We start from the raw sequence: 57,671 nt of genomic DNA on the forward strand, positions 1-57,671 counted from the left end.
ACTGCGCACCCGCGAGACACAACTCGCCCGCCACCCCCACCGGCACCGGCCGCAACCGCCCGTCGAGCACGAACGCCCCGGTGTTCCACACCGGTGCCCCGATCGGCACCGTCGCCGTGTCCGCGTCGGTGACCTCGTAATAGGTCACGTCCACCGACGCCTCGGTCGGACCGTAAAGGTTGTGCACCTCGACACCAGGCACCAGTGCCCGCATCCTCGACGCCGTCTGCGCCGGCAACGCCTCTCCCGACGCGAACACCCTCCGCAGGCTCGTGCACTGCGCCGCCGCCTGCTCAGCGAGGAAAACCGCCAACATCGACGGCACGAAATGCACGGTAGTGACCGACTGCTCACCGATCACCCGCCCGAGGTAGACCGGATCGCGGTGCCCACTGGGCTCGGCGATCACCAACCTCGCTCCGGTCTGCAACGGCCAGAACAACTCCCACACCGACACGTCGAACGTAACCGGTGTCTTCTGCAGCACCACATCGTCGCACCCGAGCTGGTACTGCCCCTGCATCCACGCCAGACGATTGACGATCGCCGCGTGTGTCACCCCCACGCCTTTCGGTCGACCCGTCGACCCGGACGTGAAAATTACATACGCCGTGTTCTCCGGGCGCAGCGGCGCCAACCGGTCACCATCGCGCACCGGACCGGCCGCAAGCCCGGACACATCCAGGGTGTCCACATCGACGAGCGGAACGCCCGCGGGCATCACCACCCGATCCGTGGTGGTGGTCAACACCAGCACCGGATCAACCGTGCCCACCACGTATCCGATGCGTTCGGCGGGCAGGTCCGGGTCGATCGGCACATACGCCCCGCCCGCCTTGATCACCGCATAAATCCCCACCAGCAGATCCACACTGCGTTGTAACACCACCCCCACCAACGATTCCGGGCCCACACCCGCCGAGATCAAATACCGGGCCAACCGGTTGGCGCGGGCATCGAACTCCGTGTACGACAGTGTCGTCCCGTCGAAGGTGATCGCCGGTGCATCCGGTGTCCGGGCGACCTGCGCGTCGAACAACCCCGCCAACGTCGCCGCCGGCACCTCATGGTCGGTCGCGTTCCACGTGGTAACCACCCATTCTCGCTCCCCCGGCGCGAGAATCTCAACATCACCGACCACAGCCTCGGCGTCCCGGGCCACGGCCTCGAGAATCCGGACGAACCGCCCGGCGAACCGGGTCACCGTCCCACGATCGAACACCCCCGGCTGATATCGCAGACTCAGCCGCAGTCGTGGTTCGAGAATCGACAGCAGCGTGATCGGATAGTGCGTGGCGTCGCGGGCATCGAGTGCGGTCACCCGCATGCCCCCGATGTCGGTGGTCTCGTCCAACCCGGAAGTGTCGATCGGGTACGACTCGAACACCGAGAGGGTGTCGAACAGAGTGCCCAGACCCGCCCGCGACTGGATCTCACCGAGACCGAGGTGGTGATGGTCGAGCAGAGTGGCCTGCTCCTCCTGCAGGCGGGCGAGCAGTCCGGCGAACGTCTCGTCCGAGTCCACCCGCACTCGCACCGGCACGGTGTTGATAAACAGTCCCAGCATGTTCTCCACGCCGGACAGTTGCGGCGGACGACCCGAGACGGTGGCGCCGAAGACCACGTCGTCGCGGGAGAGTAACCGGGACAACAGCACCCCCCACGCCGCCTGCACCACCGTGTTCATCGTGACCCCGACCCGCTCCACTACCGTGGTCATCCCGTCTAGCACCGCGGCAGGCAATTCAACATCGATTTCATGGGGCACACCGTAATGAGCCGTCGACGCCCGCGGTGCCAGCAGCGTCGGCTCCTCGAACCCGTCCAGCGCCAGTTCCCATGCCTGGGCCGACACGTCCGAGTCGCGGTTCGCCACCCAGTCCAGATACGTGCGGTACGAGGATGGCTCCGGCAGACCGGCCGTAGCGCCGTCATCCGCGTAGCGCACCAGCAACTCACGCACCAACAGAGGCATCGACCAGCCGTCGAGGATGATGTGATGATTCGTGATCACGAGCACGTATCGCTCCGGCGCGGTGCAGACCAGCGTCAGTCGCAGCAGCGGCGGGGTGTCGAGGCCGAACCGGGCGCTGCGGTCCTCGTCGAGAAGCCGCGTCAATTCCGCGTCGACGGCCGACCCGTGGCCGGTCAGATCCACCTCCTGGCACGGCACCTCCACTCCATCGACCACCAGCTGCGCCGGCACCCCGTCGTCGTCATAGACGAACGCGGACCGCAGATTCGGATGACCGGCCAGCAGTCCGGCCGCGGCGGAACGCAGACGGCCGGCGTCGACCGCACCCTCGAGGTTTATCCGCAGTTGCGCCGTATACACATCCACCGACGCCGCCAGAGACGCGTGGAACAGCAACCCCGATTGCAACGGCGACAACGACCACACGTCCTGCAGCGCCGGGAACCGCTCCTCCCAGCGCTCGATCTGCCGCTGGCTCGCCGATACCAGCGGAACGTCGGACGGTGTCAGCCCGCCGGTACCCGGCCGTGACGTGTGCGCGGCGAGTCCTTCGAGGGCGCGGCGCCACAGATCCGCCAACGCCGCAACCTGGGCCTCGTCGAGCACCCCAGCCGGAAATGCGAACGTCGCCCTGAGACGCGGTCCTTCGGCGTTGTCGTCGACGACTGCGTTGATATCGATCACGGACGCAACCGGCATGTCGGGGTTCTGGGTTCCACCGAGCTCACCGCTGCCCTCCACCGGCAGCCAGTCCGTCGTTCCTCCCGTGGTGGCCACTCGGCCCAGATAGTTGAAACTCACCTGCGGAGAGGGGAATCGGCGCAGGGCCGCCGATGTGTCCCCGTCCAGGTACCGCAGCATTCCGAACCCGATCCCGTGGTCCGGGATCGCGAGCAACTGCTCTTTGACGGTCTTGATTGCCTCCCCGGCCGCGCGGCCTCCCGCCACGGCGGCGTCGACATCGATTCCGGTGAGATCCAACCGTGTCGGATACAGGGTGGTGAACCAACCGACAGTGCGGGACAGATCCGCTCCGGCGACGACGTGCTCCTCGCGGCCGTGCCCCTCGAGGTTGATCAGCGCGTCCGAAATGTCGGCGCCCTGTTCCCGCCGCCAGGCGATCAGTGCGAGTGTCAGTGCGGTCAGCAACCCGTCTCCGACACTTCCGTGGAAGGCTTTCGGAAGCGTGGTGAGCAGTGCGCCGGTCACGCTCGGCGACACTTCGACGGTGACGGTACCGACGGTCGCGTCGACGTCGGTTGCGGGATCGAGTGGGCGCGAACCGATCAGCGGGTCCGAGCCGTCGAGGGTCTTCTCCCACAGTTCGAGTTCGTGCGTACGGTGCCGCACGACGTCGCACAAGCCGTGCGACCACCGCCGCATCGACGTTCCGACTTCCGGCAGAGCAGGAATCGAACCGGACTGGAGTTGGCTGCACGCCGACGCGAGATCTGAGATGAGAATGCGCCACGAGACAGCATCGACCGCGAGGTGATGCACCACCACGAGCAGCCGCCCGACGTCGTTCGGGACGTCGAACCAGACCATCCGCACCATGTCGGCAGTAGCCGGATCCAGGTGGTCGGCAGCAGCATCGAGTTCTGCGGTCGCCAGCGCGGTGAAGTCGTCTCCGTCCACCGTATCGATCGGCACCCGGCGGACCAGTGCTGGCGCCAGCACCGATCCGGGCGGCAGCACTTCCATGCCCTGCTGCCTGTCGTCTGCAGTGGACAGTCGCGCGCGCAACATGTCGTGCCGGTCGAGTACTGCCTCGACGGCTCGACCGAGGACCTCGTGGGTCAGTCCGGCGGGAGCTACCAGTAACAGCGCCTGGGAAAACCTATCGAGCCGTCCGCCGCTACGCTCGAGCATCCATCGCGTGACGGGCGTCAGCGGTGAGGGGCCGACACCACCGCCCGGCAACTCTTCGAGCGCGACCGCGTCGATATCGTCGAATCGCGCCGACTCGGCGAGACCAGCGACAGTTCTGCATTCGAATACGTTGCGGGGCGACAGGATTACGCCGGCGGCTTTCGCCCGGGCCACCAACTGTATCGACATGATGCTGTCGCCGCCGAGGGCGAAGAACGAGTCGTCCGCGCCCACCGAGTCCAGTCCGAGCACCTCCTCGAACAGTCCGGCGAGAAGCACCTCGGTCTCGGTTCGCGGCGGCCGACTTCCGGGCACTGCAGCCGCGAAGTCGGGCGCTGGAAGCGCCGTGCGGTCGACCTTCCCGTGGACCGTCAGTGGGAGCGCCTCGAGTATCACCAGCGCCGACGGCACCATGTATGACGCCAACCGTCCACCGATGAAGCCGAGGACGGCGCTCGTATCGAGCGTCACACCGGATTCGGGCACCAGGTAACCGATCAGCCGATCGGCGCCGCCGTCCTCGTTCCACACACTCGTCACGGCTTGAGCCACGTTGTCGTGGGCGAGCAGAGCCGACTCGACCTCACCGAGTTCGATACGGAAGCCCCTGATCTTCACCTGGGAATCGGTGCGCCCGAGATATTCCAACTGACCGTCGATTGTCCAGCGCACCCGATCGCCGGTGCGATACATCCGACTTCCCGCCGGGCCGAAGGGATCGGGAACGAAGCGTTCCGCTGTCAGCGGGAAGCGCCGCTGGTAGCCGCGCGCGAGGGCAGGACCTGCGAGATACAACTCCCCTGCAACACCCGCCGGCACCGGCTGCAGTCGCGAGTCCAGCACGACTTCCGCGAAACCGAGAGTGGGCGTGCCGATTGTGACCGGACTCCCCGGCACCAACGAGGCACTGATGCTCGACACGACCGTCACTTCGGTCGGCCCGTATGCGTTGAACATTCGTCGGCCCGGCGCCCACCGTGCGACCAGTTCGGGGGGACACGCCTCCCCTCCAGTCACCACACACTCGAGGCCGGTGAGACCGACAGGATCAATCGACGCGAGCGCTACCGGAGTGGCGAAGCAATGGGTGACCCGTTCGGCTTCCAGTAGCTGCGCCAACTCGACCCCGCCGTACACGGACGGCGGGGCGATCACCATCGTGGCCGACGAGCCGACCGCCAGCAGCAGTTCGAGAATGGAGGCGTCGAAGCTCGGCGACGCGAAGTGCAGTGTTCTGGACTCCGCCGTGGTCGCGAACGTGTCCTTTTCCTGCGCTACGAAGTTCGACAGCCCACGATGGGTGACCGCCACACCCTTGGGCCGGCCCGTCGACCCTGAGGTGTAGATCAGGTAGGCCGGGTTGTCGACGCGCACCATCGATATCCGCTCGTCATCGGTGACCGCCGTCGCCGGGTAGTTCGACAGCCTGTCGTCGAAGTCCGGTTCGTCGAGCACCAGGCACTGTGCCGCGGCGGGGAGTGCGGAACGATGCGCCGAGGTTGTCACACTCCACACGGCACCGGAGTCGGTGAGCATGTATTCGATCCGCGCAGCCGGATGACCCGGATCGACAGGAAGGAAGGCTGCACCCGACTTGGCGACCGCCCAAACGGCCAGAACGGATTCCAAGGATCGCGGCACGCACAGTGCGACGACAGATTCCGGGCCGACACCGTCCGCGATCAACATGCGGGCCAGTTGGTTCGAGCGCCTGTCGAGGTCGCCGTACCGGACCTCACGCCCTTCGAAGACCAACGCGACGGCATCCGGATCGCTCGCGGCCGCCTCCGCCAATAGATCCGGCAGCGTGCGGGTCGCCATTGCGGCACCGCCCGGCACCGGAATCAGTTCGGCACGCTCGCGGGCGTCGAGGATGTCGATGTCTCCCACCCGGGCGCCGGGGTCGGCGGTGACCGCCGCGAGGATGGTTGAGAACCGTTTCGCGAACCCGGTCGCCGTACTCTCGTCGAAGAGATCGGTCGCGTAGCCAAGCCCCGCGGTGATACCTGTCGGGTTGCCTTCGATGTCCACGTTCCTGGCCAAAGAGAACTGCAGGTCGAAGTTGGTGGTGTCGATCGCGAGATCGACACTCCGAATCTGCAGGTCGGGCAGTTCCAGCGTGGGGCGCTCGATGTCCTGGAACTCCAACATCACCTGGAAAAGCGGCGAGTACGCCGTCGACCGGGAAGGACTCAGCACCTCCACCACCCGTTCGAACGGGACTTCCGCATGGGTGAAGGCGCCCAGATCGGCTTCCCGAACGCCGTCCAGCAACTCGGCAAACGTGGCGCCCCCGTCAACGTGGGTGCGCAAGACCAGCGTGTTGACGAACATGCCCACCACGTCGTCGAGTGCGCGCTCACCACGACCGGCGACCGGCGTCCCGATGGGGATATCATCCGAACCGCTCAGTCGTGCCAGCAGGATCGCCAACGCGGCATGCAAAATCATGAACACCGTCGTATTGTGTTGTCGCGCAATGGACAGCACCCCGGCATGAACCTCGGGACCGATCACGAACTCGACGCGACCCCCATGTAGTGAACGGACCGCGGGGCGGGGACGGTCAGCAGGAAACTCCAGCACTTCGGGCAGGTCCGACAGCGTCGCGGTCCAGTAGGCCAGCTGTCGCGAAATCAAGGACGACTCATCGGATTCCGAGCCCAACCACTCACGCTGCCACAGCGTGTAGTCGGCGTACTGCACTTCCAGCGGCGCCCAATCCGGTGCCGAACCGTGCACTCGCGACACGTACGCGTCCATGACGTCGCGGGCCAGAGGCGCCATCGAGAAACCGTCGGCTGCGATATGGTGCACCACCACCGCGAGCACGTGCACGTCCTCGTCGAGGCTGAACAGGTGCGCACGCAAAGGGACCTGCTCCGTCACGTCGAACCCTGCGGACAGTACTCGCAGACATTGTTCGCGGAGTTCGGCATCACCCGACACGCCGATCGGAGCGAGATCAGGCGCTACGCTCGTCGCAGGCAAGATCACCTGGCGCGGTCCGTCGGCGGTAAGTGGAAAGACAGTGCGCACGGCCTCGTGCCGATCGATGACGTCGGCAACTGCCGCACGGAGTGCATTCACGTCGAGTCGGCCCTCGAGCCTCAACGCGAACGCGACGTTGTACGCGCTCGAAGAAGTGTCGAACTGGTTGATGAACCACATGCGCTGCTGAGGCAGCGACACCGGCACTTCCGCAGTACCTTCCCTCGGCTTCAGCGGCGGCCGGGATTCCAACCCTTCCTCCGACTCCGCCAGCGCCGCCAGGCCCGCCACGGTGGGCGCGTCGAACACGCCGCGAAGATCTATCCGGTCTCCGACAGCCGCATTGATCCGCGCCACCAACCGGGTGGCGATCAGCGAGTTGCCACCGAGGGTGAAGAAGTTGTCTTCCACACCCACCCTCGCGATTCCGAGCAGGTCGGCGACAACAGCGGCCACGATCTCTTCGATCGGACTCCGTGGTGCTATGAATCCCACCGCGGCGGACCCGAAATCGGGTGCAGGTAGTGCTTTCCGATCGAGTTTGCCGCTCGCGTTCACCGGGAGTTCGGCGAGCACGACCACCACCGAGGGCACCAAGTACCCGGGCAGCACCGGCGCGGCGTCCCCGAGGACGACCCGCCCGTCCACCACCGCCCCATCGGCCGGCACCACATACGCGGCGATGTAGTCGTCGCCGGTCGGCCCGTCACTGCGGACTACGACCACCGCCTGGGCTATGTTCTCATTCCGCAACAAGGCGGCCTCGATATCCCCCGGCTCGATCCGTTGACCACGCAACTTGACCTGGAAGTCGGTGCGGCCGAGGTACTCGAGCTCGCCGGCGGCATTCCACGACACCAGATCACCGGTTCGATACATTCGGTCACCCGTTGCACCGAACGGATTCGCCACGAAACGTTCGGCCGTCAAATCCGGCCGCGACACGTACTCCCGCGCCAGCTGCACACCCGCGAGGTACAACTCAGCCGCCACACCCACCGGCACAGGCCGCAGCCGTGCGTCGAGCACAAGTAGTCGCGTATTCCACACCGGCGCACCGATCGGCACTCGGACCGTGTCCGCGTCCGTAAACTCATGGAACGTCACGTCCACAGCGGCCTCGGTCGGACCGTAGAGGTTGTGCATCCCGACACCGGGCACCAGCGCCCGCATACTCGACGCCGTCTGCGCGGGCAACACCTCACCGGAGGCGAACACCCATCGCAGGCTCGTGCACCCCGCCGCCGCCCGCTCGGCAGTGAACACCGCCAACATGGACGGCACGAAATGCACTGCCGTCACCGAATGCTCGGTGATCGCTCCCGCCAGATACTGCGGATCACGGTGACCTTCCGGCGGCGCAACCACCACCCGGGCGCCCACCTGCATCGGCCAGAACAATTCCCACACCGACACGTCGAACGTAACCGGTGTCTTCTGCAGCACCACATCGTCGCACCCGAGCTGGTACTGCCCCTGCATCCACGCCAGACGATTGACGATCGCCGCGTGTGTCACCCCCACGCCTTTCGGTCGACCCGTCGACCCGGACGTGAAAATTACATACGCCGTGTTCTCCGGGCGCAGCGGCGCCAACCGGTCACCGTCCCGCACCGGACCAGCGGACAGCGCGGACACATCCAGGGTGTCGAGGTCGAGAACCGGGATCTCGCCCGGCACGTCGAACCCCTGTGGTCCGCCGGTCAGCACACACGCCGGTGAGGACATCTCGAGGACGTGTGCGATGCGCTCGGCGGGCTGGTTCGGGTCGATCGGCACGTACCCGCCCCCCGCCTTGATCACCGCATAGATCGCCACCAGCAGATCCGTGCTACGGCGAATCTGCACCCCCACCAGCGACTCCGGAGCCACGCCCGTCGAGATCAGATATCGGGCCAGCCGATTCGCACGGGCATCGAACTCGGCGTACGTCAGCACCGTCCCGTCGAAGGTGACCGCCGGTGCGTCGGGTGTGCAGGCGACCTGAACGTCGAACAACGCTGCCAGGGTGGTGCTCGGCACCTCGTGCACCGTCGAGTTCCAGGTATCGACCACCAACTCCCGCTCACCCGGCCCGAGAACCGTGACGTCACCGACCGGCACACCCGGCTCGGCGACCACACTCTCCAGGATCCGGACGAACCGCTCCCCGAACCCCACCACCGTCGCCCGGTCGAACACGTCCGACGCAAACGTGAACGATGCCGAGATTCCCGCGGCGGCACCCGCCTCGTCATACCGCTCCGCGAGCGTCAATTGCAGATCGAACTTGGACACAGCGGATTCGACCTCGACGATCTCCACCGACAGTCCTGGAAACTCCACATGGGCGGGCGCCGTGTTCTGGAACTCCAGCAAGACTTGGAACAGCGGTGAATACGCGGTCGAGCGACTCGGCGCGAGTGCATCTACTACGCTCTCGAAGGGCACCTCCGTATGATCGAACGCCGCCAGATCCACCTCGCGGGCGTGGGAAAGCACCTGGGCGAACGTCGCGTCAGGCTCCACCGCCGTCCTCAATACCAGCGTGTTGACGAGCATCCCCACGAGGTCATCGAGTGCTTCCTCACCACGCCCCCCGATCGGCGTCCCGATCGCAATGTCCCCGGACCCGCTCAACCGCGCCGATAACACCGCCAGCGCCGCGTGCATCACCATGAACACCGTGGAATCGTGTTGCCGCGCGAGCAGGAGAAGTTCCCGATGCAATTCCGCAGACACCGAGAACGATGTGGTCCCACCCTGCAACGATCTCTCCGCCGGCCTGGGTCGATCCAGCGGAAGGTCTATCGTATCGGGGAGACCGGACAGCGCCTGCTTCCAGTACTTCAACTGCGCCGACATCAGGCTGTCGGGATCCCGGTCACCGCCGAGGACGGCCCTCTGCCACAGGCTGTAGTCGGCGTACTGCACTGGAAGCGGGAGCCAATCCGGCGCCTGCTGCCGCACCCGCGCCGCATACGCGACCGTCAGATCACGGGCCAGTGGCGCCAGCGACCCCCCGTCCGCTGAAATATGGTGAACCACCAACATCAGAACGTGCTCGCCCCTGCCGGTCCGGAACACCGCACCACGTACGGGCACCCCTACGCTCACATCGAAGCCCTGAGCGCACAGTTCCACGATCCGGTCGCGCAACGCCTCCTCGCCCCCGACGGCCCTCGATGCCAGATCCGGAACCACCTGCGCGGGCGGAACGATCACTTGATACGGTCCGTCCACCGACGCCGGATACACGGTGCGAAGCGATTCGTGTCGTTCGATGACATCCCCCATCGCCGCCCGGAGCGCCTCCACATCGAGACTTCCTGACAAGCGAATCGTCATCGGAATGTTGTATGCCGGCGACGTGGTGTCGAACTGGTTGACGAACCACATACGCTGCTGTGCAAGCGAAAGCGGAATTCGATCCGGACGCATCTGTGCCACCAGGTTCGGGCGGTAGGTGCGATTGGTGTCAGCGCGCTCGATCCGCTCCGCCAACGATTCCACGGTCGGCGCCTCGAACAGGGTCCGCACACCGATATCGACGCCCAGTGCGGCATTGACACGCGAGATCACCCTGGTCGCAACCAGCGAATTTCCTCCGAGATCGAAGAAACTGCTATCGAGACTGATTCGTTCCACACCCAGGACATCCGCAAACACCCGCGCAACTGCCTGCTCCACCGGATTGACGGGAGCACGAAATTCGGTTCCCGTCGAGAGGAACTCTGGTGCCGGCAACGCTTGACGATTGATCTTCCCCGCCGGGGTCATCGGTATCTCGTCCAGTACCACGATCGCAGCCGGCACCATGTACGTCGGCAATCGTTCTCCGGCGTAGTCCTTCAGTTCGGCAGTCGCGAGCCGCTGCCCCGCTGTCGGCAGAACGTACGACACGAGCACCGCATCGCCGGAGGGCGCCGTTCGCGCCACCGTCAATGCAGTCCTCACGCGCGGATGAGCGTGCAGGACCGTGTCGATCTCACCTAGCTCGATGCGGAAGCCGCGTACCTTCACCTGAAAATCGCTGCGGCCCAGGTACTCGAGTGTGCGATCGGTTCGCCACCGCACCACATCACCCGTTCGGTACATCCGATCGCCAGGCGCCCCGAGGGGGTCGGCCACGAACCGTTCCGCAGTCAACGCGGTCTTGCCGTGATACCCCCGCGCCAGGGCGTTGCCCGAGAGATACAGCTCCCCGGCCACGCCCACCGGTACCGGTTTCAATCGCGCATCGAGTACGACCTCGTGGAATCCGCTGAGCGGACCGCCCAATGTGATGGCTCCGGCCGGTGCGATCGGTTCACTGATGTTCGACATGACGGTTGCCTCGGTCGGCCCGTACGCCTGGAAAAGCCTACGGCCGGGCGCCCACCGTTTCACCAGTTCCGGCGGGCACGCCTCGCCGCCGGTCACCACGTCCTGAAAGTCGGAGAGCCCGTCCGGCTCGATCGATCCGAGCGCAGCAGTAGCGATGAATCCGTGGGTGACTCGCTCAGTTTTCAGGAGCCGGGACAACTCGGCGCCGCCGTAGATCGTCGGCGGAACAATCACCATGGTTGCTCCGGCACCGAACGCATGCAGATACTCGGAGACAGAAGCGTCGAAGCTCGGCGTGGAGAAGTGCAGAGTCCGTGATGACTGCGTCGCTCCGAATCGTGAGCGCTGCTCGACCGCCAAGCTGTCCAGACCACTGTGTGTGACCGAAACCCCTTTGGGCCGGCCCGTGGAACCGGACGTATAGATTACGTAGGCCGTATTCCCCAGACGAAGAGGCCGCACCCGCTCGGCGTCGGTGACGACCGACACCGGCTCAGTCGCACAGAGAGCACGGAATCCGTCGTCGTCGAGCACCAGCCACGGAATCGAGTCCGGCAGCCGGGAGCGCTCGGCGGACACGGTCACGCCCACAGCGGCGCCGGAATCATCGAGCATGTGCTCGATGCGCTCGGCCGGATAGTTCGGATCCGCCGGCACGAATGCCGCGCCCGACTTGGCAACCGCCAGCATCGACAGGACCGACTCGATCGACCGCGTCATGCACAGTGCCACGCAGTTCTCCGACCCGATGCCGCGAGCGACCAAGACGCGTGCCAACTGGTTTGAGCGCTCGTCCAGCTCTCGATACGTCACGGCGACACCACGATAAGAAAGCGCGACACCGGCGGGAAATTCTCTTGCTGCCGAATCGAACAATTCAGGGAGTGTGCGTTCCGAACCGCTCGGTACACCATGGACCGGAACGAGGGCGGCTCGTTCGGTATCGGAGAGGATATCGATTTCGCCGACGTCGATCCCCGGGTCCGTGGTGACCGCATCCAGGATTCGGCGGAACCGCTCGCCGAGCCTGAGTACAGTTTCGGGATCGAACAGATCTGTGGCGAACCCGAGGGTCGCCGTGATTCCGGACGGGGTGCCGCCGGCGTCGAAAATCTCCGCCACGGTCACCCGGAGGTCGAATCTGCCGATCCCGGAGTGGGGAGGCACGGCGTCTCCGGAAGACACGGTGTTTCCGGAAGACACGGCGTCTCCGGCGGACACGGCCTTTCCGGAAACAGCTGTCCCGTCGCGGTGCTCGAACAGCACCTGGACGATCGGTGAATACGCGGGGGAATCGCCGACCTCGAGCGTCCGCACCAACCGCTCGAAAGGAACGTCGCGGTGTTCGAACGAATCCTCGTCGACCTCACGAACGTGGCTGAGCAGATTCGTGAAGGACATGTTCGATTGAACACGACTGCGCAGCACCACAATGTTCTGGCCCGCGTCCACCGTGGTCGGCGTTCCGATCGCCACATCAGAGGCGCCGGAAAGCCTGCTCAGCAAAACGGTCATTGCGGCATGTAGAACCGGGAAAAGGGCCATGCCGTTTTCGCGTGCCAGTGCGACCACTCGGCGATGAGTATCTGCACCGATGAGGAGTTCGACACGATCTGTGTTCTGGGACTGTGTGGCAGGTCGTGCCCTGTCGGAAGGCAGGTTGAGCAACTCGGGAAGACCCGCGAGCCGATCTCTCCAGTACTCGAGCTGCCCCGCTTCGGAGCGTAGTCGCTCGCCTTCGCGGGCAGTGGTCGCGTGAATCGTGGCGAGCCGGGCTTGCGGGTCTGCCTCGATGAACTCTTCCAGCAGTTCGACGAAGTGCCGGTGATGCGCCCGTAGCGCCGGATCCTCGTACCGGTTCGGATTCGCCCGGAAATCGACGAAGAGCCCAGCTGGAGTGCCACTTTGATACACGTTGACCAGAAGATCTTCTACCGGACCCGAGGTGATGATATGGAATTCGCCCACCAAGGAGCCCAGCTGAACCTCCTGAAGGAAGAGCATTACGTTGACCATGGGTCCGTACAGCGCGGGGCCACTGCCGGCACTCACATCGCGGCGGATGTCGTCGATACTGCACCGCTGATGCCGCAACGCACCCACCAACTCGCTCTGAACCCGCGACTCGAGTTCGGCGACCGTGTCCCCTTCGTCGACCGAGATCATCAGCGGCGCGACATTGACCATCATGCCGCCGGAATTGCGCAGCAATGACGTTGTCCGGCCGGACAACGGAACATTCACGAGTACGGTGTCCTTCGCCGTAGCGCGCGAAAGGTAGCAGGCAAAGGCGGCGATGATCGAGGCTGCGGCACTCGCGGTCGCCTGCCTGTCGGAACCCTGGAGGCCGGCAAGGGCCACCTCGGACAACGCGGCACTCTCGACTCTGCTCTCGGTGACTGCGGGAGCGGACTCGACGGCCAAGCTCGATCCCTCCACACCCTCGACCCGCCCCGCCCAGTACTCGCGATCCGCCAGGAATCGTTCGGAGGATCGGTTGCGGACGTCGATGTCATGCAGCTCGCGCAGGGGCACAGCTCGACTCGGATCCGGTTCGCGGCCGGCCACCGCGGCCGAGTACCGGTGCGCGATGCGGTTGACCATCGTCATGGCACCGTATCCGTCGAGCGCGACGTGGTGGATGCGGCTGTACCACAGGTAGTGCGACTCGCGCACGCACAGGATCGAGGTCTCGACGAGGCGATCCGAACTGAGGTCGAGTGGGGTCTGGTAGTCCTGGCGCATCCATTGGTGCGCGGCATCGACCGGATGGTCCGCACCACGAAAGTCGATGAAGTTGACCGGAATGTCGGTCGCATCGTCCACATATTGCATCGGCTGGCCGTCGACCTCGACGACCTTGAGGAAGGGCGACTGGAACTCGCGACCGGCCGCGACTGTTTCTCGTCGCAGCAGATCAACGTCGAGGTCGCCGTGTAACTCCACGTATTGCGCTATCGAGATCGGCACCGCGGGGTCGAGTTGCTGTGCAAACCAGGTCGCACGCTGCGCCGCGGACAGCGGGAAATGCAGTGCGCCCGAAATTTGTGTAGCCGGATTTCGCGAATCTTCAGGCGTCACGGTGATACCTCCGCGTAAGGTTTCCCCGACCGGCATATGTGTGGCCGTGTCCGGATCCGGGCTCGCAAATGCGAGAGGCGGAGACTTCTCCTCGCCCCCCGAATCGTTCGTTCCCGATCAACAGGGCACACAAGATCTCATGGTTGCACAGCTTGCGCGGCTCTGGTTGCCCATTCGTTCGTGGCGATACCGAGTCCAGGTCGAATGGGCTGCTTAGAGACCCATTCGAGACGGTCCTGATGCCGCGACCGGCGACGTCGTTCGGTGGGAGCTGAGCGCAAAGGTGACCAGACAAGCCCTGGACGATTTGTCACCGCCGACGATGTCGGCCCAGGTTAATTAGCCACTTTGTTCGACCAGATGGCGGGGTACGCTTGAGCTGGTGACCAACTACACACAACGCGCTCGGGACATAGCAGAGCGGGTGCTGCTACCAGCGGCCAACCCCGTCGACGGAGAGGGGAAGATCCCGCCCAGCCACTTCGAGGCGCTGGCCGCCGCAGGCTTCTACGGCATCAGCGCTCCCCCCGAGCTTGGCGGACCCGACTTGAGCATCGACGACCGGGCAGATCTCTTGGAAACCCTGAACGGAGGCTGCCTGGCCACCGCGTTCACCTGGGCGCAGCATGGCGGCCTCGTCACTCACCTGGCAACGTCGCCGAACACCGCACTGCGCGAGATCTACTGGGACGGCCTCGTGAACGGGTCCATCAAAGGCGGAATCACCGGTGCGGGCGCAGCCCCACAACCACCATTGCTATACGCGCGGCGCACCGACGACGGCTACGTTCTCAACGGTGTGGCGCCGTTCGTCACAGGTTGGGACATCATCGACGTCATCCTGATCTTTGCCCGCGACGAGATCGACGACTCGATCGTGGAGGTGCTCATCGACGCACGCTCAAGTAAAGGGGCATCCGTGCAGGCGCTGCCACTCATCGCTGCACGCGCGAGCAACACAGTCCGGATCCGATTCGACAACTTCCACGTCGCCAACGATCGGGTGTGCAACGTGATCACCCGCGACGAGTTCATGGCGGGAGAGATTATCCTTTCCAGGTTCAACGCATCGATGCCCCTGGGCATCGCTCGTCGGTGCCTGACAGAACTCGAGAAGCGGGAAGTCGACACGACCGAATTCGCGGCGCAGCTGTCGACCGTCCGCGACCATCTCAACGCCACATTATCCGGAGGATTTGACTGCCACCTAGCCCGAGCCGAGGCCATGGCGCTGGCAGTCCGGGCCGCCACAGCCCTCATGGCGGCCACGGGCAGCTCCTCGTCCGTGGAAGGCAACACCGCAGAACGACTCGTCCGTGAGGCGATGTTGGCCATGGTCGTGGGGTCGCGGCCTGAGATTCGCACCGCACTGCTCGGTCAGCTCACGGCGGCATCTTAAGTCAAGTGACAATGTGGCCGAAACTTGCCAACGGCCCCAGCTGCTGATCCCCTTGAACGGCTCACCAGTTCGCCGGCTCCGCTTGCGGCACAACATCACTGACCGTCCCTGACATGAAGGGCGGCCAATCCTACAGCGATGCCTGTGTATTCGATGATGGAACTGTGCACCCGATAGTGAAATTGCACTGAATGGCTACCGGCGCTACATGCAGCGAGATCAGTCGCCCTCGAGTTCACCTTCGGTTTCCAGGTACACCTGCCGCAGGCCGTCGAGCGTCTGCTGCTCGGGATGCTCCCACATGTCCCGCTCTGCGGCCTCGAGGAGGCGTTCGGCGATCCCGTGCAGGGCCCACGGGTTGGACTGTTCCATGAACTTGCGGTTCTGCTCGTCCAGGACGTAGGACTCGGCGAGCTTCTCGTACATCCAGTCGGCGACCACGTTGGTGGTGGCGTCGTACCCGAACAGGTAGTCGACGGTTGCGGCCATTTCGAATGCACCCTTGTAGCCGTGGCGGCGCATCGCGCCGAGCCACCGCGGGTTCACGACGCGGGCACGGAACACCCGGGACGTCTCCTCCGACAGGGTTCGGGTGCGCACCGACTCGGGTCGGGTGCTGTCGCCGATGTATGCCTCTGGCGATTTCCCGGTGAGCGCGCGCACCGTCGCGACCATGCCGCCGTGGTACTGGAAGTAGTCGTCGGCGTCGGCGATGTCGTGTTCACGGGTGTCAGTGTTCTTGGCTGCGACGGTGATCCGGCGGTAGGCAGTGCGCATGTCGTCGGCTGCGGGGGCACCATCGAGTCCACGCCCGTACGCGAAACCGCCCCATGTGGTGTAGACGTCGGCGAGATCCGCGTCCCCGCGCCAACTCTTCGAGTCGATCAACTGCAGCAACCCGGCTCCGTAGGTACCCGGCTTGGAACCGAATATGCGGGTGGTCGCTCGTCGCTCGTCGCCGTGTTCGGCCAGATCGGCCTGCGCATGTGCTCGAACGAAGTTGACCTCCGCCGGTTCTTCCAGTGCCGCCACCAACCGGACGGCGTCGTCGAGCAGGGCTAGCACGTGCGGGAACGCGTCGCGGAAGAAGCCGCTGATCCGGACCGTGACGTCGATGCGCGGGCGGGCCAGTTCGTTGAGGTCGATCACCTCGAGATTCACCACTCGCCGGCTGGCCTCGTCCCATACCGGACGCACGCCGAGGAGCGCGAATATCTCGGCGATGTCGTCACCTGACGTGCGCATCGCCGAGGTGCCCCACACGGACAGGCCGACCGACCGCGGCCACTCACCGTGATCCGACTTGTATCGGTCCAGCAATGATTCAGCCATCGCCTGGCCGGTCTCCCAGGCCAAACGAGACGGCACCGCCTTGGGGTCGACGGAGTAGAAGTTGCGGCCCGTCGGAAGCACGTTGATCAGCCCGCGCAGCGGTGACCCGCTCGGCCCGGCGGCGATGAACCCGCCGTCGAGCGCGTGCAGCACCTGGCCGATCTCGTTGTCGGTTTCCCGAAGCCTCGGTACCACTTCGGTGGCGGCGAAGCGGAGTATCTGCGCGACCGTGGCGTCGTCGGTGAGGGTGTCGACGGCGGCGGGCTCCCAATCCGCGTCGTGCATGCCCTGTACCAGTGCGTGCGCCTGCTCCTCGATATCGTCTACCCGGGTGCGGGATTCGTCACCGTCCTCGCTGAGGCCGAGCGCCTCGCGCAGACCCGGAACGTTCTGTTCGCCGCCCCACATCTGCCGGGCCCGCAGCATGGCGAGAACGAGTTCGACCTCGGCGGCGTCGCGGGGCGCCTCGCCGAGGATGTGTAGTCCGTCGCGGATCTGGACGTCCTTGATCTCGCACAGCCAACCGTCGACATGCAACAGCATGTCGTCGAACACGTCCTCGTCGGGCCGTTCCTCGAGACCGAGGTCGTGATCCATCTTGGCTGCCCGCATCAAAGTCCAGATCTGCTGGCGAATGGCCGGCAACTTCGACGGATCGAGTGCGGAGATGTTCGCGTGCTCATCGAGGAGTTGCTCGAGTCGGGCGATGTCGCCGTAACTCTCGGCTCGGGCCATCGGGGGGATCAGATGATCGACCAGGGTCGCGTGCGCGCGCCGCTTGGCCTGGGTGCCCTCGCCGGGATCGTTGACGAGGAACGGGTAGATGAGCGGCAGGTCACCGAGTGCGGCATCGGTTCCGCACGACGCGGACATGCCGAGCGTCTTGCCGGGCAGCCATTCGAGGTTCCCGTGCTTACCGAGATGGACCACGGCGTCGGCCCCGAAACCACCGACCGCCGTGTTCGCGGCGATCCACCGGTATGCCGCCAGGTAGTGGTGGCTCGGCGGCAGGTCCGGGTCGTGGTAGATCGCGACCGGCTTCTCACCGAACCCGCGGGGCGGCTGCACCATGAGCACCAAGTTGCCGAACTGCAATGCCGCGATGACGATCTCACCGGATGGATCCTGTGTGCGGTCGACATACAGTTCGCCGGGTGCCGGACCCCAGTGCTCCTCGACGCGCTCGCACAGCTCCACCGGCAGCGACGTGAACCACTCGCGGTAGCGGTCGGCGGAGATGCGGATCGGGTTGCCCTCGAGTTGCTCCGCGGTCAACCAGTCCGGGTCCTGACCACCGGCTGCGATCAGGGCGTGGATCAGGGCGTCACCGTCCTGCGCGGCGAGTCCGGGCACGGCGTCAGGCCCGTCTTCGGGCCCCAGGTCGTAGCCGGCCGCACGCATCTCGGTGAGCAACCGAATCGCGCTGGCAGGGGTGTCGAGGCCGACGGCGTTGCCGATGCGGGCGTGCTTGGTGGGGTACGCCGACAGCATCAGCGCAATCCGGCGCTCGGGCGGGGGAATGCGACGGAGGCGGGCATGCCGGACGGCGATGCCCGCCACCCTGGACGCGCGTTCGGCGTCGGGAACGTAGGTGGACAATCCGTCGGCGTCGATCTCCTTGAACGAAAACGGGACCGTGATGAGCCGACCGTCGAATTCGGGCACCGCGACCTGGGTGGCGACGTCGAGGGGAGAGAGTCCATCGTCGTTGGACTCCCACGATTCGCGGCTGCTGGTCAGGCACAATCCCTGCAGGATCGGCACGTCCAATGCGGCGAGGGCGGCTACGTCCCACGCTTCGTCGTCACCACCGGCCGAGACCCCGGCAGGTTTCGTGCCGCCGGCCGCGAGGACGGTGACCACCATGGCGTCAGCGCGGCGCAGGGTTTGCAGCAACTCCGGTTCGGCGGTGCGCAGCGACGCGCAATAGATCGGCAACGGGTTGGCACCGGCGGCGTCGACTGCCTCGCACAGCGCCTCGATGTAGCGAGTGTTCCCGGCCAGGTGCTGGGCGCGGTAGTAGAGCACGGCGATCGTCGGCCGGCCCACAACCGACTCGGGGGTGACCGACTCGGGGGCAAACGATGCGACTCCCCAACTGGGCAGGTGCACCGGGGCCTCGAAGCCGTGACCGGTGAGCAGCACCGTGTCCGACAGGAAGTAATACAACTGCGCGAGGTTGTCGGCACCGCCCTCAGCCAGATAATTGTGGGCCTCGGCGGCAACACCGGCGGTGACCGTCGAGCATTCCATCAGCTCGGCGTCGGGGGCGTGCTCGCCTCCGAGGACGACGACGGGCAACCCGCCAGCCAGGACCGCGGCAAGCCCCTCCTCCCACGCCCGCCGACCGCCGAGGATGCGCACGACGACCAGATCGGCGCCGGCGAGTAGCCCCGGCAAATCCTCCTCGACGAGCAGTCGTGCCGGGTTCGCCCAGCGGTAATCCGCGCCGCTGGCGCGGGCACTGAGCAGATCGGTGTCGGAGGTGGAGAGCAGCAGGATCACAGGTGGAGCCTTCCTGGGGGTGTCGCGCCCCATGGCGGTGGTTCTACGGAACCGTGGGTCCGGTGGTTCTGCGGAACCGTGGGTCCGGAGCGGCAGCAGGCGAGGGTCTGGCTTGCCCACCGAGACGGGTGAGCTCACAGTGGCGCGACCGCACCGGATTTCCGCCGGTTTCCTCTACTGGTGCCGCAAGTGCTGGTGATGCTACCGGGCGCCGCCCGTAGCCTGGGACCATGGTCGACTCCCGTTCCCGCCCCGATTCCTGCCCAGGCGCGGTCGGGGTCCACCAGGCCGCCGACGGCGCGCTCGCCCGCGTGCGGCTTCCCGGCGGAACCTTGACTCCCGCGCAGGTCCGGACCCTCGCGGAATCCGCCCGCGACCTGGGTAGCGGTGAGATCGAACTGACCTCCCGAGGCAACGTGCAACTGCGGGCGATCGACGATCCGCAAGAGTTCGCCCACCGCCTGAGCCGTGCCGGACTGCTGCCGTCGCAAACACACGAACGCGTCCGCAACATCCTCGCCTCACCGCTGACTGGGCGTATCGGGGGTCTCACGGACCTGCGTGGCGTGGTCGACGAACTCGACCGGAGGCTGTGCGCTGACTCCGCGTTGGCCGAATTGCCCGGCCGCACCCTCTTCACCCTCGACGACGGTCGCGGTGACATTTCCCCGCTCGGCGGCGACTACGGCGTCCACGCGGTCAGCGAGACCGAGGTCGCCGTGGTTCTCGCCGGTCGCGACAGCGGCGCCCGAATCGCGGTGACGGATTCGGTGACCGTCCTCCTGGACGCCGCTCGCGTTTTCCTGGAACTTCGCGATGAGCACTGGCGGCTGTCCGAGATCCCCGAGGGGATGGAACGTACCCTCGCGGCGCTCACCCTCGTACCGACCGCCGACCCGGTGACCGCGTTCGCCGAGGCACGTCCCCCGATCGGCTGGCTCGACCAAGCAGACGGCGACGTGACCCTCGGCGGCGGTCTTCCGTTCGGAATCCTCGACGCCCGGATGGCGGAGTTCCTCGCCGCGATCGAAAAGCCCGTGATCGTCACCCCGTGGAAATCCTTGCTGCTGTGCGACCTCGACGAATGGTCCGCCGAGCAGGTTGTGCGTGTCCTCGCCCCGATGGGCCTGATCTTCGACGAGAACTCGCCCTGGTTGAACGTCAGCGCCTGCACCGGGCAACCCGGATGTGAGAAGGCACTCGCCGACGTTCGGGCCGACGCGCGGGAGGCCGTCGAGAGCGGCGAACTCCCAGAGGTGGGCCGCCGGCACTGGTCAGGATGCGAGAGGCGTTGCGGGCGCCCCCGGGGTGGGGTCACCGACTTCGTCGCGACCGCGACCGGGACCGGTTACCGGGTGGAGGGGCCATGAGCACCAAGCCTCTATCGTGAGCGGATGATCGAGTACATCCGAGACGGCGCGGAGATCTACCGCCGGTCCTTCGCCACGATCCGCGCCGAGGCGGATCTGCACGCCTTTCCCGAGGATGTCTCGCAGGCCGTGGTCCGGATGATCCATGCCAGTGGCCAGGTCGATCTGGCGGGCGATGTCGCGTTCACCCCCGGTGTCGTGAAGGCCGCCCGCACGGCACTCGCCGACGGCGCACCTATCCTGTGCGACGCGCAGATGGTGGCCGCCGGGGTGACGCGGACGCGGCTACCGGCGGGCAACGAGGTGTTGTGCACGCTGCGCGACCCCCGGGTTTCCGCGCTGGCCGAGCAGATCGGGAACACCCGATCGGCCGCCGCCCTCGAGTTGTGGGGCAGCAAACTCGAGGGCGCCGTGGTCGCTATCGGCAATGCCCCTACCGCGTTGTTCTATCTGCTGGACATGATCGACTCGGGTGCGCCTCGACCCGCCGCGATCGTGGGCGGGCCGGTCGGTTTCATCGGTGCCGCGGAGTCGAAGGAAGCGTTGATCGGGCATCCTAGCGGACTCGACTACCTGGTGGTTCGCGGTCGGCGCGGTGGCAGCGCCATCACGGCGGCGGCCCTGAATGCGATTGCGAGCGAGGTCGAATGAGCTCCGATGTGCGTGCGGCAGGGAAGCTGTGGGGGGTCGGCATCGGACCAGGCGACCCGGAACTGGTGACGGTCAAGGCCGCACGGATCATCGGCACGGCCGACGTGGTCGCATTCCACAGCGCCCGGCACGGCAAGAGCATCTCGCGGGCCGTCGCCGCGCCCTACATGCGTGAGGGCCAGATCGAGGAGCATCTTGTCTACCCCGTCACCACCGGGACCGTCGACCATCCCGGTGGATATCAGGTGGCCATGGACGAGTTCTACGAGGAGTCCGCGCAGCGACTCGCCGTCCACCTCGACGCCGGACGTACGGTGGCACTCCTCGCCGCCGGAGACCCGCTCTTCTACAGCTCCTACATGCACATGCACAAACGTCTGTCGCAGCGATTCGACATCGAGGTGATTCCTGGTGTCACGTCGATCAGTGCCGCCTCCGCCGCGCTGGCGATGCCGCTCGTCGAGGGCGAGGAGATCCTCACCGTCCTGCCCGGCACACTGCCGCAGGGCGAGCTGACGCGGCGCCTGCGTGAGACGGACGCGGCCGCCATCCTCAAGCTCGGGCGGACGTATCCGGCCGTCCGGCAGGCGTTGAAGGACTCCGGGCGGATAGACGAAACCTGGTACGTCGAACGAGCCAGCACCGCCGGCCAGCGAATCGACCCGGCCGACGACGTCTCGGACAGCGACGTTCCCTATTTCTCGATCGCTCTCGTTCCCAGCCCGTCGAACACCCGCCGCGGCAGCCTGGCATCCGCCGGTGAACTGGTCGTCGTCGGGCTCGGCCCCGGGGATCAGGCGTGGACGACACCCGAGGTGCAGCACGAACTGTCACTGGCCACCGACCTCGTCGGTTATGGCCCCTACATCGACCGGGTGCCGGAACGCCCCGGCCAGCGCCGTCACTGCAGCGACAACAGGGTCGAGGCCGAGCGTGCTGCGATGGCGCTCGACTTGGCGAAGAACGGGGCCCGCGTCGCCGTCGTGTCGTCCGGCGATCCGGGTGTGTTCGCGATGGCAGCCGCGGTCCTCGAAGTTGCGGACGAGGATCAGTGGCGCGACGTTCCGGTGCGCGTCCTGCCCGGGATGACCGCCGCGAACGCGGTAGCGAGCCGGGTGGGCGCCCCCCTCGGACACGACTACGCCGTCCTGTCCTTGTCCGACCGGCTCAAGCCCTGGGACGTCGTGGCTCGGCGCATCTCCGCTATCGCCGGCGCCGACATGGCCTTCGCCGTCTACAACCCCGCATCGAAATCGCGCACCTGGCAGGTCGGCGCGATGCGCGACCTCGTTCTCGAGCACCGCTCCCCCGACACACCCGTGATCATCGGCCGGGACGTGGCCGGCGCACAGGAGTCGGTGCGCGTCGTGCGACTCGCCGACCTCGACCCCGCCGAGATCGACATGCGCTGCTTGCTCATCATCGGCTCGTCCATGACGACCGTCGTCGAGAACCGCCATGGGACCATGGTTTTCACGCCTCGTCGTTACCCGGGCTGAGTACCACCCCGTCCTGCAGTCGCTCAGGGTTCAGCGGTCCTGGAGGCGCGACCGCGGCAGGCCGTTCGAGCACGAACGGCGGGCACGAACCTGAAAGGGCCCTGACCTGGCTTCGGTTGGTGGCGAATTCCACAGCTCGACAGCCATCTGTAGGTCGAAGTTGTTTTGATGAGGCGAGCTCACCACCAGATATGGGACTCTGCGACCTGTCTACCACCCCCACGCGGGCACCTGGCACTCCGGAACGTTTTCTGGGTCGGCAATCACACCGCGGCCGCTTCTGCCGTATTCTGGCCGGCCCCCAGGGACAATCCATCCATGAGCCAGCTCCATTATGTCCTCGAGGACAGGAAACTCGTCTACCTCGATGAACACGCACTGCCGGAGGAGACACGGAACAAACGTTCCCGCATGGCAGCAGCAGGCCGCAGTGTGCCAGAACCCGATCACGGGTATCACCTGCCGAAAGCAAAAACTGCAAAAGAACAGTACGAGCGGATCGGCGGCGCAATCGTGGGGTTGAGCATCTTCGCGGTTTTTCTCGCGTTGATCCCCGGGGTACTCGTCGGTGCGGTCTTCAACTCCACGGCAGGCGCCATGGTGGGAGGGATCGTATCCCCAGTCTTCCTATGGGGGATATACATCCCGGGGGTCCGCCTCGCGCTAAATCACCTCGCATACGATCGAACAGACGCGGCGGCACACCGGAAGGAGTCCGTCGTCGTGGATCTTTCCGATGTAGAGCCGCTGGACCGGATCGCGCGAGAGCCGTTCGGAGAGAAGCGAGTGCGCATGCTTATCGCCGCCATCCTCGATTTGGAAATGGTTATCCCCCAGACCAAGTCATGGAACAGCCGCCACCTCGAGGCGCACCGAGTGCAGCTCGATCCCAGCGAAGAGGCACGCCAGGTGGTGCAGCACGCTCTCGCGTTGATGAGGACCATCGAGAAGCTGGGGGCGCAACCCGCTGGAACGTCGTCTGCGGCGAACGTCGCGATCCGCGCTTTCGATGTCGCCCGCGAACGGTTGGACATCCGTCTGGGATCGGCTGCTCCATCGAGTGCGTGTCCTGGACGACTACTTCAACCACCTGCTGGCGCTCGATATCGAACTCGAACATGCCGAAACAGCGAAACATGCTCTCGCCGTCGACGACGAGAGCGCCGAACTCCTCACCAACGCCGTGGGTGACGAACTCGCCACGGAGCATCTCGCACACCTGTCGGGCGAGGCGCACGCACTCACGGGCGCAATCACTGAGCTGGTCGAGGCACTCAACGGCGACTTGCAGACCCTGATGGCACTGCCCCAGTCCCCACCTGACGTCAGTCGCGGTCGCCCTTCCGGGACTCACGGTCCGGGCTGCACCGACGAGCCGGCAATCAGTGGTCGCCCGGCCACCCTCCTGAACCGGCCCGGCGTGTCCGGCAGACTCGATCCTCCGGGAAGAATGGAGTCATGCCGGGTTCGAAGAAGTACCGGGTCGAGTCGCGTGGGCGGGCTGTTCGGTCAGTCGACGTGGCAGCGGTACCGTTCGACGTTCCGTTCTCTAATGGGAGGTCCTCAGGACCGGCACCACACCAGACCATCATCCCTGGACCGCGATGACCACGCCTGATCTCTCCAGGACCCAACGTCGGACAATTGATGTGCCAATCCTGCCAAAAGAAGGTAGTTCGCGGAGCCGCTGCGCCGTTTCGCTAGGGGTTCCGTCGTTACTGCGGGATGGCTTGGTCCGGCATCACTGTTCGCAACCTCTACCTGGACGTATTTGCGTCCGTGACCGGCCAACTCCACGAAGGGAGCTGGGCGGGCAGCAGTTCACGGTGTATTGAGGTACTCGTCGATCGCCTGCTGCGCGTTGGGGTTACCCTGTCCGATACCGACGACGGCACCGGTGACTGCTCCGAGGGGCGAACCGATGATGCAGCCCGCGAGGCTGCCGGGGAACATCGACACACACCCGACGCCGAGGCCTATGAGCGCGCCGATCGCCGTTCCAGCCGCTCCACCGTTGGCCCAGCCGAATCCGATTTCGTTGAGCATGTTCTCGAGCGCAGCCTGCTTCTCGAGCGATGGAGGAGGACCGAAAATGTCGGGCATGGGCATGCCGGGGGCCGGTGCAACGGGTGCCGGTGCGCCGGGGTCGGGCATCGCAGGTTGGGCGTGAGCAGTCCCCGCTCCGAGAGTCACGGCCACCGCCACGAGGGCTGACGCTGCTGATTTCTTCATCAAATTCATTGCGGTCCACCTTGCTGGCTGAAGTCAAACTCATTTCGACTGTAGCCGAAAGTCGCACGGGCGGTCCCGAACCCGCAGCACGAGCAGGGGTCCGCCAGTGGTCACAGGCCGTTTTCGGACTGCGGCGCGGTGGTACCTGCGTCACGGATCCGGTAGCCGGCAGTTCGGCGCTGCGCGACGCGACCCGTGTCGAAGACCCGCCAGATCAGTCTGCTCCTGCCGAGTGGGTATGTGCTCTGGAAACGGAAAGATTCTTCCTCGGGGCTTCCGCTGGCGCGGAGCCAGCGCACCGGAAGGTCATCCCCTTGATCGTCAAGTCGATGGTGCTCTTGTCTGCCTGTACCTCAATTGGGGTCCTGCTTGCCTCTCCTGCCGCTGCCACACATCAGTCATCGGGCATGAGTGCACAGACGGTTGCTCGAGACCACGGTTCCCGCCGTCGCCGGCACTTCGGGGGACATGGCGCTCACCTTCCGGCGTATCGAGATCGCGCCGGGCGGCACGACGGGATGGCATTACCACGACGGTCCCGTGTACGTATACGTCGAATCCGGGAACTCACCAGGACACTGCACGACTGCACGCATGAGGTGACAACGCAGGGGCAGACCCTCACCGAGGGCCACGGAAATGACCACGTCCATACTGGCGCCAACCTAGGCACGGACCCCCTCGTGCTTCTACACTTACACCCAGCCGGAGGGACGTCCGTTGTCCGAGGACGCCCCCGCAACGGCGTGCTGACGGTCACTTGGTCCGCGAAACGATCCATGCCAGTGCATCTGCGACATCGTCCACTGCCCCGACGCCAGGAGGCAACTGCGGACGGCGAACCATGATTACCGGAATTCCCAGTGCGCGCGCAGCCTCGAGTTTCGCGTAGGTCTGGTCTCCGCCGCTGTTCTTGGTGACCAGAACGTCGATGCGGTGCTCGTGCATCAGCGCCGCTTCCGCCGCCGCCGTAAACGGTCCCCGAGCGAGCAGGAGCGTCGAACGCTGCGGCATCTCGACGTCGGGGGGGTCGATGGCACGGACCAGGAACCACAGAGCGCCCAACCGTGCGAACGAATCGACGCCCTGCCTGCCGACGGTGAGAAACACCCGGGACCCCAGTTCGGGCAACAGTTGCGCCGCCTCGCCGAGATCGGCCACCTCACGCCAGTCGTCGCCGGTCCGACGCACCCATGCCGGTCGGCGCAGGACCAGAATCGGAATGTCACACCGCCCGGCGACCTCGACCGCGTTCGCGGTGATCTGCGCGGCGAACGGATGGGTCGCGTCCACGATCGCGTCGACCGGATGCGTTCGCAGCCAGTCCGCGAGTCCGTCCGCTCCCCCGAATCCGCCGATGCGCACGTCGCCGACCGGCACTCTTGGATCCCGGATCCGGCCAGCCAGCGAGGACACGGCGTCGATGTCGGAATCTTCGTGCAGTGCCGCCGCGAGCGACCGAGCCTCCCCGGTGCCACCGAGGATCAGTATCCGCACCACAATCAGTGGGTAGTGCGGACGCGGACGGAGGAATACAGGTAGCTATCCGGAAACCCCTCGGCAGCAAGCACTTTCCCGACGATCACTACGGCGGTCTTGGTGACGCCGGCGGCCTTCACCTGCTCGGCGATCGTGCCGAGTGTCCCACGCAGCACGATCTCGTCCGGGCGTGAAGCGAACGCGACGACGGCGGCGGGACACGTCGGCCCGTAGTTCTCGGTGAGCTCCTCGACGATCTGGTCGATGCGATGCGCACCCAGGTGCACCACCATGGTGGCACCGCTACGGCCCAACGAGCGTAAGTCCTCACCCTCCGGCATTGCCGTGGACAGGGTCGACACCCTGGTCAGCACGATGGTCTGGGAGACACCGGGAACTGTCAGTTCCCGCCCCAGCGATGCGGCCGCCGCAGCGAAGGCGGCGACCCCGGGAACGATGGTGTACGCGATGTCGACGGCATCGAGTCGCCGGGCTTGTTCGGCGACCGCGCTGAATACCGATGGGTCGCCCGAGTGCAGGCGTGCAACGTCGTGACCGGCCGCGTCGGCCTCGATCAGGTGGGCGACGATCTCGTCGAGGCTCAACCGTGCCGTGTCGATGACCCGTGCGCCTTCCGGGCATTGCGCCAATAGTTCCTCCGGGACGAGGCTTCCCGCGTACAGGCACACCGGGCTCGCCGCGATGATCCGCTGCGCGCGCACCGTGACGAGGTCTGCAGCACCCGGACCAGCCCCGATGAAGTACACCGTCATGCCGAACAACCTTTCGACTGCTTAGTCACCGACCACTGCACCACCGGCAGTTGCGGTCGCCACGCGGTGAACCCACCGAGCGGCGCGCCACGGTACACCTGGAACTTGCGGATCTTCCCGCCGACCTTCGAGAACCACTGCAGCAGAATTCCTTCCGATTCTACGGTCACGGCGTTCGCCACCAGCCGGCCCCCAGGTCCGAGCATGTTCCAGCACGCCTCGAGCAGGCCGTCCTGGGTGAGCCCACCCCCGACGAAGATCGCGTCCGGCAGGGACAGCGCCGGCGAGACATCGTCGAACGCGCAGGGGGCATCACCGAGCACCGTGAGTGACGGCACCCCCAGCGCGGAGCTGTTTGCCTCGATCTGCGTGACCCGGTCGACATCCCGCTCGAAAGCGACTGCCCGGCATTGCGGATGGGTGCGCATCCATTCGATCGCGACGGTGCCCGAACCGCCGCCCACGTCCCACAGCAACTCGCCCGGCGCGGGCGCCAGTGCGCACAGGGTGACCGCGCGGATCTCCTGTTTGGTCATCTGCCCATCGCCGGAGTACACGTAGTCGGGTAGCCCGGGGATCCGGGTGAGCCGCAACTTCCCGGGGTCGGCTCGGCACTCGATCGCGATGACATTGAGTCGCTCACCGGGTTCGAGCGACCACGCCGACGCCGTGCCGTCGATCCGCGACTCGTTCGGCCCACCGAGTTCGCCGAGCACACTGAGGTGCGACTCCCCGAATCCGTGGTGAGCCAGCAGCCCCGCGACAGCTGCGGGTGTGTGCTCGTCGCGGCTGAGCACCAGCAGGCGCGCGCTTTCACCGAGCGCGGGCAGCAGGGTCTCGACGGGACCGTTCACTAGGCTGACCACGGGCGTGGTGTGGGTCGGCCACCCCATCCGGGCGCAGGCGAGAGCCGCCGACGATGGATGCGTGATTACCCGGACTCGGTCTGCGCCCAGCAGATCGACCAGCGTCACGCCGATACCGTGGAACATCGGGTCGCCGCTGGCCAGAACACATATCCGCCGACCGGCGTGCTTCTCGAGCAGTCCAGGCAGCGCAGGTGTCAACGGCGACGGCCAAGACACACGCGGTGTGCGCGATTCGGGGACGAGGTCGAGTTGGCGCCGGGCGCCAATCAGTATCTCGGCGCGTTCGACCTCGCGATGCGCGCGCGGCGACAGACCGTCCCATCCGTCGGCGCCGATGCCGACGATCACCAGGACATCGCTCATCGTGGCATCCGGCGCCAGATCGCCTGCGGCAGCATCCTCATGACGAAGAACACCGGCCGAAGTCGTCCCGGCACCCACACCCGACTCGAACCTCGGCGCAGGCCGCGCACAACCGCCTCGGCGACCTGCGCGGGTGTGCTCGACATGGGCGCAGGCGACATTCCTTCGGTCATCCGCCCGATCACGAAACCGGGCCGGACCAGCATGAGCGACACACCGGTGCCGTGCAGGGCGTCACCGAGGCCGCTGGCGAACCCGTCCAATCCTGCCTTCGCCGAGCCGTAGACATAGTTGGCCTGTCGCACGCGCACACCCGCCACGGACGAGAACACGACTATCCGCCCCGACCCCTGTTCGCGAAGCAGGTTGGCCAGATGGGTCAGCACACTGATCTGCGCGACGTAGTCGGTGTGGACCACGCGGACCGCGTGCCGTGCGTCCTGCTCGGCACGCGCCTGGTCGCCGAGCACGCCGAACGCGAGCACCGCCGCGGACAGCGGGCCGTACTCGGCCACGACGGACCTGAGTAATTGTTCGTGGCTGTCGAGGTCGTCGGCGTCGAACTCCACGCACTTCACCACCGCCGCGCCGGCCTCGAGTAGCGAGTCCCGTTCCGCGTCGAGTTCTGTGCTCCGGCGGGCCGCGAGGACGATCGTGCGTCCGGGCGCGAGGCGGGAGACGATCTCGAGACCGATCTCGCTGCGGCCACCGAGGAGGAGTACGGCCCCGTGATCGTCGATCCGGCTCGAATGCTTCCCGCTGTCGTTCTTCGATCCCAAGCTCACCCCTCCAGTGTCCTGGACTGACTGTCCTGGATTAACGTCGGGGCATGGACCGCACCCCCGCCGCCCCGCTCCACCTGACCGACGAGGCGCTCACCTTCCTCGGTGAACATCACCTGGGCACACTCACGACACTCCGCAAGAACGGCACCCCGCACGTGGTGGCTGTCGGCTTCAGCTGGGATCACGAGCAAGGGGTGGCGCGGGTGATCACCAACGGTTCCTCGCAGAAGGCGCTCAACGCCGACCGCGGGGGGTACGCGGCGGTGACTCAGGTCGACGGGCGCCGCTGGATCACCCTCGAGGGACCGTCCCGCGTCCTGACCGACCCCGGCTTGGTCGCCGACGCGGTGGCCCGTTACGCGGCCCGGTACACCCGGTACAGCACTCCCCGAGAGAATCCGGCACGGGTGGTCGTCGAGATCGCGGTCAGCCGCGTACTCGGCTCGGCCGCGGTGCGGCACCACTGAACCGCAGCTTCCACGGGACCATCGCGGACTCGAGTTGGATGGCGAAACTCATCTTGGACACCCCGTCGGTGCGCTCCTCGAACCGGATCGGGACCTCGGCGATCGTCATGCCACGCTGCACCGTGCGGTAGTTCATCTCCACCTGAAACGCGTACCCGTTGCTCCGCACGCCGTCGACGTCGATCGCGCGCAAGGTGTCGGCGTGCCACGCCTTGAACCCGGCGGTCGCGTCCTTCACCCGCAACCGGAGGATCGCATTGACGTAGAAGTTCGCCCACGCCGACAGCGCCTTGCGATGCCACGGCCAGGCGTCGGCGACCGCGCCGCCGGTCACGTACCGGGATCCGAGCACGACGGCCGCGTCTGTCGTCGCCAGAGTTTCCAGCATCCCCGGGATGGCCTCACAAGGGTGCGACAGGTCGGCGTCCATCTGGATCACGATGTCCGCGCCCTCGGACAGCGCCCGACTCATCCCGGCCACATAGGCGCGCCCCAACCCGTCCTTCACCGTCCGGTGCAGGACACCGACCGGGATCGGACCGTCGACGCCGAGTTTGTCCGCGACCTCACCGGTGCCGTCCGGCGAATCGTCGTCGACAACCAGCACGTGCATATTCGCAATGCCCAGCGCCGCGAGGAATTCGACGATCTTGGGCAGGTTGTCGCGTTCGTTGTAGGTCGGTACAACGACGGTTACCTTCGGGGGAACGCTCTCCATGACACCTTCGCGTGATCTGTGATTCCACACTCGCCGCAACGCACAACGACGGATGTGGGCGTGAACAAATGGCAAATGTTACCCGGGGAGTACCCCCAGCCCGTGCGGGCGGGTATTCACCGGTTCGCATCCGTCGGCAGTCACGATGACGATGTCCTCGATCCTCGCACCCCACTCGCCGCGGAAGTAGATCCCCGGCTCCACGCTGAACGCCATGCCCTCCGCCAATTCCATCGAGTTCCCCGTCACGATGTAGGGCTCTTCGTGTACCGAGAGCCCGATCCCGTGGCCGGTCCGGTGCACGAAGGCGTCCGCCAGCCCCCGGGCCGCGAGCAGATCACGGGCTGCGGCGTCGACTGCTTCCGCCGTCACACCGGGGCGTACCAGATCGACCGCCGCCGCGTGTGCCTGCTCCAGCACAGCGAACCGCTCCGCGACAGCGGGGTCGGGTTCACCCATGCTGTACGTGCGCGTGGAGTCCGAGTTGTAGCCGGGTTCGACGGGACCGCCGATGTCGATGACCACGACATCACCCGACTCGATGCCGCGCTCGGACACCTCGTGGTGCGGATCGGCCCCGTGCGGCCCCGAGCCCACGATGACGAACGCGGCCTCAGTATGCCCCTCCTCGAGGATGGCGGCTGCGATGTCGGCCGCAACCTGAGCTTCGGTGCGACCGACCCGCAGGAACTCGCCCATCCGGGCATGGACCCGATCGATGGCCTGCCCAGCCCGGCGTAGAGCGTCGATCTCCGCCTCGTCCTTGACCATTCGCAGTTCGCGCAGAACCCCGGTCGCAAGGACGGGCAGTTCACCGAGCGTCTCGGACAGCGGGATCAAATGCAGCGCAGGCATCGCATCCGTCACGGCTGTCCGGGCGGGGGCGGGGAGTAGCGCCGCCACCACGCGGTACGGGTCGACGCCGTCGACCCAATCCTGAATCGTCAGACCGAGTTCGTACGCCGCAGATTCGGTGAGAGAGGCCAGTTCGAGCCGCGGTACCACAACGGACGCTGTATCGCCGTTTGCCGGAATCACCAGGCAGGTGAGGCGTTCGAACGACTCCGCCCGTGAACCCAGTAAATATCGAAGGTCGGGGCCGGGTGTGATCAGGAGGCCGTCGAGTCCGGCGGCACGGGCGAGGCCGCCGGCCCGAGCGATTCGGTCGGCATAGACAGCGGTTGGGAAGCGTGAAGGCGATGCGCCGAGGGAACTCATGACTTCAGGCTAAACCGGTTTGGCAAGATGAGGACATGACAGGGCCTCTGCTTCTCCTCGACGGTGCCAGCCTGTGGTTTCGCGCGTACTACGCATTACCGGACTCGATCACATCTCCCGACGGACGATCCGTCAACGCGGTGCGCGGCTTCACCGACATGGTCGCCGCGCTGATCACCAAATTCGAACCCTCACGGGTCGCGGTGTGCCTCGACCTCGATTGGCGGCCGGCGTTCCGGGTGCAGGCGGTGCCCACCTACAAAGCACACCGGGTTGCCGAGGACACCGGCGGGGCCGAGGAGGAGGTGCCGGACACCCTGTCGCCACAGATCCCGATGATCCTGAATGTCCTCGCCGCCACCGGAATAGCCACCGCAGGCGCGGAAGGGCTCGAAGCAGACGATGTTCTCGGCACCCTCGCCGCCACCGAAACCCGCGACACCACCATCGTGGTCACCGGCGATCGCGACCTCCTCCAGGTGGTCACCGACGATCCGGTGCCTGTGCGGGTGCTGTATGTGGTGCGTGGACTCGCGAAGGCCGAACTGCTCGGACCGGAAGAAGTGGCAGCCAAATACGGCGTGCCCGTTGAACGGGCGGGCGAAGCGTACGCGGAACTCGCTCTCCTGCGCGGTGACTCGTCCGATGGCCTGCCCGGAGTGAAAGGGGTCGGCGAGAAGACCGCCTCCAGCATGTTGATGCAGTACGGGTCGTTGGAAAACCTGCGGGCCGCCGCGCTCGATCCCGGCTCCGAAATGGCGAAGGGCGTGCGGGCGAAGTTCGCGGCCGCAGCCGACTACCTGGACGCCGCACTGCCGGTCGTGCAGGTGGTGCGGGACGCCGACGTCTCGTTCTCACGGGGCGACGCGCTGCCCGCCGCGCCGGTCGACCCGTCCCTGCTCGGCGAACTTGCGGAGGAACTGGGAATTGCAAACTCCGTCGGACGCCTCGAGAAGGCGCTGAAGTCGGCGGCCACTGCCCAGGCGTCCTGAGATCGCACCCTAACTCTGTACCGACAGTTTGTGAATGATGACAGGGTTCGGCCGAACCTGCCCACCTCCCGAAAAATCAAGAGATAAGCGCAATAGACTCCGGCGCCCAGTATGGATGGCATCGAGGTTTCGCTGTCATCCCCTCCCAACACACCGTCGGACAAAGAGGTTCACTTGAGCATCGCCAGTAAGATCACCGCTGTTGCCGCCGCCGCTCTCACCGTTGCAAGCATCGGAATCGGGGTGGCATCCGCTGCCCCCACGGAGGAAAGGGCGGCGTCAGGGGCTACTCCCGTTGCGTGATCACTGTTGAGAAACCCGATGGTTCCTGGTCGGGGTGCACCGTCGCGTTCGTCGGGACGACCCCGTCGAACCAGCCGGTGGCGTTGACAGCCGGGCATTGCGCATTTCCCGGAATGCGTGTGTATGCCGGCGGAAAGCTGATCGGCGAGACCGGTAAGTCGTCGTTCGAGGAGAAGTGGGACCCCATCTCATCGGATTGGGCGACTATCGCGCTGAACGGGAACGCTCAGCCGGTTGCAGCTTCGAATAAGGTGTCACCGGAGTCGCTAGGGAAGGCTCGGGTGGGCGATGAGGTGTGTAGCGAGGGGATGACCTCGGGATGGCAGTGCGGCAAGGTCACCGCTACCACTGGTGACTGGATCTGACACAATCTCGTGATGGCGCCCGGCGACAGCGGCGCGCCCTTGATCCGCACCAGCGACAACGCTGCTCTGGGAATTCACTCGGCACGCGGCGACCTGTTCCCCACGGACTACGGCAGGTCCTACTCGGTGTCCGCTGCTCTCACGAAGGCCGGAGGATACATGCTGACTACCGTCGACGGGCTCGCCGAACACCGGTCAAACGTCGAGGCATGATCCCTACGTCGTCAACGGCCGATGTGTCGGTATCGCTAACTCGGGCGGCTCACCTCATACGTACCCTTGTCATCGGTGAAGGTGAGAGTGACCTGCTTGTCGTCCCCGTCGACGGTGAGATCGCAGGTGAAGCTATTGCCCGTCTTCACTTCCTGATCCGCCGGGCAAGTGACACCCGAGACGTTAGCCGCGCCGTACGACTCGGTGACGATGCGCTCGACACCCTCCTCGGCCGCCCGCTGATCTAGGGTGTCCGTGCGGAACACGGTAAACGCAAGCGTCAGCACTGCACCCACGACGACGAGCAGAGCTGCGGCACCAGCGATGATCCACGGCTGCTTCGTCTTCCTTGGCGGCGGCGGACCCCACTGCTGCTGACCGGGAGTAGGTCCCCATTGTTGGGGCTGACCCCACTGGGTTGGCGGTCCGGGTTGCTGACCCCATTGGGGTTGCGGCGGACCCCATTGGGGTTGCCCGGGATACGGCGGTTGCCCGGGATACGGCGGCTGACTCGGGGCGGGTTGACCCCACTGCTGAGCGGGCGGCTGCTGACCGTATTGCGGCCCCCAGTACTGACCTCCGGTTTGGTCAGGGTCGCCCCCACCCGACTGTTGTCCCTGAGCCCATTGCCCATTCGGGTCGTTCGGTCCGTAAGGGCCGCTCATCATCGCCTCCCGCTCGCGTGTCCAGTCTCGTATTACCGTAACGCCCAACCACCAGTTTCGGGCCTTCGCGCAGCTTTGTAGATCCAACCAGACCGGTCAGCTCACGCAGCATCCACCGCGACGACACCGCGACGGATGGCCGCCACGGCGCGACCCGCGGCCTTGCCCACCTCCGGGTCCGACGTGGTCGAGCGGACCTGCTCGAGCAGATCGATCACCTGCCGGCACCAGCGGACAAAGTCGCCTGCCGACAGAGCACGTCCCTGATCCCCTGCCGCGATCAATGCTTCGACCAGTGAATTGTCACTCGCCCAATGGAAAACGGCGGAAGCGAAACCGAAGTCCGGTTCCCGCGTCGGCGGCAACTTGTGCCGGATCTCGTCAGCTCGCAACTCCCGCCACACCCGCACGGTCTCGTCCAGTGCATGCCGCAGCAGTCCAGTGCCGCCATGCTCGACGGTCTCCCCTTCACGGCGAGACTCGAAGATCACCGAGGAGACGGCGGCGGCAAGCTCCGCAGGCCCGAGTCCCTTCCACACACCCTGCCGGAGACACTCGGCAACCAAGAGGTCACTCTCGCAATAGATTCGACTCAACCGCGTTCCGTGTTCCGTCGCTTCGGGGTGCCCGCCCGCCGAGATGTAGTCGCGCTCGGCCAGTAGCGACAGGATGCGATCGAAGGTGCGCGCCAACGAGTTCGTGGTGGCGGCCACCTTCTGCCGCATCGTCTCGGTCTCGCGGGCAAGCCTGCTATGGCGCTCACCGATTCGGCTCAACTGCTCGCGGTCGGGCCAACTGTGGCAGGGGTGCTGCCGGATAGCGCGGCGCAACCGAGCGATCTCGGCGTCGTCGCCGACGGCACCCGACTTCTTCCGTTTCCGTCGGCCCGGCGCGACGATTCCGGTGCTGCGCAACGCCGAGGCCAGATCTCGCCGGATCCGCGCGGTGTGGTGGTCGAAGCGCCGAGGCATCTGCATCGACCCCAAAGACCGTGCCGGCTCCGGGAAGTCGCCCGCCGACACCCGGCCCGCCCACTTCGCCTCGGTCAGGATCAGCGGCTTCGGATCCGTCTCATCACGGTCGGGCTCGAGTACCACGGCGAGTCCGGAGTGCCGGCCTACGGGGATCGCGATGACGTCGCCGCGGCGGAGCGCCACGAGCGACGCGATGGCGGTGTCTCGGCGTTCGGTCCGGCCCTGCCGCTCGAGTGACCGTTCCCGGCTGCTCAGTTCCTCCCGCAGCCGCTCGTATTCGAAGTACTCACCGTCCACGCCGCCCAGCCGTTCCCGGAGAGTGACGAGCGCGGCCTCGTTTCGTTCGATACCCCTGGTCAGACCCACCACGGAACGATCAGCCTGGAACTGGGCGAACGACCGCTCGAGCAGCGCACGCGATTCTGTGGCACCCATACGGTCGACGAGATTGATGGTCATGTTGTAGCCGGGACGGAACGAACTGCGCAACGGAAACGTCCGGGTCGAGGCGAGACCGGCCACATCCACCGGTTCCACACCGGGTTGCCAGAGGACCACCGCGTGACCCTCGATGTCGATTCCGCGCCGCCCAGCTCTCCCCGTGAGCTGGGTGTATTCCCCGGGTGTGAGTTCGGCGTGGGCCTCACCGTTGTACTTCACGAGCCGCTCGAGGACGACGGTACGAGCAGGCATGTTGATGCCGAGTGCCAACGTCTCGGTGGCGAACACTGCCCGCACCAGACCCTTGACGAACAATTCCTCGACAGTTTGCCGGAAGGCAGGCAGCATCCCCGCGTGGTGCGCGGCGAGACCCCGTTCGAGGGCCTTGCGCCACTCCCAGTAGCCCAAGACCACAAGATCAGCCTTCGGGAGCTCCGCTGTATGGGCATCGATGATCGTCCGGATCTCTTCAACCTGCTCCGGCGTAATCAGGTGGAGCGATGAACGCAGGCACTGCGCCAGCGCTGCATCACACCCTGCCCGGCTGAAGATGAACGTGATGGCCGGGAGCAGTCCCTCGTCGTCGAGACGGGAGATCACCTCCGGTCGCGGCAGCGGGCGGAAGTCGCTGGAGAACCCGCGGCCCCCGCGGCGTCCTCGACCCCTCGACTCCCAGGAGTCGGCTCGGTCCAGAGCCTGCCGCTGCTTGACGTGACGCACCAGATCCTGGTCCACCACCAGATCCTTGCGCGCGTCCCCACTCCCCGCGCGCACGTCGAAAAGGTCGAACAGCCGACGTCCGACCATGATGTGCTGCCACAGCGGAATCGGACGGTTCTCGTCGACCACAACGCTGGTATCGCCGCGAACGGTTTCCATCCATGCACCGAACTCCTCGGCGTTGCTGACGGTCGCCGACAGACTGACGAGGCGGACGTCGTCGGACAGGTGAAGGATCACCTCTTCCCACACGGCGCCCCGGAATCGGTCCGCCAAGAAGTGCACTTCGTCCATGACGACGTGGGACAACCCGTGTAGCGTCTGCGAATCCGCGTACAGCATGTTCCGCAGCACCTCGGTGGTCATGACGACCACCGGCGCGTCCGAGTTGATGCTCGAGTCGCCGGTCAGCAGACCGACGCTGTCCTTGCCGTAGCGCCGCACCAAGTCGGCATACTTCTGGTTGCTCAGTGCCTTGATGGGTGTCGTGTAGAAGCACTTGCGTCCGGCCGCAAGTGCCAAGTGCACCGCAAATTCGCCGACCACAGTCTTTCCCGCACCGGTCGGGGCGCAAACGAGGACACCGTGCCCACCCTCGAGCGCGCGGCAGGCATTGATCTGGAAGGGGTCGAGCGCGAAGCCAAGCTGAGCCGAGAACACATCGAGTTCGGTGCCGCCGGTCTTCTCACCTGTTGTCACTGCCACCCCGTCAGATTGTCACAGCGTGTCGGAGAAGTCCTGACCCGGTGTGTTGCCGCCGTTCGTGTCCGTGTCAGCACTGTCGGTCGCCGCACCGGACTTCCCGGATCTACGCCAACGCCGAGACCGGCCGGCTGGTTCGGGTACCGGGGCCGCGCTGACATCGAACGCTTCGCTCAAGTCGGACGGTGCGCCGATCGTAGACGATTCGTCGTCGCTGAGGGCGCCCCACTCCTGCTCCGTGCGGCGAGCCTTGCGTCGGTCGTTGAGGCGGGCGACCTGCACGGCGAGCTCGAACAGCAGCGTCAACGCAAGCGCCAGCGCGAGCATCGAGAACGGGTCCTGGCCGGGAGTGGCGATCGCGGCAAACACGAACAGTCCGAAGATCAGGCCCCTACGCCACGCCTTCAGCCTCGCGTAGGGAAGGATGCCGACGACATTCAGGGCGACGATCAACAGTGGAATCTCGAAGCTCACACCGAAGATGATCAGCAGGTTGACGATGAACCCGAAGTATTCCGTACCGCTGAGCGCTGTGATCTGGACATTGTCACCGATCGTCAGCAAAAAGTGCAGGGCCTTCGCAACCACCACGTACGCCAGTACGGAACCGGTGACGAACAGCGCCGCGCCGGAAGCGACGAAACCCACCGCGTAGCGGCGTTCCTTAGCGTGCAGGCCAGGAGTGATGAATGACCACAGCTGATACAGCCAGATGGGACAGGCCAGGACGATGCCAGCCGTCAACGCAACCTTGAATCGGAGCATGAACTGGTCGAACGGTCCCGTCGCGAGCAGTCGGCACGCGCCGTCGCTACTGAGGTCGGCCCGACTCGAATCGGGGAGCGAACAGTACGGCCCACGCAACAACTCACCGAGACTTTCGATCCCCAGAAATTGATGGGAGTACCAGAAGAACCCCACTACGGTGGTGATCAGGACGGCCAGCACCGACAGCAGCAATCGCGTACGCAGTTCGTAGAGGTGATCGACCAACGTCATCGTGCCGTCGGGGTTGGTCCTCCGCTTAGTGTTTCGCGGATCGAAGGGAATTCGCACCACTGTTCGCCCTAGTCTTGGTCAGCATCAAACCGGGGTGAAGATTCACCCCGGTTGTCAGGCGGCTCGGACTAAGCCGACTTGGGTTCGTTGTGCTGCGACTGTACCGGCTCCGGAGGGGTGACCGGTGTCGTCGTGGTGTCCGCGACCGGCAGTTCGGCAGGTGCACTCTGCTGTGGGGCAGACCCACTCGGCGGCGCGGAGGGCGCCGGCGTGCTGTCGTCGTTCTGCATCTCGCGGACCTCACTCTTGAAGATGCGGAGCGAGCGTCCGAGTCCGCGAGCCGCGTCGGGCAGCTTCTTGGATCCGAAGAGGATGACGACGACCAGCGCAACGATGGCCCAGTGCCAGGGACTCAAAGCTCCCATTTGAAACCTCCAAAAAGATCAGGTAACCAGATGGTACCGGACATACCCGGCACCAGTCCCATGGAAGGCTACTCCGGCTGCCGTTTGGCGGACGGTTTGCCCGCCGCCTGCTGTGAGCGGAGATCGGCGACCAGGGCGTTGCCGGTCCACCGTCGTTCGCCGCCGCCGGCCTCAGCCTCACGGATCAGCGTGACAAGTCTCGCGTTCACCGGAGCATCTGTGCCCGCCGCCGCGGCCAGTCGCACGACCTCCCCGCTGATCCAGTCCACCTCGGTGCGCCGGCCCGCTTCGAGGTCGTCCCACATGGACGACCGGGCGTGCGGGTCGATGGCCAGCATTCGACTCCCCGCCCTCCGGAACAACCAGTCCGGGACACTCAGCAACCAGGGAATCCGGTGCGGCGGCACCGGCGTGAGTTTGGCGACTGCGATTCCGCGGGCAGTCAGAAGATCGAGCGCTTCCCGCTGAGCCAGGGCGAGAGCGCGCCGGAACGATCGCTGCGACAACTCCTCACGGAGCGGTAGATCGGACAAGGCATTGACCGCATTGTTCAGATTGAGCAACAGCTTCGCCCACTGCACCGCCCGGAAATCGTCATGCTGGTGCAACGGCAATCCCGCCGCTTCGAACTCCGATGCAAATCCACTCACGGCGCGATGACGTTCGATCTCCAGGCCACCTCCGGACCCTTGATGGAAATGTCCGGGTCCGCGGCGGACCACGTTGAACGGCACCATCGCCGCAAGAACAACATGGCCCGGCAGCGACTCGCGCAGCGCGTCCGCGTTGCCCAGTCCGTTCTGCGCACTCATTACAACGGCACCGGAGTCGAGCGCCCACGCCAGAACGGTGCCGACCCCTGCGGTGTCCGCCGACTTCACGGACACGATGACGAGATCTGTGGTGCCCGCCGCGGCGAAGTCGGTGGCGAAGGTGACCGCGGCGGCATCGACCTGAACATCCGCACCGTGCAGATCCGTCAGCTGCAGCCCGTGTTCACGAATCTCGGCCCCGATCCGCTCGCGGCCGATCAGGGTCACCTCAGCACCCGCCGCGGCGAGTCGACCACCGATGTAACATCCGACACTGCCCGCGCCGAAGACGGTGATCCGCACCGGACGCGTACCCCTGCTCATGCGTCGACGCTGTCGTAGGCCGACAGCGCCTCGACGGCTCGGCGGCGCACCTCGCCGACCAGCTCCGGAGGTTCGTACACTGTGATTCCCGCACCGAAACCCAGCACCAGACGTGCCATCCAGTCGAGCGCCCCGTAACTCATACTCGCCTCCACCGAGCCGTCCGCAGCGACCTCGACGTCATCCATCGGGTAGTAGTCGAGCACCCACACGCAGTCGGCAGCGATACGCAACCGCGCCTGCGGCAGGGAGGCGTCGCCGCTGAACAGTTCGAGGTTGGATTCAGGCACGAGTGCCTGGGCTGGCGGGATAGACGGTTCGTCCAGTCCTGTGGCGGCGTCGATTCGGTCGAGGCGGAACAGCCGCACCCCTTCGGCCTGACGGCACCAGGCCTGCAGATAGCTATGATTGTCGACCAGCACGATCCGTACCGGATCCACGGTACGTTCGGTGACCCGGTCCCGAGATGCCGAGTAGTACGTCAACTGCAGCGCGCGCCGGTGATGCAGCGCGGACCTTACCGCGGCGGCGATCGGATACTCCGCGGCGTCCTCGTCCGAATCCTGCACCGGGGGCCGCACCACCCCCCCGCGCGCCGCGGTGCCGGCGGCGTCCTCGATCTTCGCGATCGCGCTGTACGCCGCAGACGGGTCGACCATGCCCGGCATCTCCACCAGCGAACGCAGGGCAATCAGCAGCACGGTCGCTTCCGTGGACGTCAACCGCAGGGGGCGATCGATGCCCGCCGAGAACGTCACCTCGATGCTCTCTTCGGAAAACGAGAGGTCGATGAGGTCACCGGGACCGTAACCGGGCAAACCGCACACCCACAGCTGATTGAGATCGGACATCAACTGGGTGGTGGTGACTCCCAGTTCCGCGGCGGCCTCAGCCGCGCTCATCCCTGGGTTCGCGATGAAGTACGGCACCAGATTGAGGAGCCTGGACAATATCGACGACAACCTGCTGCTCATGACGTTCCCTCCCCTGCTGCGCCTCGCAGCTTCGTCAACACGTCGTGGCGTAGTTCCGGCGGGGCAAGCACCAGAGCGTCCGCCCCGTGCCCTGCGACGAGTCGCGCGATCCAGTCCCACGAGCGGACAGGAATCTCCAGCACACTGCCGAGCCGCTCGTTCACATCTCTCTCCGCTCTCGTCGAGCCGAGGCGGCGCAGGTCCTGGGCGCGGCCCTCGGCCACCCACACGGTGGCGGTGCCGGTGATATCACCCGAACCGGTGGCTCGATCGACGATCTCACGAAGGTCGACATCTGCGGGTTTGTGGACGACCCCCGACGGACCGAACTCGGTCACCTCCTCGCCGATCCTGGACAACCGGAACGTCCGGACCGCGCCACGGTCGACGTCGTGACCGACGAGATACCAGCGGCCTTGCGCAGTAACGACGCCCCAGGGTTCGACGGTGCGCTCGGTAAACGGCTCGTTGAGGGCGCCGCGATGCGGAAAGTGGACTGCACGACCCGCATCGACCGCCGCCAGGAGCTTGCCCATCGCAGGCTCGGACCCCCGGGTGCGGGCCGGAACGGCCGTGACAGGCGTCGCCTCCGTGTGCGGGTCGACCTGAACACCCGCTGCCCGCAACTTGAGGAGCGCACGTTGAGCCGTCGCCGCCAGCTCCGGCGACTTCCACAACTGGACGGCGACGGCCACCGCAGTGGACTCTTCCCGGCTGAGATCGACGTCGGGGAGCCCATAGGCTTCTGGATTGATCCGATAGCCCTCGACGGTCGAGAACCGTGACGCCTGACCGGTCTCGAGCGGCACGCCGAGATCCCGAAGTTCGTTCTTGTCGCGTTCGAACATGCGACTGAACGCCTCATCGCTGGCGGAGCTGTCATACCCTGCAACGCTTTCGCGAATCTTCTCGGCGGTGAGGAACTGTGTGGTGGACAGCAAACAGATCACCAGGTTCATCAAGCGCTCGATCTTTGATGTCGACACGCCCGGAAGCCTAACGGGTGAGCGTGTTTCTGACTCGGCAAGCGCCGCTACATCGAGGCGATCAGCCGCTCCACCCGCTCGTCAACCGACCGGAACGGATCCTTGCACAGCACCGTCCGCTGGGCCTGGTCGTTGAGTTTGAGGTGCACCCAGTCGACAGTGAAGTCGCGTCCAGTCTCCTGAGCTGCGATGATGAACTCGCCGCGTAGCTTTGCCCTCGTCGTCTGCGGCGGAGTGTCGACCGCCGCCTCGATCGTCTCATCCTCGACGATCCGCTTTACGAGACCCTTGCGTTGCAGGACGTCGAACACGCCTCGGCCCCGTTTGATGTCGTGGTAGGCCAGATCCAGCTGTGCGATCTTCGGGTCGGCAAGCTCGAAGCCGTGGCGGTCTTGGTAACGCTGGAAGAGCTTGCGCTTGATCACCCAGTCGATCTCTGTATCGACCTTCGCGAAGTCCTGTGATTCGACAGCGTCCAGCATCCGGCCCCACAGGTCCACCACCTGCGTCACCTGCGGATCGGGGTCACGGTTCTGCAGATGCTCCACTGCCCGTGCGTAGTACTCACGCTGAATGTCCAGCGCGCTGGCCTGTCGGCCGCCGGCCAGTCGCACCGGCCGGCGACCGGTGACGTCGTGGCTGACCTCACGGATCGCGCGGATCGGATTGTCGAGGGCGAAGTCGCGGAACGACACCCCGGCCTCGATCATCTCGAGCACAAGTGCAGCGGTGCCCACCTTCAGCATGGTGGTGGATTCCGACATGTTCGAATCGCCGACGATCACGTGCAGGCGGCGGTACTTCTCCGCATCGGCATGCGGTTCGTCTCGGGTGTTGATGATGGGCCGCGATCGGGTGGTGGCAGACGAGACACCCTCCCAGATGTGCTCGGCGCGCTGCGACAGGCAAAAGGTGGCCGCCTTCGGTGTCTGCAGGACCTTACCTGCGCCACAGATCAGCTGTCGCGTGACAAGGAACGGCAACAGCACGTCCGAGATCCGGGAGAACTCGCCCGCCCGGGCCACGAGGAAGTTCTCGTGGCAGCCGTAGGAGTTGCCCGCCGAATCGGTGTTGTTCTTGAACAGGTAGATGTCACCGCCGATGCCTTCCTCGGCAAGCCGCTGTTCTGCGTCGATCAGCAACTCCTCCAGCACCCGTTCGCCCGCTCGGTCGTGGTTGACCAGCTGAATGAGGTTGTCGCACTCGGCCGTCGCGTATTCGGGGTGCGATCCCACGTCCAGATACAGGCGGGCACCGTTCCGGAGGAATACGTTGGAACTACGGCCCCACGACACCACCCGACGGAACAAGTAGCGCGCAACCTCGTCCGGGCTCAACCGCCTGTGACCATGGAAGGTGCAGGTCACGCCGAACTCTGTCTCAATTCCCATGATTCGCCGCTGCACACTTCGACAGTACAACGCCGAGCACCAACCGGAGAGGCAAACCCGTTCGGCAACACCACACACATACGCCGAGTTGGTGAACACACAGCTAGGCAGGATCCACCGCGTAGATCAGATAATGTTTGACCGCCGTCGGTGGGCGGTGTTTTCGGACAACTCACCGTCGGGGCATACCCGACCTCAGTCCTGAGTGTCGGTCGGCTTCGCCTCGGTGTCTGGCTTCGATTCCGCAGCAGGCTCCGGAACGTCCTCCGGCGCCTCCGGGAGCAGCTGTTCGAGTGCCGATCCAGCGATCCGGCGGAACGCCCGGCGAGGCCGCGACTGATCGAGCACGGCCACCTCGAGGCTGGTAACGTCGACATCCCGCTTCTCGCCCTCACCCGAACCACCCTGGCGGAGGGCCGTGACCGCGACTCCTACGGCTTCCTCGAGATCCAGGTCGGCCCGATACGACTCACGCATGGCAGTCGCGATCGGCTCGGTCGTGCCACCCATCACCACAAAATGCTGTTCGTCGACGATGGATCCGTCGTACGTGATGCGGTACAGCTGAGGTGGCTTCGGGCTACCCACACGCCCGACCTCCGCGACACAGATCTCCACCTCGTATGGCTTGGGCTGTTCTGTGAAGATCGTGCCAAGTGTCTGTGCGTACGCGTTGGCCAGCGATCGGCCCGTCACGTCACGACGGTCGTAGGAGTAGCCGCGCATGTCGGCGTGCACAATCCCCGCCCGCCGAAGGTTCTCGAACTCGTTGTACTTCCCGACGGCCGCGAAACCGAGACGGTCGTACAGTTCGCTGACCTTGTGCAGGGCGGTGGACGGGTTCTCCGCCACGAACAGCACACCGTCATGGAACGTGAGCACGACGACGCTGCGTCCCCGGGCAATCCCCTTGCGTGCCAACTCCGAGCGGTCCCGCATGATCTGCTCAGCCGAGGCGTAGTACGGCATGGTCATCGCGCAGAACCCCCTTCTTCGCTGCGCTGTGAGACGATTCCCTCGCTACGCTCGCCGACGATGCGGCGAGCCAACTCGGACGTCGTCTCCACTGGCACGTGAACCGCACCGGCCTGCGTGATCGTGACCGCGGTCGGATAGATGCCCCGCGACAGATCGGGGCCACCGGTTGCCGAGTCGTCGTCGGCGGCGTCGTACAACGATTCGACGGCCGCCCGTAGTGCGGTCTCCTCGTCGCTGTCGGGGGCGTAAAGCTTCTTCAGCGCCGACTTCGCAAACAACGATCCCGAACCGACCGCATGGTATCCGGCACGCTCCTCGTACCGCCCACCGACGACGTCGTACGACACGATGCGGCCTGCACGTGCGTCGTCCTCGGCGTCGAGGTCGTATCCGACGAGGAGTGGTACCACCGCAAGACCCTGCATCGCGGCCCCGAGGTTGCCACGGACCATCGACGCCAGGCGATTAGCCTTACCGTCGAAGGTCAGCGGAACACCCTCGATCTTTTCGTAGTGCTCGAGTTCAACGGCGAACAGCTTCACCAATTCGATGGCGATACCCGCGGTACCCGCGATTCCGGATGCGGAGTAATCGTCGGTGACGTAGACCTTTTCCACGTCCCGACTGGCGATCAGGTTGCCCTGCGTCGCACGCCGGTCACCGGCGAGGAGGACGCCGCCCTTGTAAGTCAGCGCCACGATCGTCGTTCCGTGCGGAGCGAGATCACCGCTCCCCATCCCATCACCACCCCGTGTCGTCGTCGAGTGCGAATGATGGCCACACCTATTCTCCGGCAGCATTTCTGGCGCATGACCACGTAGGTATTCGGTGAACGAGGACAGATTCGAACCGAAACTGAGCCTTGTGCCACCGTCGCCGGTCTGTAGTGCCGGCCGATCCGCCGTCACTGGCCGCCCTTCTGGACATAGGCCCGGACGAAGTCCTCGGCATTCTCCTCGAGCACGTCGTCGATCTCATCGAGAAGGTCGTCGGTGTCATCTGCCAGCTTTTCGCGACGTTCCTGACCAGCGGATCCATCACCGCCGGGGGTGTCGTCCTCGTCGCCACCGCCAGTTCGCTTGGTCTGCTCTTGTGCCATAGCCACCGACCTCCTTATCTTGAGGGAGCTCATTCTTCCGAGCGTCCTGTCCTGCCAAGCAGTCTGACTCGCTCATCCGCTCGGACCTTCACCCTACCGAGCGGCGACACCATGCGGGCGGCGATGCGACGGCGAGTTCGGATGCGGATCCGCCGGATCCGGTCGACCGTTCAGTTCGTGAGCTTGTCGACTAGCTCTTTCGCCGTTGCCACAGACTCCAGCAACTCTCCGACGTGCGCCTTACTACCACGCAGCGGTTCGAGGGTGGGGATTCGCACCAGCGAGTCGCCGCCCAGGTCGAAGATCACCGAATCCCAGCTTGCCGCCGCGATGTCGGCGCCGAACTTACGCAGGCACTCTCCGCGGAAGTAGGCCCGCGTGTCGGCCGGTGGCGCGTCTACGGCATCGAGGACCTGTTGTTCCGTGACGAGCCGTTCCATCGAGCCCCGTGATACCAAGAGATTGAACAGGCCTTTGTCGAGACGAACATCGGAGTACTGCAGGTCTATCAGGCCGAGCTTCGGTGCCGCCCAGCCCAGGCCTTCCCGAGTGCGCACGCCCTCCAAGAGGCGAAGCTTTGCCGGCCAGTCCAGGAGATGAGCGCAGTCCATCGGATCCCGCTCCAGGATGTCGAGCACCATCGCCCACTTCTCGAGGAGATCCGCGACCCGGGGGTCGTCGTTACCTTCGGCCGAGGTGAACTTCGCGACACGTTCGTGGTAAATCCTCTGCAGGGCAAGCCCTGTCAACTCGCGACCGTCCATCAGCGCAACCGTTGCGCGGAGCGTGGGATCGTGACTGATGTGATGCACCGCCGTGACCGGACGTGCCAGTTGCAGGTCCGTGAGGTCGACGCCGGCCTCGATGAGATCGAGCACCAGCGCGGTTGTGCCCACTTTGAGGTACGTCGACATCTCGGCGAGGTTCGCGTCGCCGATGATGACGTGAAGCCGCCGGTACTTGTCCGCATCCGCGTGGGGTTCGTCGCGGGTATTGATGATCCCACGCTTGAGCGTCGTCTCGAGTCCGACCTCGACCTCGATGTAGTCCGCGCGCTGGGACAGCTGGAAACCAGCCTCGTCACCGGACTGGCCGATCCCCACCCTGCCCGATCCGCAGATCACCTGGCGGGACGCGAAGAAGGGCGTGAGTCCGTTGATCACCGCAGAAAACGGTGTGGCCCTCGACATCAGGTAGTTCTCGTGAGTGCCGTAGGACGCACCCTTGCCGTCCACGTTGTTCTTGTACAGCTGGAGTCGCGGCGCACCGGGGACGCTCGAGGCGTGCCGTGCCGCCGCCTCCATCACACGCTCACCGGCCTTGTCCCAGATGACGGCATCGAGGGGGTCGGTGACCTCTGGAGCCGAGTACTCGGGGTGTGCGTGATCGACGTACAACCGTGCGCCGTTGGTGAGGATCATGTTGGCCGCGCCGACCTCGTCTGCGTCAATGACCGGCGCTGGGCCGCTCAGCCTACCCAAGTCGAATCCGCGGGCATCGCGCAACGGGGACTCCACCTCGTAGTCCCACCTCGTGCGCTTGGCGCGCGGCACACCGGCCGCCGCCGCATACGCCAACACCGCCTGGGTGGACGTCAAGATCGGATTGGCCGAAGGCTCGCTGGGTGACGAGATTCCATACTCGACCTCGATGCCGATGATCCGCTGCATGCTGCAGAGCCTATGCGATCACCCGCCGCTCCCACGGCACACTCCCGACCCACGCCACGCCCGCCCGCCGACTACACCTGCGCGCAGTCCAGGTATCGGTCCGCGAAAATCGCCCCGAGCACGGTCCGCACACCCGGCGGCGCCCAGTCGTGGGAGCTGTCTTCGACAATCGTCGGGTCTGTCAACGCGACGGTCCGACGGCGCGTCTCGATGGTGCATCCACCAGCCGCCACTACATTTCGCACCCAGTCGCTGTTCGCGCCATACGTCAGCGCAAACCGATAGTGACCCTCGACAACGAACACGTTGACGGGCGTGCGGTAGACGGTGCCCGAACGTCGCCCACGGTGCTCCACTACGGCGAAACCGGGCAAATACTTGGCGGCGCGGCGCGTCACCTGATTGGTCGCCACACGGTTGAATCGGGCCATCGAACGCGGCAACACCATGATCTCTCCCCCTCGGCACCCGAACGGGTCACCTGAACTCAACGATACCGATCCCGGACCCGTGTGCTCACGCCGTGATCACACGCGTTCTCCCTCGATGTCGGACGGTGCTTTCACGAGAAGAGAAGCCACAAGCGCGACGGCGGCGAGCGCAACGGATATCCACAGTGCGGTCTGGTATCCCGAGAGGGTGCCGGCGGCGGCGGTCGGCGCCACCAGGGCGATCCCCAACCGCAGCACCAGTGCTGAAACAGGCGCCGTTGAACGCGGGAAGCGCACCAGGGCTCTCCTTCGGAGAAAGGATGACGCCCAAAGCGTTGACAGTGGTCAAGGTCAAGCCGTTGTAGAACAACCCCAGCAAAGCGAACGCCGCGAACACAACCCACTGCCGGCTCGGAAATATCGCAGCGACTCCCAGCACCGCCATGCTCGCGGCAAGACCTATCCGCAGCACCAAACGCCAGCCCACTCAAGGTGCCCACCACCCGGTGAAAGGTCCGGAGAACAATCCGATCACCGACAGCGGCACGAGGAACAACAAACCGGACATCGTGGCGTTCATGCCGTAACCGTTGAGATCGTCCTGGCTCAGGAGAACCACCGTGATGTTGATCGCCACGAAGAACCCGGAAAGCGTAAATAGCGTCGTCACCATGATCGGCCAGACCTGACGCGAGCGCAGGTGCTTCACGGCGATCAGAGGGTCGCGCCGCAGCTTTTCGACGTGCCAGAACGCCACTGCCAACAGAATCGTTCCGGAAAGGAGAATCATCGCCCAGGTGCTGGTCCAGCCGTTCGCCGAACCCTGCGTGAGTCCGACGCTCAAGCAGGTGAGCGCAGCGGAAAGAACAGTCGCACCCGGCCAATCCATTTTCCCTGTGGAGCGACGCGTAGTCGCGGGCACGTGTCTGATCGCAAGTACGATCGCCATCAGGCTCAACGCCGCGATGACAACGAAGATCGCTCGGAAACCCAGGGTGTCGGAGAGAACCCCACCGACGAGTCCGTCAACGCCGGCGGCACCGCCATTGGCCGCAATGATCGTCCCGAGCGCAATTCCGAACTGGGTGGGTGTCATCGTTTCGCGCAGCACCAGGTAGGCGATCTAAAACGTTGCCCCGGATGCGCCCTGAATCAGACGGCCGACGATCAACACCCAGACGTTGGGGGCGAATACGGCAATCAGGGTGCCGATACACAGGGCAGCAAGCACCCAGATGAGGACGATACGCCGGCCGGCGTAGTCGCTGAGCCGGGACAGCACAACACCGGCGATTCCTCCGACGAGGAAGAACAGAGCCTGGGACAGCGCGACACGGTCCACGGTAGTCCCCAACGACCGGGCCATCTCTGGGACGGCCGGCGAGATCATCGTCGAGTTGAGCTGAAAGGCAAGCACACTGAGCAGGAGGGCCGCGAACATGGGGACACTTCCCACAAGTTCGCGGCGGGGCTCGTATCCCGCCTGACTGCGAATGCTGATGATGAGCAACGCGATTCCTTTCCTGCCCAAACGCCCCGTTAGCTGTGTGGGGCAGGAAGAGGGAGTTTTCGGTTAAGGAGGGCGCGTGTCGACTCCTCGGCGAAAGCTGCCGCCACGCTGGTGCGATCGAGTTCGAGTAGATCGGCGCCGGTGAATCCCAGCTCAGCACTGAGGGCGGTGCGTTCCGCGGACTTTGGTGAAAGGGTTTGGCGCGGATTGTCGTCGCCGAGCACCACGGCCACTCCACTGTCGCGGAAGGTGCGGAACATCAGCTTGCCGAGGCTTGGCGGGCAGTCGAACAGCACTGCGTCGTACATCGACAGATCAACATCCTCGAAGGTCGGGTGCGCGGCTAATCGGGGAATGCCGCCGGTGAACCAATTCGACGTCGGGCAGCATTCGACGTCGGGCAGCATTCGATGACGATTCCCCGGTCACCGAGCCAGCTCATGATTTCGGGGTCTTGCGCAATGTGTACGCCGTGTCCGATGCGGGTGATGCCGAACACCTCGGCCGCCTCGCGAGCGGCGGCAGCGGGGGCGGCTTCGGCCGCATGGCAGGTCAACCCCAGGCCGGCCGCCCTCGCGATCGCGAACGCGTCGCGGTGCGGTGCGGTGCGAGTGCGGGATGGAGCAACTCGTCACCCGCAAGATCGAACCCCACGATCCCCGCTCCGGCGAAACGGGGCCGCCGCGCGCGCAGCCTGGTTGTTGGTTTCAGCGTCGTCGTGGCGAAGGGCACATACCACCGCACCCGCGGGCATGCGGGTGCGGACGGTTCCTTCCGTAATGCCTTCACATACCGCCCCGACGACTCGGTGGAGGGGCATACTTGCGCGCATGTATCGACGGACCGAAACGCAGCTCCAGATAATCGGCACCGTCGGCAGCGGCATCTTCGACCGCCTCGCAGGCGAGACGAGCGATGTGCTCGGGCGTGTCGAAGAACCTGTAGGTAGTTGCCACCTTGCCCAGGTAGGTGGTCAGGTCGGCGGGGCCCGGAAGTTGCAGAGCTCGTGCCCCCCCCCGGCGGGGTCGGGTAAACCCGATTCAGCGCCGAGCTCGCGCGCCGTCGAGGGACGAACTGCGCCCTCGAGATGCGAATGAAGGTTGATGAGCACCACAGATCCACAGTTACCACAAAATCGAGGGCGCCCTGCATGCGGCGAATCCAGCCGTTCCCGAATTCTGCGTTCAAAAGGCCATACAGGACCGCCCTTCACCGGGGCACCCTCGAGTTCCCGCGGTGCGGATGAGACGAGCTACAGGTACTGACCAGTGTTGGACTCGGTGTCGATGGCGCGGCTGGCACTCGCGTTCTTGCCAGTCACCAACGTGCGGATGTAGACGATCCGCTCGCCCTTCTTGCCCGAGATCCGTGCCCAGTCATCGGGGTTGGTGGTGTTCGGCAGGTCTTCGTTCTCCGAGAACTCGTCGCCGATCGAATCGAACAGGTGCTGGACCCGCAGGCCCGGGGCGCCGGTATCGAGTACTGACTTGATCGCGTACTTCTTGGCACGGTCGACGATGTTCTGGATCATCGCGCCCGAATTGAAGTCCTTGAAGTACAAGACCTCCTTGTCGCCGTTGGCGTAGGTGACCTCGAGAAAGCGGTTCTCCTCGCTCTCTGCGTACATGCGGTCGACGACCCGTTCGATCATCACTCGGATGCAGGCGGTGCGGTCGCCACCGAACTCCGCCAAATCGTCGGTATGCACCGGCAGCGTCTCGACCAGGTACTTGGAGAAGATGTCCTGAGCCGATTCCGCGTCGGGGCGTTCGATCTTGATCTTCACGTCGAGACGGCCTGGACGCAGGATCGCCGGGTCGATCATGTCCTCGCGGTTGGAGGCGCCGATCACGATGACGTTCTCGAGTCCCTCGACGCCGTCGATCTCGCTGAGCAACTGCGGCACGACGGTCGTCTCGACGTCGGAGGAGATACCAGATCCGCGGGTGCGGAAGATCGAGTCCATCTCGTCGAAGAATACGATCACGGGCGTGCCCTCGGATGCCTTCTCCCTGGCCCGCTGGAAGATCAGCCGGATGTGCCGCTCGGTCTCACCGACGAACTTGTTCAGCAGTTCGGGGCCCTTGATGTTGAGGAAGTAGGACTTGGCTTCCTTGCTGTTTTGCCCCCTGACTTCCGCGATCTTCTTCGCCAACGAGTTGGCGACAGCCTTGGCGATGAGCGTCTTGCCGCAGCCGGGCGGACCGTACAGCAGCACACCTTTGGGTGGCCGAAGCTCATATTCGTGGAACAGATCTTTGTGTAGGAACGGCAGCTCCACGGCGTCGCGAATCTGTTCGATCTGTCGGCCGAGGCCACCGATGTCGTCGTAGTGCACGTCCGGGACCTCTTCGAGGACCAAATCCTCGACCTCGGCCTTCGGGATTCGCTCGAATGCGTACCCAGCCTTGGAGTCGACCAGGAGGGAGTCGCCCGGACGCAGTTTGCGGGTGGGCGAGTCCGCGTCGTACGCAATGGACTCCTTCTCGCTGTCGGCGAAGACCGTCGCGAGGGGTTCGGCCAGCCAGACGATCCGCTCTTCGTCCGCATGACCGACCACGAGTGCCCGCTGGCCGTCGTCGAGAACCTCGCGCAGCGTGCAAATCTCACCTACGCGTTCGAATCTACCGGCCTCCACGATGGCGAGCGCTTCGTTGAGGCGCACTGTCTGGCCGAGGCTGAGAGTCTCGGCGTCGACGTTCGGCGAGCAGGTCAGGCGCATCTTGCGACCGGATGTGAACACATCCACCGTCTGGTCGTCGTGCACGCCGAGTAGAACGCCGTAGCCGCTCGGCGGCTGACCGAGACGATCGACTTCCTCCCGGAGGGCGATGAGCTGTTGGCGGGCTTCTTTGAGGGTGTCCATCAATTTGGTGTTCCGGATGGACAGCGAGTCCACCCGAGATTCCATCTCACGAAGCTGGTCCGGCGACTCCGCGAGCTGCCTGCGCAGTGCCGACGCCTCCGCGCGTAACGCTTCGAGCTCTCGTGCAGCCGCAACCGGATCTGGGTTCTCTGTCGAGCTCATGTGCGTCTCCTCCCAATGAGATCTATCAACGCTACCGGGGCCGTCCGTGTTCTGCTCCGTGACACGGATTCTGCCGATTGCGAATTGGCATACACGGCGAAAACCAAGCCACCGAATCCAACATGTTTGCCTTAGTACCTATTGCGTGAGTTCCTCTGTTCTGCACAACGAGCGGGTGCGTCGTGATAATCCGCCGCCCGGGCGTTGCTCAGCCCTTACCGGACCGGCGCTGCGGCTTCGGGGTGACGGTTCCCTCGGCCAGGCGCCGCGCACTCACCAGAAAGGCGGTGTGCCCCTGCATCCGGTGTTCCGGACGCACTGCGAGACCCACAACGTGCCATTCGCGGACGATGGACTCCCACGACCGCGGTTCGGTCCAGCACTCCTGTTCACGCATGGTCTCGACGACTTTCGAGAGCTGCGTCACGGTCGCCACGTAGACGACGAGGACGCCGCCGGGAACCAGCGCCTTCGAGACGGCGGGCAGCGCATCCCAGGGGGCCAGCATATCGAGGACGACCCGGTCGACCTGACCACCCGCCGCCTCGGCCTCGAACTCGGCGACGTCGGCGATCGTCAGATCCCAGTTATCCGGTCGTTCCCCGAAAAACGTCTCGACGTTCCGGACCGCATGTTCGGCGTGGTCTTCACGTAACTCGTACGAAATGACCCGACCTTCCGGTCCGACGGCCCGCAGAAGCGAGCAGGTCAGCGCACCCGACCCCGCCCCTGCCTCGAGCACGCGGGCACCCGGGAAGACGTCGCCCTCGTGGACGATCTGGGCGGCGTCCTTGGGGTAGATGACCTGCGCACCTCTAGGCATGGACAGGACGTAGTCGACGAGCAGCGGTCGCAGTGCGAGATACGGGGTGGAGTTGGTCGACTTGACCACGCTGCCCTCGTCGACACCGATCAGGTCGTCGTGCAGGATGCCGCCGCGGTGCGTGTGGAATTCCTTACCCGCCTCCAGATTGACGGTGTAATGCCTGCCTTTGGCATCCGTCAGCTGGACACGGTCGCCCACCCGAAACGGTCCGCTCGGGCGCGTTTCGCGTCCCACCATCGTCACCGACTCCTCAGCCTGTTCGTCCTGGCGCCGCTGCGGCGCCCACACCTGCGCCACGACTTGACTGTCGGACCCGCGGCCTACCCTGCCAGGTGTGAGCATCTCAGAGTCGCCAACCCCTGTCACAGAGGGTTCCCCACCACAGTTCGGCGACATTCCGGCTGCCCGCGGGCGGCCGGCTCTGTCGCCGTCGCGCGCCGGAGACTTCAAGCAGTGCCCGCTCCTCTACCGCTTCCGCGCCGTCGACCGACTCCCCGAGGTGGCGACGAGGGCACAGGCGAAGGGCACTCTCGTCCACGCGGCGCTGGAGACGCTGTTCGGGCTGCCTGCCACCGAGCGGGTACCGCAGATGGCGGTCGGTCTGGTGCGCCCATCGTGGGAGCAGATGCTCGCCGGGTCGCCCGACCTCGCTGATCTGGTACCGGATGACGAGCGCGAAGCGTTCCTCGACGAAGCGTGCTCACTGGTCACCGCCTATTACGGGCTGGAAGACCCCACACGATTCGAGGCGGAATCACGCGAACTCCGTGTCGAGACCGAACTCGAAGACGGGGTGCTGCTCCGCGGATTCGTCGACCGAATCGACGTGGCCCCCACCGGAGAGGTCCGGGTGGTCGACTACAAGACCGGACGCGCCCCGCAGGAAATGTCCGAGTCCAAGGCGCTGTTCCAGATGAAGTTTTACGCGCTGGTCCTACTGCGCACACGAGGCATCGTTCCCGCGCAACTCCGCCTGCTGTATCTCGGGTCCGGCACGGTCCTGACCTACGCACCCGACGAGGACGAGTTGCGCCGGTTCGAACGGACGCTGTCGGCGATCTGGAAGGCAATCCTGACGGCAGGCACAACCGGCGATTTCCGCCCCAAGCCGAGTCGCCTCTGTGACTGGTGTGATCATAAGTCCCGGTGCCCCTCGTTCGGCGGAACGCCGCCTCCCTACCCTGGCTGGCCTGGGGGCCCGCCGCATTCGCAGCCCGGTGTCGAGGAGATTGTCGAGTGAGTTCCGAGTCTTACTACCTACCGCTCTGCTCGAAAGAGCAGAGCGGTTCGAACGAACCGAGCGCACCGCGAATGGACTCGGAGCAGGCGGTGAGTGTCGAGCAATTCAGCAGCACGGATCTGACGATCAGTGTGTGGTCCGACACGATGCAACACGGCGCTCCCCCCTCCGCACTGCTCGTACGGGCGCTCGAGCAGTGCGCGCACCGGGAGGACGTGCGCCTCACGCGGGTCGTGGTGGAGATCCTCGGTCCCATTCCGATCGCCGACCTCGAGGTCCGCTCCTGGGTGCAGAGACCGGGCCGAAAAGTCGAACTGGTCGTCGCCGAACTGTGGACCATCGGCGACCGGTCCCGAGCCGTGGCGCGGGGTACCGCGTGGCGCATGGAGACCGTCGACACCAGCACTGCCGTGCACGTTGTCGAGCCGCCTCTCGAACCGCCGTCTGCCGGCCGGGACGGCCCGTTTGGCGGCATCTGGAACGCCGGCTACCTGAACACCCTCGACTTGCGGTGGCTCGCCGTGCCGATGCGCGACAGCCCAGGCAAACTGTGGGCGAAACCGAAGCCTGCTCTGGTCCTCGGAGAGAGCATGACTCCACTCGAGCGACTGTTCACGGTCGCTGATCTTGCCAACGGCGTGGGAGCCAAACTCGACCCGACACACTGGACCTACCTCAACACCGACCTCACCGTGCACATCCTCCGGGTTCCCGAGAGCCAGTGGGTCGGAATCTGCGCCGAGACCTCCATCGGCCCGGACGGGGTCGGAATGTGCGCGGGAGTGCTGTACGACGAGACCGGCGCAGTCGGCCGCATTACTCAGACACTACAGGTCCGCGCTCGCACCTGAGTGGGACGAGCGCGGATCGGCTTGCAGCAGAACGAGATCAGAGGGCTCGACAGGACCGGATGTTCGAGGCGAGGATGGCCTTGGCACCGAGGTTCGCGAGTTCGTCCATGAGATCGTTGTGGCCCTTGATCGGCACCATCGCCCTGACTGCGACCCAGTTCTCGTCGGCGAGTGGTGACAGTGTCGGCGACTCCAGACCGGGAGTGATCTTCAATGCCGCATCGAGGATCGTCTTGGGGCAGTCGTAGTCGAGCATCAAGTTCTGCTGCGCGAACACGATTCCGCGCACACGCTCGACCAGTCGGTTGCGCGCGGAATCGTCCGTCGCCGCTCCGGCGCGTTCGATGAGTACACCCTCGGAGTCGCACAGGGTGTCTCCGAACGCGACCAGGTCGTGCTGACGGAGCGTACGGCCGGAACCGACGACGTCGGCGATGGCGTCGGCGACACCGAGCTGGATCGAGATCTCCACAGCACCGTCGAGGCGGATGACCGAGGCTTCGATGCCGCGGGCCGAGAGGTCGTCGCGTACCAGGTTGGGGTAGGACGTGGCGATGCGAAGTCCGGCGAGATCCTCGACGATCCAGTCCTTGCCCGCGGGTGCCGCGTACCGGAACAAGGAGTGACCGAAGCCGAGTGACAGGCGTTCTGTGACTGCGGCGCCGGAGTCGCGGGCGAGGTCGCGGCCGGTGATCCCGAGATCGAGTTCTCCGGAACCGACATAGATCGCGATGTCCTTGGGACGCAGGAAGAAGAACTCGACCTCATTGGACCGGTCGAGAACGGTCAGGTCACGCGAATCCGTGCGACGACGGTAGCCGGCCTCGCTCAGAATTTCGGCGGCCGACTCGGATAGCGAGCCCTTGTTCGGAACTGCGACGCGCAGCATGACGGGGGTTCCTTTCGGGAGCGGTTGGGGGTCTCAATCACCGATCACAGATGCCGGTAGACATCGGCGAGCGTCAGTCCCTTGCCCACCATCAGTACCTGCGTCCAGTACAGCAGTTGGGAGATCTCCTCGGCGAGTGCCTCGTCGCTCTCGTGTTCGGCGGCGATCCAGACCTCACCCGCCTCTTCGAGGATCTTCTTTCCCTGCGAATGGACACCGGCGTCCAGTGCGGCAACGGTGCCGGACCCCTCGGGTCGCGTGGCGGCGCGCTCGGTCAGCTCGGTGAACAGGGATTCGAAGGTCTTCACGAGTAGCCATTGTTTCACGCCGCACTAGTCCCCGCCTCTGCGGCTCCGTCGAATCCGGTCACCACCGAAGTGTGCGGCGGCTGTCGAACCGGCGAACCTCGCCGGAGTGCGGATCGGTGAACTCGACGGCCCTCGCAAGCAATTGCAGTGGGGCGGAAAAATCATCTGGCTCGGAGCGGCGGAAGTCGGGATAGTAGTTGTCGCCCACGATCGGCAGGCCCAGCGAGGACATGTGCAATCGCAGTTGATGCGTTCGGCCGGTCCTCGGCCGGAGTCGGTAACGGGCGTACACGCCCCGAGTCTCGATCAGTTCGATGACGGTCTCGCTGTTCGGCTCCCCCGGTTCCTCGGTGGCCGTCATGACACCGTGTTCCTTGACGATGCGGCTGCGGACAGTACGTGGAAACTCGATTGCGGGGTCGTGCACGGCGATCGCCTCATATTCCTTGGTGACCTGCTGCGAGACGAACAATTCCTGATACGCCCGACGATCGTCCCGGCGGATGAGGAACATGAGAATGCCGGCCGTCATCCGGTCGAGTCGGTGCGCCGGGGTGAGCTCCGGCAGGTCGAGCGCCCGCCGCAGTCGTACCACCGCAGTTTCGGTGATGTGAGCGCCTCGCGGAATGGTGGCGAGGAAGTGCGGCTTGTCGATCACCACCAGACGATCGTCGCGATGGAGAATCTCGATGTCGAACGGAACCCGAATCTCGGGCGGGGGGTCGCGGTAGAAATAGACGAACCGGGTCGGGGCGTACCGCGTCTCGCGGTCCACCACCCGCCCGTGTTCGTCGACGACTCCTCCGCCGTCGATGAGTGAGAGCCAGTGCGCCTTGTCGTCCGGGTGGGCCTGCACCAAGAACTCGGCGACGGTTCTCACTTCGACCCCCGCCGGCATCCGGATCCGGTCTGGGCCGAGGCCGTCACGGACCGGCAGGGGTGCCCCGGCCACTTCAGTCGGTCCGATTCGTGGCCGTGCAGCCGACGCAGACCAGTGCCAGTCTTCGGCGCTGACTCTTTGACAGGTTCTCGTACCGGGATGTCGGACCATCGCACTGAATGCATCGACCTAAAGTCTTTGCCTGATCCGTGAATTCGATGTTCATCCGCCTGTCGAAGACGTAGAGCGACCCCTCCCAGAGACCGGCATCGCCGAACGTCTCGCCGTACCGGACGATTCCGCCGTCGAGTTGATAGACCTCACCGAACCCACGCGAACGCATCAACGACGACAGAACTTCACAACGCACTCCCCCGGTGCAGTACGTCACCACCGCCTTCTCCTTGAGATGGTCGTATTTACCGCTGTCGAGTTCGTGGACGAATTCACGGGTGGTCGATACGTCGGGCACGACCGCGTCCCGGAACCGCCCGATCTGCGCCTCGAATGCGTTGCGGCCGTCGAAGAAAACGACGTCTTCACCCCGCCCTTCGACCAACCTGTGCACGTCTTCGGGTGCCAGATGCGTCCCGCCGCCCACTACGCCGTCCGCATCCACCTTCAATTCGCCCGGTGCGCCGAACGCCACGATTTCCGGTCGAACCTTGACACTCAGCCGCGGAAAGTCGTCCCCTCGGCCGTCGGACCATTTGATGTCGGCAGTCTTGAACGGCGCATAGCTGCGCGTTCCCTTGACGTAGCGCTTGACGTCCCGGATGTCGCCTCCCACC

Annotated in this window: 45 protein-coding genes, 1 pseudogene and 1 riboswitch (1 of these 47 running past the window's edge); of the genes and pseudogenes, 13 read left to right on the top strand and 33 right to left on the bottom strand. The window is 65.3% G+C overall.

What is annotated here, in order from left to right:
• Positions 1 to 14,260: non-ribosomal peptide synthetase (locus RM2_RS13265; protein ID WP_139277763.1), on the bottom strand; the 14,260-nt coding region annotated here is incomplete at its 3' end.
• A 346-nt stretch (positions 14,261 to 14,606) separates the two neighbouring features.
• On the opposite strand from RM2_RS13265, the gene RM2_RS13270 reads away from it, so the two are divergent.
• Complete coding sequence (locus RM2_RS13270) at positions 14,607 to 15,623, top strand: acyl-CoA dehydrogenase family protein (protein WP_072689955.1); 1,017 nt, start codon at positions 14,607 to 14,609, stop codon at positions 15,621 to 15,623.
• A gap of 219 nt (positions 15,624 to 15,842) precedes the next feature.
• On the opposite strand, the gene cobN is transcribed toward RM2_RS13270, so the two are convergent.
• Entirely contained in the window at positions 15,843 to 19,460 is a 3,618-nt protein-coding gene (gene cobN, locus RM2_RS13275) for a cobaltochelatase subunit CobN (protein WP_072689956.1), read from the bottom strand.
• 81 nt (positions 19,461 to 19,541) lie between these two features.
• Positions 19,542 to 19,684: riboswitch (cobalamin riboswitch) on the bottom strand.
• A 6-nt stretch (positions 19,685 to 19,690) separates the two neighbouring features.
• Between cobN and cobG the strand changes: the two genes are divergently transcribed.
• The 4 genes from cobG (at position 19,691) to RM2_RS13295 (ending at position 24,598) form a co-directional block, all read left to right on the top strand.
• Positions 19,691 to 20,830: a precorrin-3B synthase gene (gene cobG / locus RM2_RS13280; protein WP_072689957.1), complete on the top strand. Its 1,140-nt coding sequence runs from the start codon at positions 19,691 to 19,693 to the stop codon at positions 20,828 to 20,830.
• Positions 20,831 to 20,854: 24 nt separating this feature from the next.
• On the top strand, positions 20,855 to 21,481 hold the full coding sequence (locus RM2_RS13285; RefSeq protein ID WP_072689959.1) for a precorrin-8X methylmutase: 627 nt from the start codon (positions 20,855 to 20,857) through the stop codon (positions 21,479 to 21,481).
• Positions 21,478 to 22,980 (top strand): precorrin-3B C(17)-methyltransferase, encoded by a 1,503-nt coding sequence (gene cobJ / locus RM2_RS13290; protein ID WP_072689961.1) that lies wholly within the window; start codon positions 21,478 to 21,480, stop codon positions 22,978 to 22,980. The genes RM2_RS13285 and cobJ overlap by 4 nt, the downstream gene beginning before the upstream one ends.
• A 1,060-nt stretch (positions 22,981 to 24,040) precedes the next feature.
• Positions 24,041 to 24,598 carry a hypothetical protein gene (locus RM2_RS13295; protein WP_072689963.1) on the top strand — a complete coding sequence of 186 codons (558 nt, stop codon included), beginning with the start codon at positions 24,041 to 24,043 and terminating at the stop codon, positions 24,596 to 24,598.
• A gap of 203 nt (positions 24,599 to 24,801) precedes the next feature.
• Here RM2_RS13295 and RM2_RS13300 read toward each other — a convergent pair whose 3' ends face one another.
• Complete coding sequence (locus RM2_RS13300) at positions 24,802 to 25,221, bottom strand: hypothetical protein (protein WP_072689965.1); 420 nt, start codon at positions 25,219 to 25,221, stop codon at positions 24,802 to 24,804.
• A gap of 402 nt (positions 25,222 to 25,623) precedes the next feature.
• Between RM2_RS13300 and RM2_RS25215 the strand changes: the two genes are divergently transcribed.
• The gene (locus tag RM2_RS25215; RefSeq protein ID WP_245813919.1) at positions 25,624 to 25,815 is read left to right on the top strand and encodes a cupin domain-containing protein; all 192 of its coding nucleotides are present in this window, start codon (positions 25,624 to 25,626) and stop codon (positions 25,813 to 25,815) included.
• 153 nt (positions 25,816 to 25,968) lie between these two features.
• On the opposite strand, the gene RM2_RS13310 is transcribed toward RM2_RS25215, so the two are convergent.
• The 4 genes from RM2_RS13310 to dprE2 are packed head-to-tail and all read right to left on the bottom strand — an operon-like array spanning position 25,969 to position 29,481.
• Positions 25,969 to 26,712: a cobalt-precorrin-6A reductase gene (locus RM2_RS13310; RefSeq protein ID WP_072689967.1), complete on the bottom strand. Its 744-nt coding sequence runs from the start codon at positions 26,710 to 26,712 to the stop codon at positions 25,969 to 25,971.
• A gap of 2 nt (positions 26,713 to 26,714) precedes the next feature.
• Positions 26,715 to 27,464, bottom strand: a complete 750-nt coding sequence (cobM, locus tag RM2_RS13315) for a precorrin-4 C(11)-methyltransferase (protein WP_072689969.1) — start codon at positions 27,462 to 27,464, stop codon at positions 26,715 to 26,717.
• Entirely contained in the window at positions 27,461 to 28,696 is a 1,236-nt protein-coding gene (gene cbiE, locus RM2_RS13320; RefSeq protein ID WP_072689973.1) for a precorrin-6y C5,15-methyltransferase (decarboxylating) subunit CbiE, read from the bottom strand. Before cbiE ends, cobM begins: the two co-directional genes overlap by 4 nt.
• Positions 28,693 to 29,481: a decaprenylphospho-beta-D-erythro-pentofuranosid-2-ulose 2-reductase gene (gene dprE2 / locus RM2_RS13325; RefSeq protein ID WP_072689975.1), complete on the bottom strand. Its 789-nt coding sequence runs from the start codon at positions 29,479 to 29,481 to the stop codon at positions 28,693 to 28,695. The genes cbiE and dprE2 overlap by 4 nt, the downstream gene beginning before the upstream one ends.
• 44 nt (positions 29,482 to 29,525) lie before the next feature.
• Here dprE2 and RM2_RS13330 point away from each other — a divergent pair, with 44 nt between their 5' ends.
• Positions 29,526 to 29,948 (top strand): TIGR03618 family F420-dependent PPOX class oxidoreductase, encoded by a 423-nt coding sequence (locus tag RM2_RS13330; protein ID WP_072689977.1) that lies wholly within the window; start codon positions 29,526 to 29,528, stop codon positions 29,946 to 29,948.
• Here RM2_RS13330 and RM2_RS13335 read toward each other — a convergent pair.
• Positions 29,908 to 30,666: a polyprenol monophosphomannose synthase gene (locus RM2_RS13335; protein ID WP_072689979.1), complete on the bottom strand. Its 759-nt coding sequence runs from the start codon at positions 30,664 to 30,666 to the stop codon at positions 29,908 to 29,910. The two genes, RM2_RS13330 and RM2_RS13335, sit on opposite strands and share 41 nt — an antisense overlap.
• Before the next feature lie 78 nt (positions 30,667 to 30,744).
• Complete coding sequence (locus RM2_RS13340) at positions 30,745 to 31,884, bottom strand: M24 family metallopeptidase (protein ID WP_072689981.1); 1,140 nt, start codon at positions 31,882 to 31,884, stop codon at positions 30,745 to 30,747.
• Positions 31,885 to 31,919: 35 nt separating this feature from the next.
• On the opposite strand from RM2_RS13340, the gene RM2_RS13345 reads away from it, so the two are divergent.
• The 4 genes from RM2_RS13345 (at position 31,920) to RM2_RS13355 (ending at position 33,757) form a co-directional block, all read left to right on the top strand.
• The gene (locus tag RM2_RS13345) at positions 31,920 to 32,876 is read left to right on the top strand and encodes a 5'-3' exonuclease (RefSeq protein WP_072689983.1); all 957 of its coding nucleotides are present in this window, start codon (positions 31,920 to 31,922) and stop codon (positions 32,874 to 32,876) included.
• A 174-nt stretch (positions 32,877 to 33,050) separates the two neighbouring features.
• Positions 33,051 to 33,179, top strand: coding sequence for a hypothetical protein (locus RM2_RS25635; protein ID WP_281250416.1), 129 nt, complete (start codon positions 33,051 to 33,053; stop codon positions 33,177 to 33,179).
• Positions 33,176 to 33,544, top strand: a complete 369-nt coding sequence (locus tag RM2_RS13350) for a chymotrypsin family serine protease (RefSeq protein ID WP_072689984.1) — start codon at positions 33,176 to 33,178, stop codon at positions 33,542 to 33,544. Before RM2_RS25635 ends, RM2_RS13350 begins: the two co-directional genes overlap by 4 nt.
• A gap of 12 nt (positions 33,545 to 33,556) precedes the next feature.
• A complete protein-coding gene (locus tag RM2_RS13355) occupies positions 33,557 to 33,757 on the top strand; it encodes a chymotrypsin family serine protease (RefSeq protein WP_072689985.1) in 201 nt (66 codons plus the stop codon).
• A gap of 35 nt (positions 33,758 to 33,792) precedes the next feature.
• Here the strand turns inward: RM2_RS13355 and RM2_RS13360 are convergent, their stop codons facing one another.
• The 20 genes and pseudogenes from RM2_RS13360 to RM2_RS13445 all read right to left on the bottom strand — a co-directional run bounded on the left by RM2_RS13360 (position 33,793) and on the right by RM2_RS13445 (position 52,949).
• Entirely contained in the window at positions 33,793 to 34,422 is a 630-nt protein-coding gene (locus RM2_RS13360) for a DUF4333 domain-containing protein (protein WP_072690112.1), read from the bottom strand.
• Between the two features lie 101 nt (positions 34,423 to 34,523).
• Complete coding sequence (locus RM2_RS13365) at positions 34,524 to 37,256, bottom strand: DEAD/DEAH box helicase (RefSeq protein WP_072690114.1); 2,733 nt, start codon at positions 37,254 to 37,256, stop codon at positions 34,524 to 34,526.
• A gap of 18 nt (positions 37,257 to 37,274) precedes the next feature.
• Positions 37,275 to 38,315, bottom strand: coding sequence for a twin-arginine translocase subunit TatC (gene tatC, locus RM2_RS13370; RefSeq protein WP_072690116.1), 1,041 nt, complete (start codon positions 38,313 to 38,315; stop codon positions 37,275 to 37,277).
• A gap of 71 nt (positions 38,316 to 38,386) precedes the next feature.
• Positions 38,387 to 38,683 (bottom strand): Sec-independent protein translocase subunit TatA, encoded by a 297-nt coding sequence (gene tatA / locus RM2_RS13375; protein WP_072689986.1) that lies wholly within the window; start codon positions 38,681 to 38,683, stop codon positions 38,387 to 38,389.
• Positions 38,684 to 38,751: 68 nt separating this feature from the next.
• Complete coding sequence (locus tag RM2_RS13380) at positions 38,752 to 39,819, bottom strand: 2-dehydropantoate 2-reductase (RefSeq protein WP_072689987.1); 1,068 nt, start codon at positions 39,817 to 39,819, stop codon at positions 38,752 to 38,754.
• Positions 39,816 to 40,793 (bottom strand): helix-turn-helix transcriptional regulator, encoded by a 978-nt coding sequence (locus tag RM2_RS13385; protein WP_072689988.1) that lies wholly within the window; start codon positions 40,791 to 40,793, stop codon positions 39,816 to 39,818. The genes RM2_RS13380 and RM2_RS13385 overlap by 4 nt, the downstream gene beginning before the upstream one ends.
• Positions 40,790 to 41,779, bottom strand: a complete 990-nt coding sequence (locus tag RM2_RS13390; protein WP_072689989.1) for a helix-turn-helix transcriptional regulator — start codon at positions 41,777 to 41,779, stop codon at positions 40,790 to 40,792. Before RM2_RS13390 ends, RM2_RS13385 begins: the two co-directional genes overlap by 4 nt.
• A gap of 47 nt (positions 41,780 to 41,826) precedes the next feature.
• Positions 41,827 to 43,185: a Pup--protein ligase gene (pafA, locus tag RM2_RS13395; RefSeq protein ID WP_218017225.1), complete on the bottom strand. Its 1,359-nt coding sequence runs from the start codon at positions 43,183 to 43,185 to the stop codon at positions 41,827 to 41,829.
• A gap of 180 nt (positions 43,186 to 43,365) precedes the next feature.
• The gene (gene prcA / locus RM2_RS13400) at positions 43,366 to 44,145 is read right to left on the bottom strand and encodes a proteasome subunit alpha (RefSeq protein ID WP_072689991.1); all 780 of its coding nucleotides are present in this window, start codon (positions 44,143 to 44,145) and stop codon (positions 43,366 to 43,368) included.
• Positions 44,142 to 45,056 (bottom strand): proteasome subunit beta, encoded by a 915-nt coding sequence (gene prcB / locus RM2_RS13405; RefSeq protein WP_072689992.1) that lies wholly within the window; start codon positions 45,054 to 45,056, stop codon positions 44,142 to 44,144. The genes prcA and prcB overlap by 4 nt, the downstream gene beginning before the upstream one ends.
• Positions 45,053 to 45,247 carry a ubiquitin-like protein Pup gene (locus tag RM2_RS13410; RefSeq protein WP_070378633.1) on the bottom strand — a complete coding sequence of 65 codons (195 nt, stop codon included), beginning with the start codon at positions 45,245 to 45,247 and terminating at the stop codon, positions 45,053 to 45,055. The genes prcB and RM2_RS13410 overlap by 4 nt, the downstream gene beginning before the upstream one ends.
• Positions 45,248 to 45,417: 170 nt before the next feature.
• The gene (gene dop, locus RM2_RS13415) at positions 45,418 to 46,917 is read right to left on the bottom strand and encodes a depupylase/deamidase Dop (RefSeq protein WP_072689993.1); all 1,500 of its coding nucleotides are present in this window, start codon (positions 46,915 to 46,917) and stop codon (positions 45,418 to 45,420) included.
• A 71-nt stretch (positions 46,918 to 46,988) separates the two neighbouring features.
• A complete protein-coding gene (locus tag RM2_RS13420; protein ID WP_072689995.1) occupies positions 46,989 to 47,366 on the bottom strand; it encodes a nitroreductase family deazaflavin-dependent oxidoreductase in 378 nt (125 codons plus the stop codon).
• 78 nt (positions 47,367 to 47,444) lie between these two features.
• Positions 47,445 to 47,645: a hypothetical protein gene (locus tag RM2_RS23480; RefSeq protein WP_084721785.1), complete on the bottom strand. Its 201-nt coding sequence runs from the start codon at positions 47,643 to 47,645 to the stop codon at positions 47,445 to 47,447.
• Positions 47,646 to 47,835: 190 nt separating this feature from the next.
• Positions 47,836 to 48,789, bottom strand: a pseudogene (locus tag RM2_RS23485) (MFS transporter).
• Positions 48,790 to 48,887: 98 nt separating this feature from the next.
• Entirely contained in the window at positions 48,888 to 49,265 is a 378-nt protein-coding gene (locus RM2_RS25220; RefSeq protein WP_084721788.1) for an amidohydrolase family protein, read from the bottom strand.
• Positions 49,202 to 49,414, bottom strand: coding sequence for a hypothetical protein (locus RM2_RS25920; RefSeq protein WP_072689999.1), 213 nt, complete (start codon positions 49,412 to 49,414; stop codon positions 49,202 to 49,204). The genes RM2_RS25220 and RM2_RS25920 overlap by 64 nt, the downstream gene beginning before the upstream one ends.
• A 229-nt stretch (positions 49,415 to 49,643) precedes the next feature.
• Positions 49,644 to 49,898, bottom strand: a complete 255-nt coding sequence (locus RM2_RS25925; protein WP_373863336.1) for a hypothetical protein — start codon at positions 49,896 to 49,898, stop codon at positions 49,644 to 49,646.
• A 212-nt stretch (positions 49,899 to 50,110) separates the two neighbouring features.
• Complete coding sequence (gene arc / locus RM2_RS13440; protein ID WP_072690000.1) at positions 50,111 to 51,886, bottom strand: proteasome ATPase; 1,776 nt, start codon at positions 51,884 to 51,886, stop codon at positions 50,111 to 50,113.
• 208 nt (positions 51,887 to 52,094) lie between these two features.
• A complete protein-coding gene (locus RM2_RS13445) occupies positions 52,095 to 52,949 on the bottom strand; it encodes a tRNA (adenine-N1)-methyltransferase (RefSeq protein ID WP_072690118.1) in 855 nt (284 codons plus the stop codon).
• Between the two features lie 97 nt (positions 52,950 to 53,046).
• On the opposite strand from RM2_RS13445, the gene RM2_RS13450 reads away from it, so the two are divergent.
• Positions 53,047 to 53,952 (top strand): RecB family exonuclease, encoded by a 906-nt coding sequence (locus tag RM2_RS13450; protein WP_072690002.1) that lies wholly within the window; start codon positions 53,047 to 53,049, stop codon positions 53,950 to 53,952.
• Complete coding sequence (locus RM2_RS13455; RefSeq protein ID WP_072690004.1) at positions 53,949 to 54,803, top strand: thioesterase family protein; 855 nt, start codon at positions 53,949 to 53,951, stop codon at positions 54,801 to 54,803. The genes RM2_RS13450 and RM2_RS13455 overlap by 4 nt, the downstream gene beginning before the upstream one ends.
• Before the next feature lie 37 nt (positions 54,804 to 54,840).
• Here the strand turns inward: RM2_RS13455 and hisG are convergent, their stop codons facing one another.
• The 4 genes in view from hisG to trhO are tightly spaced (at most 44 nt apart) and all read right to left on the bottom strand, a layout consistent with a single transcriptional unit that may run on beyond the window.
• On the bottom strand, positions 54,841 to 55,692 hold the full coding sequence (gene hisG / locus RM2_RS13460) for an ATP phosphoribosyltransferase (RefSeq protein WP_072690006.1): 852 nt from the start codon (positions 55,690 to 55,692) through the stop codon (positions 54,841 to 54,843).
• Between the two features lie 44 nt (positions 55,693 to 55,736).
• Positions 55,737 to 56,018, bottom strand: coding sequence for a phosphoribosyl-ATP diphosphatase (locus RM2_RS13465; protein ID WP_072690008.1), 282 nt, complete (start codon positions 56,016 to 56,018; stop codon positions 55,737 to 55,739).
• Between the two features lie 40 nt (positions 56,019 to 56,058).
• On the bottom strand, positions 56,059 to 56,952 hold the full coding sequence (locus RM2_RS13470; RefSeq protein ID WP_072690010.1) for a pseudouridine synthase: 894 nt from the start codon (positions 56,950 to 56,952) through the stop codon (positions 56,059 to 56,061).
• A gap of 1 nt (position 56,953) precedes the next feature.
• Positions 56,954 to 57,671, bottom strand: the 3' portion of a protein-coding gene (trhO, locus tag RM2_RS13475; RefSeq protein ID WP_072690012.1) for an oxygen-dependent tRNA uridine(34) hydroxylase TrhO. 143 nt of this gene lie beyond the right edge of the window; 718 of the gene's 861 nt are visible here — the last part of the coding sequence; its start codon lies beyond the right edge, outside the window; the stop codon is at positions 56,954 to 56,956.

Origin of the sequence: Rhodococcus marinonascens NBRC 14363 (assembly GCF_001894885.1) — a bacterium.
GTDB lineage: Bacteria > Actinomycetota > Actinomycetes > Mycobacteriales > Mycobacteriaceae > Rhodococcus_F > Rhodococcus_F marinonascens.

Bases quoted from the DNA above. Each gene is read 5' to 3' on its own strand.
- cobG (WP_072689957.1), top strand. From the start codon at position 19,691: ATGGTCGACTCCCGTTCCCGCCCCGATTCCTGCCCAGGCGCGGTCGGG.
- RM2_RS13285 (WP_072689959.1), top strand. From the start codon at position 20,855: ATGATCGAGTACATCCGAGACGGCGCGGAGATCTACCGCCGGTCCTTC.
- cobJ (WP_072689961.1), top strand. From the start codon at position 21,478: ATGAGCTCCGATGTGCGTGCGGCAGGGAAGCTGTGGGGGGTCGGCATC.
- RM2_RS13300 (WP_072689965.1), bottom strand. From the start codon at position 25,221: ATGAATTTGATGAAGAAATCAGCAGCGTCAGCCCTCGTGGCGGTGGCC.
- cobM (WP_072689969.1), bottom strand. From the start codon at position 27,464: ATGACGGTGTACTTCATCGGGGCTGGTCCGGGTGCTGCAGACCTCGTC.
- cbiE (WP_072689973.1), bottom strand. From the start codon at position 28,696: ATGAGCGATGTCCTGGTGATCGTCGGCATCGGCGCCGACGGATGGGAC.
- RM2_RS13330 (WP_072689977.1), top strand. From the start codon at position 29,526: ATGGACCGCACCCCCGCCGCCCCGCTCCACCTGACCGACGAGGCGCTC.
- RM2_RS13335 (WP_072689979.1), bottom strand. From the start codon at position 30,666: ATGGAGAGCGTTCCCCCGAAGGTAACCGTCGTTGTACCGACCTACAAC.
- RM2_RS13340 (WP_072689981.1), bottom strand. From the start codon at position 31,884: ATGAGTTCCCTCGGCGCATCGCCTTCACGCTTCCCAACCGCTGTCTAT.
- RM2_RS13345 (WP_072689983.1), top strand. From the start codon at position 31,920: ATGACAGGGCCTCTGCTTCTCCTCGACGGTGCCAGCCTGTGGTTTCGC.
- RM2_RS13355 (WP_072689985.1), top strand. From the start codon at position 33,557: ATGGCGCCCGGCGACAGCGGCGCGCCCTTGATCCGCACCAGCGACAAC.
- RM2_RS13360 (WP_072690112.1), bottom strand. From the start codon at position 34,422: ATGAGCGGCCCTTACGGACCGAACGACCCGAATGGGCAATGGGCTCAG.
- tatA (WP_072689986.1), bottom strand. From the start codon at position 38,683: ATGGGAGCTTTGAGTCCCTGGCACTGGGCCATCGTTGCGCTGGTCGTC.
- RM2_RS13380 (WP_072689987.1), bottom strand. From the start codon at position 39,819: ATGAGCAGGGGTACGCGTCCGGTGCGGATCACCGTCTTCGGCGCGGGC.
- RM2_RS13385 (WP_072689988.1), bottom strand. From the start codon at position 40,793: ATGAGCAGCAGGTTGTCGTCGATATTGTCCAGGCTCCTCAATCTGGTG.
- prcA (WP_072689991.1), bottom strand. From the start codon at position 44,145: ATGACCATGCCGTACTACGCCTCGGCTGAGCAGATCATGCGGGACCGC.
- RM2_RS13410 (WP_070378633.1), bottom strand. From the start codon at position 45,247: ATGGCACAAGAGCAGACCAAGCGAACTGGCGGTGGCGACGAGGACGAC.
- dop (WP_072689993.1), bottom strand. From the start codon at position 46,917: ATGCAGCGGATCATCGGCATCGAGGTCGAGTATGGAATCTCGTCACCC.
- RM2_RS13420 (WP_072689995.1), bottom strand. From the start codon at position 47,366: ATGGTGTTGCCGCGTTCGATGGCCCGATTCAACCGTGTGGCGACCAAT.
- RM2_RS25220 (WP_084721788.1), bottom strand. From the start codon at position 49,265: ATGCTGCCCGACGTCGAATGCTGCCCGACGTCGAATTGGTTCACCGGC.
- arc (WP_072690000.1), bottom strand. From the start codon at position 51,886: ATGAGCTCGACAGAGAACCCAGATCCGGTTGCGGCTGCACGAGAGCTC.
- RM2_RS13445 (WP_072690118.1), bottom strand. From the start codon at position 52,949: ATGGTGGGACGCGAAACGCGCCCGAGCGGACCGTTTCGGGTGGGCGAC.
- hisG (WP_072690006.1), bottom strand. From the start codon at position 55,692: ATGCTGCGCGTCGCAGTTCCGAACAAGGGCTCGCTATCCGAGTCGGCC.